Below are 57333 nucleotides of genomic sequence, written 5' to 3'. Positions count from 1 at the left end.
TACCGTAAGTAATATCGGCGGCGTAGGCCTCACGTTTTAATGCCGATGGCTGCATTGACTGGATAACGCCTACTTTCATACCGAGAAATTCATAAACCGGCCGCATCCACGCCGCGTCGCGGCTGGCCAGATAATCGTTCACGGTCACGACGTGTACACCCTTGCCGGTCAAGGCATGCAAATAACTGGGCAGTGTGGCTACCAACGTTTTACCTTCACCAGTACGCATTTCGGCAATACATCCTTCATGCAGTGCCATGCCGCCAATTAACTGCACATCAAAATGACGCATAGACAAAACCCGGCGGCTCGCCTCACGCACCGTAGCGAAAGCCTCAGGCAAGAGCTGATCAAGCGTCTCTCCCTGCTGGTGGCGCTGACGATATTCGTCAGTTTTTGCCCGTAACTGTTCGTCGGTCAATTTTTCCATGTCCGGTTCAAGGGCATTAATTCGCGTCACAACCTTGCTCATGCGCTTGAGTTCGCGATCATTTTTTGAACCGAATAAAGCTTTAGCTATAAAACCAATCATTTGATATACCGTAACTTATAAGAATGCAGATCTGAATTAAAATGAACCTGACAGCAAGGCTGGCAAGTAAACAGAAAGGTGCTTGTTAAAGCAAGCAGGGAGAAGAGAATTATCGGCTGGCGCGATGAATGTAAGTGGCAGGATCGACAGGGCGACCGTGCTTGTAGACTTCAAAATGAACGTGAGGACCGGTAGAGCGGCCAGTAGAACCAACTAAAGCGATGATTTGGCCTTTTTTAACAACATCGCCCACCTTCACAAGATTGCTTTTGTTGTGGGCATAACGAGTGGCGTAACCATTACCATGGTTGATTTCAACCATATTGCCGTATTCAGGATGGCGACCGGCGACAGTGACAACGCCAGCGGCAACAGAGATAACATCCGTTCCTTCGCGAGCCGCAAAATCAACGCCAGCGTGGAAGGCTACGTTACCAGTAAAGGGGTCTGTCCTGCGCCCAAAGCGGGACGCCATCCACCCTTTCTGTACCGGGCGTCCGGCAATAAAGATGTCTTCCTGAATCTTGCGCTTGGCCAGCAAAGCATCAAGCGTTTCCAGTTGCTGTTCGCGATTTTCAATTTGATTGGAGAGCTGATCAATGATGCGAATCAACTCAGGTGTAGATTGGGCCTGGGTGACTGCTGCGGTTTCCGGGCCACCGATGGCGGGAGGTTGGCTGAAGTCAAACTCGCCTTCTTCCAGCTTTGCAACCGTGGTCAGTCGCTCGCCCAAAGCATCCAGACGAACCAAACGCGCCTGCATTTCAGCGATTTTCATCGTCAGAGCCGATAACTGGGCCTCGGCTTCCTGACGGGTTTTTTCCAGGTGCTCTTTTTGAGCAATCAGTTCATCTTCAAGGGCTTGACGGGTTTCGGTACTGAAAAAATCGCCGTTTTCCTGGGTTTCAAGCCACTGATAGCCGATGGCGCAAAGGACGCCGGGCATACCCAACAGGCAGACAGACAGCAACGCACGCGTCCATCCCGCAATGGAGATGCTTCGCGATTGGCCATGATGCTTGTTGAGAATAATAATTTTCATGCAGCGGATGTTATCTGATTTGCCCGGACCATTTATTAGTAATAGTAGGCATTTTAAGATTCTTGTTTAGACCAATATTGCCTTGTTAACGATCTTTTATAATTTAAAGAACTAAGAAAAGAACTTTTTTATTATAAGCAATCACTTTGTCGTCCGTGATAACACGGATTTATAAGCAAAATTAGCACCACTTTCCGAAAAATCATCCGCCATTCTTGGCGGCGAGGTCGAAATATGGCACAGAAGAAAGGCAATGATCAATAGAAAATTTCAACGACATTGAGGATCAATGTCGTTGAAATTAAGAGCAGACAAGGCTTAGATGGCCAATAGAGGCTTCATGTAGGAGATGGGCGCGGCGTCCTCATCTTCAAAAGTGACAACTTCCCAGGCGTCTTTCTGGGCAATTAATTGGCGCAGGGACCTGTTATTCAGACCATGGCCCGACTTATGGGCTTTGAACTCACCGATCAGGCTATTTCCCAATAGATACAAGTCGCCGATCGCATCCAGGACTTTATGTTTTACAAATTCATCTTCATAACGCAAACCATCCTCATTCAGGATGCGGTAATCATCTACCACGATAGCGTTATCGATACTGCCGCCCTTGGCCAGGCCTTTTGAGCGCAGGTATTCAATCTCGTGCATAAACCCGAAGGTACGGGCGCGACTGACTTCTTTTACGAATGATGTGCTCGAAAAATCCACCGAGGTTTCCAGCGTACGACCTTGAAAAACCGGGTGATCAAAATCAATAGAGAAGGAGACTTTAAAGCCTTCAAATGGCAGGAAACTCGCGACTTTGTCGCCATCTTGCACTGTGACGGCTTTCTTGATGCGAATGAATTTTTTCGGAGCAGGCTGCTCCTGAATACCAGCGGACTGAATCAGAAACACAAAGGGTCCGGCACTGCCATCCATAATAGGTACTTCGGGTGCACTGACTTCGACAATAGCGTTATCTATTCCCAAACCGGCCATAGCAGAGAGCAAATGCTCAACGGTCGACACCCGAACATCGCCATTCATCAGGGTCGTCGATAAGGTTGTATCGCCGACATTTTCTGCTTTAGCTTCAATTTCCACTACGGGATCGAGATCCACGCGGCGAAACAGAATTCCGGCATCCACGGGAGCGGGCAGCAGGGTCAAATAGATTTTTTGGCCCGTGTGTAAACCAACGCCGGTCGCGCGAATGGCATTCTTAAGTGTTCGTTGTCTGATCATTGCTTTGTATTAGCCCTACCTGTTAGCTAGATTAGCAAGTGTACCCAAGGTGACTTTGGCGTGTACGCAGCGTGTATTTTTTGCTGCCATACCCGCGATATCCTTATTGATGTCCCGCAGTCTAACCAAAAGTATTCCCGTTCAAAAAAGCAAGTCATGTTACCAATATATGCCAGCAGTCGCCAGCTAAGCGGCTTATAGGAAAAATCAATCTTCAGCAGACGTCGCCTCCTTGTTCGCTGAAGCCCGTTGAAAGACAACTTTGCGCTACGCCTGTTCGCGCACACCACACCACCAACCCGGACACGTTCATTGACGAGTTGTGGTGTCGGTGCCGGCAATTTTCAAGTCGTTTCCTAATCGGCCGCCACGCGGCGCACGACGCTCATGATTACTTGATCAATCTGCCTGACGACGCAGGAACGCCGGAATATCAAGATATTCAAGATCCTTTTCCGCCATCGGCGCAACGGCCGCGGAGGTATGGCTGTTGGCACGCAAGTGAGCCGGACGATCCAGGGCACTGTAATCAATTTGACCATTGGAGCGGCGGGTATTATCCACGATGACCTTTGTCGGCGCCGGCTTGCTTTCTTTAGCGGCGGCCGCGGCGGTAGCACCCAAACCAGTCGCCACAACAGTAACGCGAAGTTCGTTGCTCATCTCCGGATCAATAACGGTACCCACCACGACGGTTGCATCAGCCGATGCAAATTCCTCAATGGTGTTACCCACTTCAGAGTATTCGCCGAGGGATAAATCGATACCTGCCGTGATGTTCACAAGGATGCCGCGCGCACCTTGCAGATTGACGTCTTCCAGCAGTGGACTGCGAATGGCTGCTTCGGCTGCTTCACGCGCACGATTTTCGCCAGTTGCACGGCCAGTACCCATCATTGCCATACCCATCTCGGACATCACAGTGCGAACGTCTGCAAAGTCGACGTTGATCATACCGGGGCGAATAATCAGGTCAGCGATACCTTGTACAGCGCCGAGCAATACATTGTTAGCCGCTTTAAACGCATCGAGCAGGCTGGTGGATTTACCCAGTACCGCCAACAATTTTTCGTTGGGGATTGTAATTAATGAATCCACGCGATCTTGCAGCTCACGGATACCCGCTTCTGCAATTGCCATACGTTTGCGGCCTTCAAAAGGAAACGGTTTGGTAACCACAGCAACCGTGAGAATTCCCAGGTCACGGGCAACTTCGGCCACTACCGGTGCACCACCGGTACCGGTACCACCACCCATACCGGCAGCGATAAAGACCATGTCCGCACCGCGCAGCACTTCGGCAATGCGCTCACGATCTTCCAGTGCCGCCTGACGGCCGACTTCCGGGTTGGCACCGGCACCCAACCCTTTGGTCATGGAGTTACCCAATTGCAACACCGTGCGCGCATCAATATCTTTTAGCGCTTGCGCGTCGGTGTTGGCGCAAATAAATTCCACACCATCGACGTTATTGGCAATCATGTGCTTGACGGCATTACCGCCACCGCCACCGACACCGATAACTTTGATAACTGCACTTTGTTGAATGCTATCGACTAATTCAAACATAGTAATACCCCTTTTTTCCCTTGAACGTGTCTGTTAAAAAATAAACTGTGAGTACGTTTAAAAATTGCTTTGAAATAATTTCTTGAGCCGATTGAATATCGAACCCTGCTGTTCCCTCGAATGATGCGCAGCTCCCCTGCCCTCCTGTTGTTGCTTCATTGCATACATCAACAAACCGACACCGGTGGAATAAATCGGGTTATTCACGATGTCGGTCAAACCGCGGATCGCGTGTGGTGCGCCAATGCGAACCGGCATATGAAAAATTTCTTCTGCCAACTCGATAACGCCTTCCATCTTTGATGTTCCACCGGTCAATACAATGCCGGCGGCAATCAAGTCTTCATAACCGCTGCGCCGCAATTCTGATTGCACCAGCGTAAACAATTCGTCGTAACGCGGCTCAACAACTTCGGCCAACGCCTGACGAGACAGATCGCGCGGTTGACGATCCCCCACACTGGGCACTTTGATCGTTTCATCCGGGCTGGTTAACTTTGCCAGCGCGCAGGCATATTTAATTTTAATTTCTTCTGCATTGGGCGTCGGTGTGCGCAGCGCCATAGCGATATCATTAGTTACCTGATCGCCGGCAATAGGAATCACGCCGGTATGACGAATTGCACCATCTTTAAAGATGGCAATGTCAGTAGTACCACCACCGATATCTACCACGCACACACCCAGTTCTTTTTCATCGTCTGTCAGTACGGCATAACTGGAAGCTAATTGTTCCAAAATAATATCTTCAACTTCCAAACCGCAGCGACGAATACACTTTTCAATATTCTGCGCGGCGTTTACAGCACAGGTAACCAGGTGTACTTTCGCTTCCAGGCGTACGCCAGACATACCCAGGGGCTCTTTCACACCATCCTGATCGTCGATTAAAAATTCCTGCGGCAGGATGTGCAGAATTTTCTGATCCGCCGGAATGGCGACCGCCTGGGCAGCATCAATCACACGATCCAGATCCTGCGGAAACACTTCGCGATCCTTGATTGCCACGATACCGTGGGAATTCAGGCTGCGAATGTGGCTACCCGCGATACCTGCGTATACCGAGTGGATCTGGCAGCCTGCCATCAGCTCGGCTTCTTCAATGGCGCGCTGGATCGACAGCACTGTGGATTCAATATTTACCACTACGCCCTTTTTTAAACCGTTGGAGCGATGCGATCCGATCCCGACAATTTCCAGGCGTCCTTCGGGCGTGATGGCTCCCACAAGCGCCACCACCTTGGATGTACCTATATCCAGGCCAACAATCATTTTGTTGTCACCAGCATTTGCCATTGGCGTAACCTCTTTTTAAATCATTCCAGCCTTTGAATGATCACATCGATTTAATGTAATTTTTTTTTGCTTCTGAATCCGCTGACCATTGCACCGCAACACCGTTCGTATAACGCACATCGATGGCGATAACGTCCTGCCAGACTTCGTTCAGATGCTGATCGTAGACCGTTATAAAACGACGCATCTTTTCCATTACCTGATCGCGGCCAATGGCCACTTCCACATTACCTTTCAACATCAAGCGCCAGGATTTTTTGTTGTCGCATTTCAGTTCAATCACTTCCAGCCCGCGCGAACGCAACAACTGCGACAGGTCCTGGTATTGCTGCATAATCTTGCCAGCATCGGCGGCATTACCTTGCAACAGGGGTAAATCTTCCAATGCATCAATATTTCCAACCCGAACCAATTCGCCACGCTGATTCAGAAAACCTTCTGTTCCCCAGCGCGCAATCGGCTGTTGTTCGGTGATGCGCACTTCCAACGCATCGGGCCAACGCCGCGCCAGTGCGGCATGTTCAATCCAGGGCTCACTTTCCAGCGCCGTCTTCATGCGCATTAAATCCAGCTGCAAGAAATCTTCATTGATCTCGGCGCTGATTAATTCCATCGCCCGCTCTTTGCTGATGTAACGAAAATCACCCTCCACCATCACGCTCGCCAAGGGCCGATCAATCAACTCGGCAACGGGCTCAGCGACAAAGTAAAGCGCTAAGGCCAGCGCACCGAGTATCAACAACAGCCCCAACAAACGTCGCAACCAGCGTCCCGCATGGCTTTCATTCGTGTCCCCCAGGCGTGTGCCGCCGTAACTGGGAACCTTGGTATTTATTTCCTCTGCCCGTTTACTGCGCCGCCTGCCGCTGACATTGCTGTCGTTCATACGGAGTTACAAGCTGGCCAGTAATACAGCCATGACCAATTGTGCAAAAGATAAACCTTCTGCCTTTGCAGCCATGGGCACCAGGCTGTGACTGGTCATGCCGGGTACGGTGTTCACTTCCAGCAAATAAAAATTCAGCGCAGCATCAGCCATAACATCTACCCGTCCCCACCCGCGGCAGCCGAGTGCATTGAAGGCATTCAAGGCTAACTCACGCAGCTCTTTTTCTTTGGTTTCATTCAGCCCACAGGGACAAAGGTAGCGTGTATCTTCTGCAAGGTATTTCGCATCAAAATCATAAAAGCGGTGGTCAGTTTCCAGTTTGATCGGTGGCAAGGCTTTACCATCCAGAATGGCCACGGTGTATTCTCCGCCGACAATCAATCGCTCCACCAATACACTGCCGTCGTATTGCGCCGCATTCGCGTAAGCTGCTTGCAGTTCTGCCGCTGATTGCACCCGCGACATACCAATACTCGACCCTTCGTGGGCGGGTTTGACCATGACTTCGCCACCCAGGTTTTCCAATATGGCAGTCCAGTCGGCATCCGCCTGCAGCACGGTAAAGTCCGGTGTGGGCAAACCAACGCCGCGCCATAATTGTTTGCTCCGTAATTTATCCATGGCCAGCGCGGATGACTGCACGTCGCTGCCGGTATAAGGAATATTTAAATATTCCAATACCGCCTGAATCCTTCCATCCTCACCGCCGGGACCATGCAAGGCAATAAACGCGCGATCCAGCTTTGCTGCCTGAATATCACTGATTGCATTTTCACCGACATCAATCACCACCGGATCAATACCCGCTTCTTTCAATGCATTGATAACAGCCGTGCCGCTTTGTAAAGAAATGTCGCGTTCTGCTGATTGACCACCGAATAAAACGCCTACACGACCTAATCGGCTTTTTAATGCGTCATCAATCGGCAAATGTATGGGTTGCATTTTTGTTAACCTCTACTGCAAGTTGCGCTTGGCCAATTCGGGGGACAATACACCCACATTGCCAGCACCTTGGGTAATCACGATATCGCCCGCTTTAACCAGGTCTTTGATGATGGCCGGAACACCTTCAACGGTTTCAACAAAGATAGGTTCGATGACGCCGCGCGCCCGAATACTGCGGCACAGGTGACGGCTATCCGCGCCGGGAATCGGTTCTTCCCCCGCGCTGTAAACTTCAAGCATGACCAGGGCATCCACCGTGGATAACACCTCAACAAAGTCTTCGTACAAATCTCTTGTGCGCGTGTAACGGTGTGGTTGATACACCATAACCAATCGCCGGTCGGGCCAACCGTCACGCACGGCTTTTATAATCGCGGCCACTTCGCGCGGATGGTGGCCATAGTCGTCCACCAACATGGCATCGCCGTTGCCGATGGGGAAATTGCCGTAAACCTGAAAGCGGCGGCCGACACCCTGGAAATTTTCCAATCCCTGCTGAATGGCTTCATCACTGATGCCTTCATCGGTAGCGACAGCGATGACCGCTGTCGCATTCAACACATTGTGAATGCCGGGAATGTTCAAGCGAATATGCAAAGGTTGTTCATGGCCGGGGCGCAGTACATCAAATTCGGACTGCATCTTATTTTGCTGGATGTTGATCGCCCGGAAATCACAATGCTCATCAAAACCATATGTCAGGATCGGACGGGCGATTTCCGGAATGATGTCGCGAATCACCGGATCTTCACCACACAACACGGCCAGACCGTAGAACGGCAAGTTATGTAAAAATTCGACGAAGGTTTTCTTCAGCTTTGAAAAGTCTCCGCCGTAGGTATCCATATGATCTGCATCGATATTGGTCACGATGGCAACCATAGGTTGCAGATGCAAAAACGACGCATCGCTTTCATCGGCTTCCGCGACCAAATATCGGCTGCCACCCAACTGCGCGTTAGTGCCGGTACTGTTTACCAAACCACCGATAATAAATGTCGGGTCCTGCTTCGCAGCGGCCAAAATTGAGGCCATCAAACTGGTGGTCGTGGTTTTACCGTGCGTGCCCGCCACGGCAATACCGTGGCGATAGCGCATCAATTCACCGAGCATCTCGGCGCGACGGACGATAGGAATACGCAATTCACGTGCGCCAATCATTTCAGGATTATTGGCGGCTACTGCACTTGAATTCACCACCACATCAGCGCCGGCAATGTTGCTCGCACTGTGGCCGATAAACACCTGCGCGCCTTTGTTGACCAGCCGTTGCGTCACGCTGGATTCTTTGATATCCGAGCCGGAAATTTCATAGCCCTGGTTCAACAGAACTTCGGCAATACCGCTCATACCCGCGCCGCCAATACCAATAAAATGAATGCGACGGATACGACGCATCTCGGGTACTTCGTAATGTTCTATGGCTTTATCCACGCGCCACCTCCACACATATATTCGCGACCGTCTCTGCTGCATTGGGCAACGCAAGCAGGCGCGCTTTCTCAGCCATGTTCATACTTTGTTCCGTTTCATTGATGTGCATCATCAAGAGCGCGGCCAATTTCGCTGGCGTCAGTTCGCGCTGGGCCACCGATATGCCTGCACCCGCACGACTCAAGATCGCCGCGTTATGGGTTTGGTGATCATCAATCGCTGACGGCAAGGGAATTAAAATAGCCGCAACACCCGCCGCCATCAGTTCAGAAACGGTCAACGCACCCGCACGACAAACGATCACATCCGCCCAACCATACGCAGCAGCCATATCATCAATAAAAGCATCTACCTTCGCGGTGACTTGCTGTTGTTCGTACAGCGCCGCCGTAATTTGCGCATGATCTTTTCCAGCTTGATGCCACACATCCGGACGAGATTCCGCCGGTAATTGCGCCAGCGCTTGCGGCACCAATTCATTGATGGCTTTCGCACCCAGACTGCCACCCAACACCAACACATGCAGCTTTGCTTTCTGTGCACGACGTTCGCCATAGCGGACTGCCGGTGCCGGTAGCGCGGCAATCGCGGTGCGCACTGGATTGCCGACCACTTGCGCCTGTGCAAAAGCGCCATTAAAAGCAGACAGCACACGCGTTGCAATCCGCGAAAGCACACGATTGGTGGTACCGGCAATGGCATTCTGCTCGTGGATAACCAGCGGTTTTCCTAATACACGCGCAGCAACACCACCCGGCCCCGATGCAAAACCACCGAAGCCCACCACCACATCAGGTTGTTCACGCCGCAAGATACCGATGGCTTGAGCAATGGCATAACCCACCAAAAACGGCGCCTTGATTAATCCGGATAATCCACGCCCGCGCACACCTTCTACACGAATCAAATGCAGCGGAATATTTGCCGCCGGCACCAAACGGTTTTCTATGCCGCGCCCTGTACCGAGCCACATCAACTGGGCTCCGGCTTGCCGCAATACATCGGCAACCGCCAGCGCGGGAAAAACATGCCCGCCAGTACCGCCGGCCATAATCATTACCTTGAGCGATTGCGCGTTCGTCATACCGCCTCCGGCATTATCGGTGGTGGGCGAACCGCAGCGCGCAGGGGACGTGCCGGCGGAATATAAATCGAACTGACGCCACGCACTTCCCACTCAATACGCATGACAAATGCCAGCAACACGCAACTGACAAGCAAACTACTGCCGCCGTAACTGATAAATGGCAGGGTTAATCCTTTGGTCGGCAATAAGCCTGAAGCAACACCGACATTGATAAATACCTGGAATGAAAACAGAATCGCCACGCCGAACGCAGCAAAGGCAGCGAAAGCTTTCCCTACGGCCAGGTTATTTTTTGCAATGGTGAAAACCCTCAGGATCAAGGCCACAAACAATCCAATAATGACCGTTGCGCCGACCAATCCGAATTCCTCGGCGATGATGGCGAAGATAAAATCGGTATGCGCTTCCGGCAGGAAGAATAATTTCTGCAAACTATTGCCCAATCCCAAACCGAACCATTCACCGCGCCCAAAACCAATCAGCGACTGGGTTAGCTGATATCCCGTATTAAACTGGTCTGCCCAAGGATCCAAAAAGGTAATCAACCGTTGCATACGGTAAGGCGAGAACACGGCCACGGCTCCCAGGCTCGCAACACCCAGACCAATCAACAACAGAAAATGCCACATACGTACGCCGGCAATAAACATCATGGCAAACACCGTCGCGCTCAACACCACCGAACTACCAAAATCCGGTTCGAGCAAAAGCAGCACGACAAACAATCCCACCACCAGCAATGGCTTCAAAAAACCCTGCCAACCAAAATGCAGTTCGTGGTAGCGCCGTGCAAAAAAGCTGGCAAAAAAAACGACGGCGCAGAATTTGGCGATCTCCGATACCTGCACAGAAATAATGCCCAGGCTTAACCAACGTTGGCTGCCGTTCACTTTTTTACCGACACCGGGAATCAACACAATCACCAGCAATAACAACGTGAATAATAAAAAGTAGCCGGCATAACGCTGCCAGACGCTCATCGGAATACTCACAACCACCATGGCAAGGGTGGCACCCATGACCATATACACACCGTGACGTTTGGCGAAATACCAGGCATCACCATAATTGGCTGCCGCGAATGCTACGGAAGCCGATGCAACCATCACCAGCCCGATGGACATCAACACCAGCCACAAACTCAACAGCGTCCAGTCAACACGCTGATTAAATGGCAGGTCGGTGCGGGTGGTGGTCATCATGGCGTCAACTCCCGCACTGCTGCGCAGAACTGTTGGCCGCGATCCATATAATTTTTAAACATATCGAAGCTTGCACAGGCAGGTGACAGCAACACAGCGTCACCCGCATGTGCTTGCTCATAGGCTTTGCTCACAGCATCCATCATGCTGGTCGCAAAGGTCACCTTGAATTTTCCTTCAATGGCGGCGGCTATCTGTGGCGCATCGCGACCAATCAATACAACCGCACGAACCTGATCATCAATGGCCGGAGACAGCTCGGTAAAATCCGCGCCTTTACCCTCCCCACCGGCAATCAACACCAGTTTCGCTGGCGGACGGGCGAGACCTTTAATGGCGGCTACCGTTGCGCCGATGTTAGTGCCCTTGGAATCGTTAAAAAACTCCACGCCCTTGATCGCGGCAACCCATTCACACCGGTGAGGCAAACCGGAAAAATGTTTCAATGCTTCAAGCATGGCCGGTAACGGCAAACCCGCTGCATGCCCCAATGCAAGTGCGGCGAGTGCGTTGTCCACATTGTGCTTGCCGCGGATTTTCAATTGGCTTGCGGGCATCAACGGCTGGAATTGCCATGCCAGGAAATCTTCGCCTTGTTCCTGAATAATCCCGAAGTTATTGAACTCTGCACCGCCACCAAAGGTGATCGGCTTTACACCGCTTGCCAGCGGTGGATGCGTCAAAACATCGTTGCGGTTAACCACAATGTTTTGCGCACCAAAATACACGCGCAATTTCGCAGCATGGTAAGCCTGCATGTTGGGATAACGGTCCAGATGATCTGCGCTGATGTTTAAAATTGTGGCCACTTTGGCATTGAGTTTGGTCACGGTTTCCAGTTGAAAACTGGAGAGTTCCATTACATACAACTCAATATCATCATTTAACAAATCCAGCGCTGGCGTACCCAGGTTGCCGCCCACAGCAACTTTCAGTCCGGCTTGAGCGGCCATCTCACCGACCAAGGTAGTCACCGTGCTTTTGGCATTGGAGCCGGTAATCGCCACAATGGGCGCGCGCGCGTAACGCACAAACAATTCAATATCACCCACCACCGGTATGCCTGCGGCCCTGGCTTCGGCAATTGCCGGTGTCGCCACCGCAACGCCAGGGCTGGTAATAATTTCATCCGCAAGCAGTAAGGTTTCCGTTTTCAATTCGCCGGTCTCAACCAGAACCTGCGGAAACTCTTTTTTAATCTGCGCCAGATTCGGTGGTTGCGCGCGCGTATCCAACAATACAAATGCCTGCCCTTGCCTGGCCAAAAAGCGAGCCACCGACAGTCCGGTCACACCGGTGCCGATGATGGCTTTGACTTTGCTTGTGGCAATCATTTGAGTCACAGTAAATTCTCTTGTAAACCTACTTTCATTAACGCAGTTTTAAGGTCGCCAGACCGATCAACACCAGGATCACGGTGATGATCCAGAAACGAACAATAACGCGCGGCTCAGGCCAGCCTTTTAATTCAAAGTGGTGGTGGATAGGTGCCATTCGAAAGATGCGGCGACCGGTCAATTTGAATGACGCCACCTGCAAAATGACCGAGACCGTTTCCAGTACAAAGATGCCGCCCATAATGAACAGCACAATCTCGTGACGAATGACCACCGCAATCACACCCAAGGCAGCGCCTAATGCCAGTGCGCCCACATCACCCATAAACACCTGTGCGGGATAGGTGTTGAACCACAGAAATCCCAAACCCGCGCCGACCAATGCGCAACAGAACACCACCAGTTCACCCGCACCAGCCACATAGGCAATTTGCAGGTATTGCGCAAATTTGACGTTACCCGCCAGATACGCGATCACACCCAGCGCCGCCGCCACCATAACCGTGGGCATGATAGCCAGACCGTCGAGGCCATCGGTCAGGTTCACCGCATTGCTTGAGCCCACAATCACAAAGTAGGTCAACACGATGTAAAACAATCCCAGATCAATGGCGACGTTCTTGAAAAACGGAATAAACAATTGTGTTTCAACCGGACTGGTGGCGGTGTAGAACAAAAAGACTGCTGCACCAAAACCGGCAATGGATTGCCATAGATATTTCCACCGCGCGGGTAATCCACGGCTGTCACGTTTGGCGACTTTGCGATAATCATCTACCCAACCCACGGCACCGAAGATAGCGGTGACGATGATGACCACCCACACATACCGATTACTTAAATCCGACCACAGCAACGCACTGATAAAAATCGCCGTCAGGATCAAAGCACCGCCCATCGTCGGGGTGCCGGACTTACTCAAATGCGACTGCGGGCCATCAGTGCGCACGGCTTGTCCGATACGCATGGCATTCAATCGTTTAATTACCCAGGGGCCGAGCAACAACGAAATACCCAAGGCGGTCAGCACCCCCAGGATCGCGCGCAGGGTAAGGTATTGAAACACTGCAAAACTGCGCACATATTCTTGTAAGTATTCTGCGAGCCAATACAGCATCAGTGTGGTTCTCCGGTGGAAGTTGATGAATCGCACAAGGCGCGCACGATTAAATCTGTCTTGGCACTGCGAGAGCCTTTGATCAGCACAGTCATTTTTTTGTTTGCCATTGACGCCAGGGCATAAATCAGCGTTTGTTGGTCTTCAAAATGTTGCGCATCCGCTGCCGCACCGTCACGGGCAAATGCCTCACTGGCCCGTCGGCTTAACACTCCCACCGTCAGCAACTTATTGATGCCGCGCGCGCGCGCGTAAGCACCGAGATCGGCATGCAATTGCTCAGCGTCACCGCCCAGCTCCGCCATATCACCTAGCACCAGCACACGAGTTCCCTCTTGCGCAGCCAGTACATCTATCGCTGCGCGCACTGACCCCGGATTTGCGTTGTAACTGTCATCAATGACTTGCATGCCCTTGAGTCCAGCCTGGCGAGTCATGCGGCCAACGACCGGGGTGAACTTTTGCAAGCCATTACGAATTTGTTGAATGTTGGCACCGGCCGCCCAGGCACAGGCGGCAGCCATCAAGGCATTGCGGATGCTGTGCTCGCCCAAGGCATTAAGTTGCACTGACATGGCGTCCTGCCGAATAACTAGCGTAAAGGTCACGCCGTCGGCTGTGATATGAATGTCGCGGGCAAAGCAATCAGCAGATTCACTCTGGAGCGACACCTTGATCGTATTTTTGTCAGTCAGTTGTGCCAACCATTGCGCGGCGTAGCGATCATCCAGATTCACAATTGCCGCTCCATTGGCAATCAAGCCCTGGTAAATTTCGCCTTTGGCAATGGCAACGTTATCAATGGAGCCGAAGCCTGCAATGTGGGCCGGCATAACATTGTTAACCATGGCAATGGACGGTGACGCTAGCGAACATAAATAAGCGATCTCACCGAGGCCACTGGCACCCATCTCGATAACGGCGTACTCGTGCTTGGGTTCCAGTTGCAATAACGTCAATGGCACCCCAATGTGATTGTTCAGGTTACCCTGGGTTGCCAATACTTCTCCGCATTCGCGCAGGATGCTGGTCAGCATGGTTTTCACCGTGGTTTTACCGCTGCTGCCAGTGATTGCAACCAACGGCCCGGTAAACGCGGCACGATTAGCTGCTGCAATTTGCCCCAATGCCAGCATGGTATTGCTGACTACCAATTGCGGCAGCGCAACGGCGGGATCGAATTTTTCTACCACCAGGCCACATACACCTTTGGCCGCTGCATCGGCTAAAAAATCGTGTGCGTCAAAACGCTCCCCGCGCAGCGCAACAAACAGGTCACCCGCTTGCAGCTGACGGGTGTCGGTGGTGACGCGGGAAAAACTGACATCACCGTTGTGCAGCATTGCACCCAGAGACGTACGCATCAGGTGAGCCATCTGCGTTAAGGTCAGGGGAGCCATCATGACTGTATCTCCGTATCAGCATCGCGCCGGGCAATGCGACGTTGTAACGCAAGACGTGCTTGTTTCACATCACTGAACGGCAAGGTTTGGGTAGCAAATATTTGATAATCCTCGTGACCTTTGCCAGCGATCAACACCACGTCACCTGCCTTGGCTTGCTGGATGGCAAGATCAATGGCCTGGCCGCGCTCGGCAATCACCAGACAACCGTGCGTGTTGTGCATGCCGCGCAGAATATCGGCGGCGATCACCGCTGGATCTTCGGTGCGCGGATTGTCGTTTGTCACGATGACGTAATCGCTCAGGCGTTCTGCAATACGGCCCATCAGTGGGCGCTTGCTTCTGTCGCGATCACCGCCGCAACCGAACACCGTCCAGACCCGCCCCGGATTATGTTCACGAATCGCCATCAAAGTATTTTCCAGTGCATCCGGGGTGTGTGCGTAATCAACAATGACATTGATGTCTTGTTGGGACTGCTCGAGCGTTACCGCCTGCATACGGCCGGGAGCTGGCTGCAATTGCGGAATCGCCAGGAGCACGTCAGCAAGGGCAGCACCGCCGACGCAGGCAGCCGTAATCACAGCCAACAAATTGCTGAGATTAAACGCACCCATCAAATGACTATGAAATTCGCCCGCTCCCCACGGTGTAACGAGGGTTACGCTGGCGCCCGTTGCGGTCAGCGCAATGTCTTTGGCATACACATCGGCATCGGTATCGCGCAGCGAAAAGCTGTAGGGCTGCACGCCGGAGGGCATTTTTTCCAACAAGCTTTTGGCCCAGCTATCGTCGGCATTGACGATGGCATAACGCAAGCCGGGCATTTGCAACAGTTGTTGTTTGGCTTTGCCGTAGCTCACAAGATCACCGTGGTAATCCAGATGATCCTGCGTCAAGTTGGTGAAGATGGCTGTTTCGAAATGTAGCCCGGCGACGCGCCCTTGCTGCAAACTGTGCGATGACACTTCGATGGCCACCGCAGCAACAGCGTGTTCGCGCAATTGCGCAAGAATATGCTGTAAACGCACGGCATCCGGCGTGGTTAAACCCGTCGCCGTCAAGGCATTTAATTGTTGGGCAAAAGGCGCCAATACCGCTGCATCCAGTACGCCGTAGCCGACAGTACCCACGACGCCGGCGCGTTCCTGCAGCAGCGCACTCAATTGCCCTAACAATAAACTGCAGGTAGTTTTACCGTTGGTGCCGGTAATGCCGACCAAGCGAAAATGCGCACTCGGCTCGCCGTAAAAACGACCGGCAATGGCACTTACCTGTTGCGCCAGATTGTCCACCGCAATCACCGGAACCTGACCAAGCCAGTCAATCCCCTGCCACTCTTTATCGGCCTCAACCAACACCGCAACGGCACCGCGCTCAATGGCGCTCGCAATAAAATGACGGCCATCAAATTGCTTACCACTGAGCGCGATAAACACATCGCCCTGGGTTAGCTGCCGCGTATCCAATGTCAACCCGGACACCACAAGCGGTGCAGCTTTTGCCAGATCCATCTCCGGCAAAAGCTGCGCAAGGGTGAGTGCGAATGATTGGGATTCCAGAGCCATCACGTCACCGGCCTCCCCTGAGGTTTCCGCTCTTCTTTTTTGGGTTGCGCCGCCATGTTTGGCGGCACCACCGGTTGTGGTGGAATCTGCATCATGCGCAATGCACCTTCCGCTACCTTGGAAAAAACCGGCGCAGCAACAAGGCCGCCAAAATACTGGGTCGCATCCGGCTCATCAATCACGACAACCGCCACAATGCGCGGATTGTCTGCTGGCGCCATACCGGCGAAGGACGACATGTAACGCTTCTCTTCGTAACCGTGAGCACCGACTTTATGTACCGTTCCCGTTTTGCCGGCAACGGTATAGGAAATCGCACGCGCACGGGTCGCGGTACCTTCGGTGGCCGCGCGCTTCAACATGGTGATGATGTCCTGCGTGTAGTGTTCAGCCACCACACGTTCAGCGGCCGGTTCGTTATCAACGCGCAATAACGATACCGGGCGTTTGACTCCGCCGCTGGCAATCACGCTGTATGCCTGGGCAAGCTGCAACACAGTGACATTCATACCGTAACCGTAAGCCAGGGTCGCGCGCTGGATGGGTCGCCACCGCGCATGGGCCGGCAACAAACCGGAACCTTCGCCGGGAAAACCGGTGCCCGTGGTCTGACCGATTCCCAGGCGGGCGTACATATCACGAATAATATGTGGCTCCAGTTCCAGGGCTAATTTGGTCATCCCCACCTGACTGGATTTGGCAATCACCATCGATAAATCCAGCGGTCCATAGTTATGCAAATCTTTCAGGGTTTTACTGCCCACCTGGATATAACCGGGGCTGGTGTTGATAACGTCATTGGGTTTGAATTTTCCTGATTCCAGGGCCGCCATAACCGCGATGGGTTTCATGGTGGAGCCCGGTTCATACACATCGGTAATCGCGCGATTACGCAACGCCGAACCTTTGGCATTGTTGCGATCATTCGGGTTGTAAGACGGCTGGTTGGCCATCGCCAATACCTCACCCGTTACCACGTCGAGAATAACCAGAGAGCCGGCCAGTGCACCGCTTTGCTCTACCGCATTTTTCAGCTCGCGATGCGCCAGGTATTGCAGACGCAAATCGATACTCAGGGTCAGGCCTTGCCCGGATCGCGCCGCTTTAATTAATTGCAATTCTTTGACCGTGCGGCCGTGCAAATCTTTTAATACTTCTTTCGCACCGTTTTCTCCCGACAACCAGGCGTCGTAAGCCAGCTCCATACCCTCCTGGCCACGATCATCGATATCGGTCATACCCACCAGATGCGCGGTCACATCACCCGCCGGGTAGTAACGACGGTATTCGGTCTGGCTGTAAACACCGGGAATGTCCAGGGCCAGAATGGTTTCCGCCGCCTGTGGCGGCAGATGGCGTTGCAGATACATGAACTCACGGCTGCTGTAACGCGCAAGCCGCGATTCCAATTCTGCTTTGTTCCAGCCCAGGGCTTGTGATAATTCCGCCCAACGCTGCGGCGCTTGCAGCAATACCTTGGGATTCGCCCACAGCGACGCCACCGGCGTACTGACCGCGAGCGGCTCGCCATTGCGATCCGTAATCACACCGCGATAGGCAGTAATAGATTCTGTGCGCAAGGTGCGCGACTGCCCCTGGTTTTGCAAAAACTCATACCCCTTATCGGTGTCGGGCAGCACTTGTAAGCTGGCCACGTGCCAGATCAACGCCAACGTCGCAGCGGTCATCACCAGGGCAACACTGTAAAAACGCCAGCGCGCCACTTTTAAGGTTTTCGTATCAGCAATAGGGGGATTCACAGAACTATTCATGATGACTCACCATCACGATGCGTTCTGCGGTAGCGGGAAACATGTCCAACTGTTGGGTTGCGATGGCTTCCACACGACTGTAGGAAGCCCAGGTACTTTGCTCCAATAAATATTGACCCCACTCCACTTGCAACTGGGCAGCTTCACGACGCAGGGTTTCGAGAGTGTTGGTTTGCTTGCGCACCTGATGGGTGGAGGCGACAACCGCCAGTGCCGACGCGATGACCGCCAACCATAAGAGCGCAGCCGCCAGCAGCGCACCGGGTGCGATGGGCTTGGCGGAATGGCGAGCGGTTTGTTTCATGTCAGCCTTGTGGTGGTTATTGAATGGTATCGGGTCTTGTTGTTTTTACTGTGTTGCCACGCCTGATCGGCTACTGCAATTTTTCTGCGACGCGCATGATGGCGCTTCGCGCACGGAGGTTCGCATTCACCTCCAGATCGCTGGCGCGGATGGCTTTTCCACAACTGCGCAAGCGTTTATTTAATTGTTCATCGCGTACCGGCACGCCGAGCGGCAATGGATCACCTTGCTCCTGGCGACGGATAAAACGCTTCACAACACGATCCTCCAGGGAGTGGAAGCTGATCACCACCAATCTGCCGCCCACTGCCAATACGTTTAACGCCTGTTCCAGTACCGCATCCAGATCGGTCAGCTCCGCATTGACCTTGATGCGAATCGCCTGGAAGGCGCGCGTCGCGGGATGTTTTCCTTTTTCCCACGCCGGGTTTGCTTCTTTTACAATCTCTGCCAAACGTGCCGTGGTGGTGATGGGTTGCTTTTGCCGTTCAGCGACAATGGCGCGCGCCATGCGTTTGGCAAAACGCTCTTCACCGTAATCCTTCAATACCTGGGCAATTTCACTTTCTTCTGCGCTGTTAACCCAGTCCGCCGCACTCTGGCCGCGGCTCTGGTCCATGCGCATATCCAATGGGCCGTCCGCCTGGAAACTGAAACCACGTTCAGCTTCATCCAGTTGTGGGGAAGACACCCCCAGATCCAGCAGCAGCCCGGTCACTTTTCCGGTCATATTGCGCGCTGCAACCAGTTCAGCCAGATCGGCAAATGAGCTATGGGCGATCTCAAAACGCGCATCCTGTTCAAAGCGCTTCCGCGCAACGGCAACAGCAGCAAGATCTTTATCAATGGCTAGCAATTGCCCCCGGGGCGACAGGGTTTGCAATATCAATTGGCTGTGGCCGCCACGCCCAAAAGTACCGTCGACATAAAAACCGTTCGGGTCAGTCACCAATGCGTCGACGGCTTCTTTGAGAAGCACCGTGATATGGGCAGATTCAGTCACAGGTGGCTCCTACAGCGAAAGCGACAGCATTTCTTCGGGCAGCTCATCGTCGGCAGGCTCATTCAAGAGCGCAGCCCAACTGTCCTCGCTCCACAACTCCAATTTCTTACCTTGTCCGACCAACATCATCTTTTTATCGAGATTGGCGTATTCGCGCAGCGTAGGCGGCACCAGGATGCGGCCGTTACCATCCACCTCAAGCAAGGTGGCGTAACCGATCATGATGCGTTTAACGCGCTGCGCCGCCTTATTGAAACTGGGCAAAGCCTCGATCTGTGGCAGTAACTCAAGCCACTCGGGCTCGGGGTAAACCAGCAAACAGCGGTCCTGGGTATGTGCAGTCACCACCAAACGGCCAGCACAGGACTCCGCCAACGCCTCGCGGATGCGCGTCGGTATCGCCATGCGACCCTTCGGGTCCATGCTGATGGAATGACTACCTGTGAACACTTTTCACCACTTGGATGGACTTGAATTCCACAAAAAACCACTATTAACCACTTTTTCCCACGAGCACACTATAAATGCGGTAAAAGCAAAGTCAAGCCAGCAATGGCGCGGATGTGACGGGATTTTGCAGGGAAAAAACCGGATAACTGTGGGGATAAACAGGGTTTTGGCGAAAACCGAAATGTGGAATCAGAGAGACCTGAGGAAAATACAATGAGATAGAGTACGAACTTAATGTATTACATTAAGAGAGTGATTATTTTGTATTGAAAAGTAGGTTCTATAGAGGAATGTGTTCTAACCAACAACTGAAGAGGAAAGTAATTCGGAGTCAGCCTGTAAGCCGGGAGTGCTATAGGTACATCAAGGACCGAAGCCTACCCTAGCGAAAGTTTTGTAGCAATAGGTGTAGCAGCAACTTGCAGAACCGAAACGCAAAAGCTATACCTTACCGTAGAAACCAACGCCGGCCTCACATCAAGGATTACTCAGATGACCAACACAGAAAAACTCCCACTCAAAACCAATAAAGTTAATTCGTTCCGACCCAAGAAATATGAAGATCATGAAATTCTTGATTCCGAAGGAAAAGTAGTAGGGCATATTCGCGTCAAACCCTCCGGCGTCCTATGGTCACCTAAGAACGGGAAGGATTGGTATAAGTTGTCATTAGCCAAGTTCGCAGAAATAGCAGAAACCCAAGGACGGAAGACTAAAAAATAATCAGCCCCTTACTATAAACCTTCAAAAAGTACACTGATATCTACTTTAAGGCCATCGGCGAGAGTTTTGATTGCATCGAGGCTGGGATTGGCTCCCCCCGTCTCTACTCTAGACATGTATGTTCTCGCAAATCCAACATGATCAGCAAAAGCCTCCTGCGTCATGCCCGTAGATAGGCGCAACTGTCGAATGCGATCACCAAATTTTCTGCGAATGGATACATTGGGCATTCCCAGAGTGTGAGTTTATGTGCTTTAATCGTGAACACACTAATCGTGACATTAGAGACCCAAGTTCACACTAAGGATTGATAAAATAATGGCCCTTCGACAATGCCGTGATTGTGGTTCACCTGTTAGTACATCGGCCAAAACCTGCCCAAAGTGTGGAGGGAAACCTCCTAAGCAATCATCGATAGGATGCACAGGGGTGATAATTATTCTGGCCGTAATGGGAGCTATTGGGGGCCTCTTAGGAGAAAAACCGCCGAAGACCACAACTCCAACAGCAACCGCCAAAACACCTCCCACCCTACTCTTACCAGAGAAGAAGTTAACTAACTTATCACCGCCTTTTTCAGAACCATTTCAATATTTGGGGATGAAAACCACAGAAGCATCATTAAAACTGGGGGCCAAGCCTAATCCAGTAAGCAATATAATTGTGGATTCAAATTTGGCTCACCTGCTTTTAGAAACGCGCGATAGTTACATATCATTTGTAAACATTGACTTAATTGAGACGGAACCCTGCCATCCCGAGAGGGAGTTCAACTCTCCTCCGGTACTCTCCGCCTTGAGCATAGATTCGAGGTCTCTCGAATTGGCTCGAAAGCAAATTCATTACCACACTTATTACGATCACCAACGTAAAATGAAGGTTGGGGTATCTTGCTTATATGAGGGTGCTCCGATCAATGTAAGTTTCAGCAAAAAATATTATCTAAACTAGGGAGAATTTCGAATGACAAGAAGAATTATCTTCCTTGCTTTTATTTACTTCATTGGTCTGGGAATCTCTGGCTGTGCCCATAATAGCCAATACGCTAAAAGCTGCTACACAAATGAACCTAGAAATCTCTGTGTCACCAGCGAGTTTGACCACAGCACATGCAAAAGAGAAGCAGCTATTATTGATAGCTGCTCGGCATTTTTGGATTCCCAAGTTAAACAAAAATGGTTTCAGCAAGAACGAAGAGAATATGAGGAAAATAAAAGCATCGAACAAAAAAGAATTGAATATGAAGGATCACTCCAGAATAAGTTTATCTTTGGATTTGATGGAACCCGAGCCTTCTATTTCGACCCGACCTCTCCAGCAAGTTTTATTCTTTCAACAGAAAAAGCTGAAAAAATAGTAGAAAAAGATTTGAATAATTTGAAAGATGTTCAGAAAATCTATATCTCCCAAATAAATCAAGGAACTATAGATCCCGGAGAAAAAGTGCAAATCAATAAGCTTATTCATCAGCTGTCAGGTTATAGAATCAAGCTAATCGAAGCCATCAACAGTGGGAAAATTTACGCTCCAGTACAAGTAAACATTCGCTCTGAACCTCAAAAACTTGCACATTACGAACAATTAACTTTTCAAATAGTTAATAAAACCAACCCGAAAGACGCATATCTTTTAGCAGCAGCAAACAAGAAGATTGAAGAAAAAAGAAAAAATGGGGTGGATTACGCTCATATCACTACAGTTGGCGACAATACGGAAAGAGAGTCAATCAACAATTATGGAGAACTTTTTCGTATCAGCAATCCCGATCACGATATCGCTTGGGCAAATGAGACCTTAAATCTCCTATTATCCAAAATTGGGGAAGACTTGAAAGGAGCCTTTGAGAAGAAAGAAAAGCAAGCATTATTAGAACTTAAAAATCGGCGTTCGGACGCGGTAGCCTCTCGACCAAGCTCTGGCCTTACAGCCAAAAGTAGCACACGTAACACCGGCTCATTTATAAAATTCCAAACTCCTGCCTGCAAGACAGATGATTTATTGGGGGAATTTGGCAGATATATTATTGATGGAGACGGATATGGGATGAATCAGCTTGTCAGCAACGGTGATTGTATAGTTTTAAGAGCCGGAGATGCAATATCTGTGATAAAGCGCGGGTTCATCAATGCCACTATACGTTACGAAGGGTACAAGCTATTTGTACCTGTTGAATCCGTATCTGATTAACCTATTGCCTCTTCTTAATAAGCATTTTCTCTTGGGCAGCAAAAAAAGCTGCCCGTATTCGAGCATCCTTAACCGATACCTCACCGTCAAGAGGTCTTTTTTGTTTATCTAATTCAAATTGCGCTTTATTTGGAATCGTCTTCTTCATCATCAACTTCCTCAAGAATCTTTTTCATATCACCCCCAGAAACGAGACTATCCGGCTCATTTTCCGCGAGTTTTTCATAAGCAGCACGCTCCTCTTCCGCTCGCTTTTTGATTTCTTCAAGCGTCCAGACTTTTTTCTCAGCTTTTTTATGGCGAGCCTTGTCGATGCCGCTAATCTTGTCTGCCATCACAGTACATCTCTGTATAAATAGTCTTTTTTAGGAACATAAGTGTATCCAAAAGATGAATAATAGGATTTCACGCCGTCATCAATTGGATGCATGATTCTGATTTGCTTGGCATTGAGTAAACGGGCATAAATACCGTATGCCACCAATACTTCACCGAATACTGACGGTCGTGGGCCAAGATCTTTTGGCCTTGCCTCAATGAAGTCTAGTCTTAGTGCCGTTCCGTTGTAGGTCGGACGTCCTATAGACAGGGTTATTAGATTTGCTGACTGCCAAAGCGCCACTTCAAAGCGTTTGGGGTATCTAAATTTGAATGACGAATAACCTTCAAGCCAATCCCAGTCTACTTTTCGGGAGGTGGAAGTCGTCCAGGATTTCGCTGCCTTCAAGGCTTGCGGGGTGATAAGAGAAAGCTTGAGGTTACTTTTTGATTTATCAGCCTGCGCATACTCTAAAGCTAGCTTTCTCAGCTCAGTGTATCTCTGCTCTGCATCCATGTGAGACGCCAACATTGCACTCTCTCCTTCAGACAATTGGAGAGAAAATAATACCCCATGAGAATCACAAGATATTACGCCGAAGGGCTTAACCCTCTCGGGATGGGAAAACCATCACACTTTCCAGAATTCTAAAATATCTGCGTCGTTAGATTATGCTAATTTCCAATGCCTTTTTACAGTTGGGAGACTCACCCCCAGCTTAGCCGCCACTTGAACCTGAGTGAACATCTGTTGCTTCAAGCTCTGCACCTTTTGTTTTGTTTCAGTCGCTTCCGGACGTCCGAGCTTTTTACCCTCAGCTTTGGCGCGCTCCAAACCGGCCTGAGTTCGCTCGATCAATAGATCACGTTCGAATTCAGCCACTGCCGAAAGCACTTGCATTGTCATCCTCCCTGCCGCGCTAGTTAAATCCGCACCGCCAAGAGCCAAGCAATGAACCTTGACCTCTCTTGATGCCAATTCATCTACGGTACTCCGTACATCAATTGCATTCCGACCTAATCGATCCAACTTAGTCACCACCAGTACATCACCCATCTCCAAACGCTCTAGAAGCTTATTCCAGACCGGTCTCTGCTTGGCCTGAACAGAGCCAGAGATTACTTCCTCAAAAGCCCTGTGGGGCTCTACAGCGAAGCCAGCAGAGGCTATTTCTATTAGCTGATTAGAAGTGTTTTGGTCAGTGGTGCTAACTCGGCAATAGGCAAATGTCCGACTCATTTATAATCCATGGTATCGTTTAAGGTGTTGGTATCATAACGAAGGTGTCACCAAAAGAAAAGGCTATTTTATTAATACCTATAAATAGCAAAATCCAAGGGCTCATTTAACGGTCGTTTTATAAGCCGCAACGTTCCTTGACAGCAGAGCAAATTGTATATAATTTGTATATACACGATATGGCGAAGATAGTATGAATAAGATTCTTAGATCTTACAGATTTGACGAACACACCCTGGACCTCATAGATGAACTTAAAGTCGCCCTGCATTTATCCAATAATTCCGATGTATTGCGAAAATCCCTGACACTGTTGAAGCTTGCTGTAGACAATCAGGCTACAGGCGGTGCAATTGTTCTAAAAAATGCTGGCTGCGAAAAAGAGGTGGTTCTTTGAGAGATAGATTCGTTGTCGCTCGTGAGGCACTTTTACGGCCATTACAGGAAGTGTGCCGCATCCTGAATTCTCTACCCAGAGCTTCCGACCGTAAGTCTTTGGTCGAACTGAAGCTTGATCTGGAAAAAGCACTTCATCGTCTTATGGTGCTAGCTCCAACCGTCAATATCAGGCGAGAGGCTGGCACTTTTACGCCGCTGCAAAGGAAGCTGAAGCCGACAGCCGACGGCAAGGATGACGTTACTGCTCCAACTGTTGCGCAATCTCAACATAGATTCCCAGCCAACATTAGGAACAGACTACATGGCGAACGAAAAAATTGTTCTGTCTGATGAAGCAGATAAATTAGTTATAGTAATAATCGAAGAAGAACGTAGAAGTGACTTAAATGGAATTAATAACTTGCTGAGAACTTTAGACAAACTAGGAGCAACTACTAAAGCAATTTGCGCGCTGTCCTTAATCACCGCAATTATGCTTATTTGGACAAAGTAGAAAGTTGCCCCTTGTTTACCAAGGGGCAACTACCTCTTTCACGAAAAGAGTTGTTCCGGAAATGATTTTTTGTAGACAGTAGTAACGCAGATCGGTTTTCCGCGAGCACCAGAACTGGCATAAACCTTGAAACTCCGGTCAATTTTCACGAAAACCGTCAAGGTGGTCTCGCGCTTGCCTAAAAGCTCATACCTTTTCGCCATCATTTCCCTGAGCAACGAAGCATCAATTGGGCAAATCTGAAGATCCTCTACGCAAATCAACGCAATATGGGTTTTCTGGCGCTGCTCACTAAAGGAGATTGCCTCCAGCGAAGATGCTTCGAAGTTGAAGACGTACTCACCCGATCTCCGCTTTTCCGAACTATACTTACAAAAAACCGCAAAATTATTGACTTGGTAAGCGCAGGGAACTTTCTTTCCTTGAACTTCTAAGGAATTGATACTCGTATGGTTCTTACATTCAACAATTTGTTGAATTACTGCTCCGTGGAGCAGGTTTTCTTTATTAATGTTCATTTTTAAACTCCGTATGTTGTTTATATCTCTCCTTACTAAAATCGATGCAATAGTTTAAGCTGCGGCCACTTATTAGTGCCGATTTGATTCATCATTTAATTTGATTGCGCTCAATCTGAAGGGGGCTACTAATCTACTGACTCATCGACCAAAGCCGCTTGTTGTCAAACTCTTTTGTATCTGTTTTGGCCAGATAACTTGCACGATACATGTAATCCTGAAACCCATCCTCAGCTCTTAAATCGATGGTCCTGCCACCCGTCACGTTGTTTTCGCTGAAGTGGAATCCAGGCCTTACAACTCCCTGTTCTACTAAACGCTGCATCACTAGGCGTACCGCCGACCATGTACCCTTGTGCCCATCAAGTATCAATATCATGTGATAGTGAGGGTAAGGCACTGGACAATCGTCACTGGCAGCCGATAGGTAGCGAAGCTTTTCATCTTTGGAGAGGGATCCTTCATACTCAGGGTCTGAAGGAGTCAGATATTTAGTCTCTTTAACCCACAAATATTTGACTTTAAATGTACTAGCCTTTTTCCTACTAGATTTACGGACCTTCCTAAATGTATCTCTAATCCGGTCCATCACCGTCGATATCGGAAAGTCTTCAAAACCCTCGGTAAACGCGAAGCTAAGCATAATTGCTTCTGGCTGGACCATCCGACCATCTCTAGCCGAAACTCCTAACCTGTGAATTCCTTCTAATATGGGAAGATAAAAACTACTAACCTTCCCCTTACGCATCCTGCCTTCATCCATGATCCGATAACTTTCATATTCATCCCTGCAATATACTTCTCTAAAACACATTCCTGTACTGAGTACCTCCCTACTGCCTATTAACTTATCCCAATAATGATCCCTCAATTTCAGACACGCCCAAAATGCAATAAAACCCCCGCCGCTTCTGCATCTGCGAGAAGACGAGAGAGATTACGAGAGCGAGGAAATTCCAGAGGGAAAATCAGCCAAAAGCCTGTAGTTACGGGCTTCGGCAGGCAAGATAGCACAAAATACGAGGTTGTCCAGACTTATTTGTAAAAATATTTCAATTTAATCATATATTTTTTTATTTTACAACAAAAATAAACTTACTGAGGACATTCAGGCGAAAAATCAACTATCAAAGGTGGCTTGTACTAAGTTGGCTTTGTTCAGCTATTGCGAGCGCTCGCCATTGTGGCCCGAGATGGGCAAACCAAACTCCAGCGGCAGGTAGCGCGAAGGGGGAGCTTACCTTTAAAGCCCAATTGCGCCTTTTTCAGCTACATCAGGGTATCCCTTCACCCCGTTCAATTAACAAGCTAGATATACATAACCCACTTTGTTCAATAGATAATCGGAGGGTTTCCTACCCTCAATCCAGATACTTCACCATTTCCACAACGGGCTTAAGCTGTCCGGGTGTAAACCTTCCTGTGTACACCTCTGTCACTCCCCCCTCCGTACTTTCATGTCCCACTAGCTGCTGTACCTGAATCGTAGTAGCTCCAGTTGCTCGCATGCTCGTGATGAAAGAGTGCCTGATACTGTGAAAAGTTAGCGACTCCCCGAAGTCATTGGTCGAGGGAACACCCAATTTATCGCGAAATGAGGGAAACCAGCCTGTAATTGTTCGAGATTTCACTTTATCCGGAAACAGACGCTGTGACGTTAGCGATTCCAAATACTGGAGCAGCCCAAGCTCGACGAGCTTAGAGTGCACAGGGATATTTCGGATAGCGTTCGCTGTTTTGCCGTCGGGTATATGGAAATAAAGCACTTGGGAGTCATCGTCACGTCTGACATTTTGCTTCACGAGATCAACTATTTCCCCTAATCTCGCCCCTGTATAGGCACCAATCAAAACAATCCATTTCCGCCATTCATGCTTATCGCCTTGAGCGCCATGAAGCAATACAACCATCTGATTTACCGAGAAATTTCCCCTTGCTCTTTTTAGATTCAAATCCAACTTTACGTTAGATGCGGGAGATTCCGTTACATACTCCATCTCTTTGGCAAAAACGAAGATTCTTTGTAACTGCTTCTTAAAATTGGCAACTGTACGGGCAGCGACCCTATGCTCCTCCGGTATATCCATTGCAGCCAGCTCTGCAATGGACTTGTCTTTATACATTCCGAGATTGCGACGAGGCAGCAGCTGGCACTTCTGTAAGCAAATTTTGATGGACCTAGAGGTGATAAGATTTAACGGTAAATCACCAATGAAATGCAGAAAGATAGGAAAGTTTGCTCTCAGTTCACTTTGATCTCTTGGGGATAGGCTTATTTTAGCGGTCATAAACTCATCGAAGAGCGATGAAAACAATATGCATGCTGTTGAAGCATCCTCTGAAACAAGCCCATCAACACTTCCGGCAATTCCGTCGAGCAAATAGGAGGGAAGCTCAGGCACGATATTTGTACCGTGCAGCTTTTTCTTCGTCTCCTCCATGACCCAATGAAAAAGGGAGACAATATCGTTGAGATATCGCTCAAACATCACAGGATCTACGCTCAGGTGATCTCCCATGACCTTGAAAAGCTTCAATTGCGGAGTAGAACTGATATGCTCCCAGATTCTTTGATAAATGGTCACCCCACCTGCAATTTCCGCTTTTTTGTTAAGCCTGCTCTGAATGATCATGTCTAAACTTTTATCAAGGTTCGTCTTTTGCCTCTGCAACTCTTGGTAATCGGAAGGACTATAACCCCTTAATCCTTTAGCGAGAACTTGAGCGTTGAGCCGCATGAAGTGCTCGTACGCCTGATTGCTATATTCGTCGTAGGATAGCTCGCCTCGTTCGTAGCGGTCTTGAATAACCTGAAATTGATCGACAACCATGTAATAGATTCCAGCCTTGGCTAGCGCATGTTTCTTTGAATTTGTACGAAGGGAGGTGTAGAGCTCTCGTTTACCGAGAACACTTCTCAATAACAAGGGGAAAACCCAGCGGAAATAATAGACGCCATTGGAACGTTTTTGTAGCAGCATTTGTAGCAAACCTGAGTGAAGGGGTAAAAACACCCCCAAACTCAGGCTTATCAATATGTCGGAGTCAGCCTGTAAGCCGGGTTCTGTCGTGGACAGTCATTCATCTGGGATATGTGTCACCACATACCTCAAGCAACCTACCCGAACCCGGCACGGGTCGCGCCATTGGGTTCCTATTTGGTCTTGCTCCGAGCGGGGTTTACCGTGCCGCAGACTGTTACCAGCTGCGCGGTGCGCTCTTACCGCACCCTTTCACCCTTACCGGCATCCCGAGGGATACGTAGGCGGTTTGCTTTCTGTTGCACTTTCCGTGGGTTCACACCCCCCAGGCGTTACCTGGCGCTCTACCCTGTGGAGCCCGGACTTTCCTCCCCGATGCACCAACCAACACTCATGAGAGCTGGACAGTTAACACCGGAGCGACTGTCGGGCCGACTCCGAGCGGCCACAGTAACTGCGCGAAAAAAAAAGTGCAAGGGTCAGGATGTAACCGCTGTTGACCGGCTCTTATTCGTTCTTTATTTGCAAGCTGGCGCAAAAATTTGCACAAATACACAAAAAGCCAGCAAAAAGTTTACTTCACTGCTACTTTTAGTGAAATAAGCTATCAACTCGACAACATCTTTCAATATCATTAGCCAGTTATTCGCGCTGGCAAAAAAATAAAAAGTTATTGGGAGAATCCAGAAACGAATTTCAATCCTTGTCCCTCGGACATCGTTCATCAGTTTGCATGTATCAAATAAAAAGTTCAGGAGAATACTAAAGTGAAGGGTTACAAACTGAGTTTACTTACCGCGCTCATCGTCAGCTACGCGATAAGCCATACCGCCACCGCACAAACACCCGCGCTGGAGGAGGTTCTGGTCACCGCACAAAAGCGTGTGCAAAGCCTTAAAGATGTTCCCATTTCGGTTAACGCCATCGGTGGAGAAAAGCTGGAGAAAGACGGCATCACCAGCATCGAACGCATGGCGGACTACATTCCCAGCTTCAACATGACCCAAACGGGTATCGGTACCAATATTTCCATTCGCGGGATTACTTCCGGCGTCAACCAGGGTTTTGAGCAGTCCGCCGCACAGTTTGTTGACGGTGTGCACTTCGGTCGCGCCCAGCTTGCGCGCGCACCTTTCCTTGATATAGAGCGTGTCGAAGTGCTGCGTGGTCCGCAAAGTATTTTGTTCGGCAAGAACAGCACCGCCGGTGCAATCAGCATCACGACCGCCAAACCTACCGATGAATTTGAAGGCAAGATTACCGCGCTTTATGAACCGGAGTACGGCGAGGAAGACCTGCGTTTTGTGGTGTCTGGCCCGCTCACCGATACATTGTCCGCGCGCGTTGCATTACTGGATCGCACAACGGATGGTTATTTTGAAAATACCACATTGGGTCGGGACGAATCCCGCGATGAAGAGCGGGTTATTCGCGGCACCATCGCCTGGAAACCCACCGACAACTGGAATATCACACTGAAACTGGAAGACGGCTCTTTCGACAGCGATGGCCGTAATATTGAAGTGGTGCGCCCGGTTGAGAGGTCAGTTACCGGCGCCGTACCCTATGCCAATGTGCTTTCTGCATTGACCGGTGGAACTTATGTTCTGGATACGCAGCAGGATTACAAACGTCAGTCCAACGGTGATTACAGTTACAACGATACTGAAAACGCAACACTCACTATCGAAACCGGCATTGGCGATCACACCTTTACCTCGGTAACGGGCTATAACGCCTATGACTATGAAGAGCTGTGTGATTGTGACTTTGTCGGCTTGCCGATTTTTAACATCAACTCCATGGAAGACTACGAACAAATCAGTCAGGAATTGCGTATTGCATCGCCCACTGATGGCACGATCAGTTATCTCGGCGGTGTCTTTTTTCAAAGCAGTGAGTTGAAGTTTGATGATGTGATTGGGGTTCCCGCAGACAGCTTGCTGGGCATTGCGGTTAACCCGGCGATTCGCGGCGCATCCAGTAATCGTAACTTTGATCAGGAAAGTGATTTGGCTGCGATCTTTGCACAGGTGACCTGGAATATTTCTGACAGCTGGCATTTAACATTGGGCGGACGCTATACCGAAGAAGATAAGGAAGCCAGTCGTCGGCAATATCACGTGGCACCAAATGGAGCAGAACTGCCAGTGGGCACTCCAGCCGATCCATACAATATATTGTTCGGTTTATTTAATATCGAGCCCTATCCCACCGTTCAGGGTGATCGCAGCGAATCCGGATTCAGTCCGCAGGTCAACTTGCAATATGACCTGAATTCCACTGACATGATTTACCTGAGTTACACAACTGGATTCAAATCCGGCGGTTTTGACGTTCGCGCCAATGCAGCACCCGGCGCAGGTAATAATTATGCATTCAACACCAGCAGCGGTTCACCCGTACCGATCACCGGCACCTTCGAATTCGAAGACGAAGAAGTAACGAATTATGAATTGGGTGGAAAATTCACCCTGGCCGGCGGCTCAGCGGAAGTTAACCTGGCGTTGTTCCGCTCCGAATTCAGCGACATGCAGACCAGCCAGTTTGACGGCGGTGTGAGCTTCAACGTAACCAATGCGGCCGAAGCCATCGTACAAGGTCTGGAAGTTGATGGGCGCTGGGCCGTTACGGATACCATTCTGGTACGCGGCGGTGCTGCTTATCTGGATTTTGAATACGATAAATTCCCCAATTCCCAATGCTACTTTGACCAGCCCGATAACATCGCCCCCCTGGGTGATAATTTCTGTGATGCCAGCGGTCAGCGTCGCGAATTTACGCCGGAATACCAAGGCAACCTGGGGATTGATCACACCTTCAGTTTTGCAAGTGGCGGGTTGGAACTGAGCAGTACGCTGGATCTGATCTTCAGCGACGAATATCTGACCACACCGTCCCTCGACCCTAAGCTGAAGCAAGACGCCTTTATGAAAGTTAACGCGCGTATTGCACTGAGCGATGCCGACAAGATGTGGGAATTGGCGTTGATCGGTAAAAACCTGACCGATGAGAATGTCGTGACCTATGCGAACGGTTTGCCTGTAGCCAGTATTCTCACCGGCGGTACCGGTACCGGTTATTACGCATTTTATGAGCGACCACGAACCATCGCATTGCAAGGTACTTTCCGGTTTTAATCGCCGGTTTTAACCTTGAGAGACAAACATGCCGGAACAGCTTAACACCTGTTCCGGCATGCTCGCCTCAACCGCCTGCCTGCAAGTCGCCGCTATGTTTTCTTTGCGTTGTCCAACGCCCATTGGTACAGAAAATTCTTTTTCAATCCGGTCAGTTTTGCTCCCAGGCTCGCGGCCTGCTTTATCGGTAAATCCTCCAGCAATACACGCATAACGCGCTCGGCCTCTGCATTCATATCCGATGCAGTCGGCGCGCTTGCACCGCGAATCAGCAATACAATTTCGCCCCGCTGTTGGTTGGAGTCACCCGCAACCCAGTCCGTTATTTCAGCCACCGGCCCACCGCGAATCGTTTCAAAGGTTTTAGTTAACTCACGCGCGATAACGACTTCCCGCTCCGCCCCAAAAATCTGCGCAATATCGCGCAAGGTTTCCAGAATACGATGCGGTGCTTCGTAAAAAATGAGTGTGCGCGTTTCATTCACCAACGACTGCAAGACCGAGCAGCGGGCAGTTTGTTTGGCAGGCAAAAATCCTTCAAAGGCAAAACGGTCTGAAGGTAAGCCCGCTGCCGACAGCGCGGCGATCATGGCGCAGGCTCCTGGTATCGGAACGACCTGAATACCGGCCTGCCGAGCCTCGCGTACCAGGCGATAACCCGGGTCCGACACCAGCGGGGTGCCGGCATCCGATATCAGCGCTACATGCTCCCCGCTGAGCAAGCGTTGCAGGATGTGTTCAGTGCGCTGATCGTCACTGTGATCGTGATAAGCAATAGCCGGGGTTTTAATGTCAAAATGAGCGAGCAAACGCGAACTGTGTCGAGTATCTTCTGCAGCGATGAGTGCAACTGTTTGTAGTGCTTCCACCGCTCGCGGTACCATATCGGCCAAATTGCCGATGGGTGTGGCGACCACATACAGTACTCCGGTTGCGGAAAGGGGAGAACTGGTCGATGTCGAAGCACTGTTGGTCATTATTCGTTCTCTATTTTTTCTAACGGCGATTGTCAGGAGAGTGTTGGGCATGCTGAATCGAGGAATAACCGGCACGTTAATCGTGCTGCTGGCATTCATTCTGGCAAGTTGTAGCAGCCAACCCACAACCCAGACTCCCGGAAAAGCCAGTGCCACGGCCCCGAAGGTTAAACCGCTGCTTGAGCAAGCCAGCCAAAGCGCTTCACCGGAACGGGAAAGGCTGATGTTACAGGCCGCCGAATTATTGATCGCCCGCGAAGATTACGATTGGGCGCGCAACCTGCTGACCGGAATGGATGCAGGCGCCCTGGAAGACGATGCCTATATCAAGTATGTCGACCTGCTGAGCAATGTGGCCCTGAAAGATGGCTCCTACTTTCTGGCGCAGGGCATTCTAACCAACGTAAGGCTTGAACGACAGTGGCAAAGCCTCGACCCTCAAGTTGAAATCAGCCTGCGCCAGAAGCGCGCGCGCGTCTTTGCCTTGCTGGGTGAAGCCCACAATAGTGTACGCGAGCGAATTACCCTGGCCGCACTCCTGACCGATCCGGAAGAAGAAGCCGACAACCATGAAGAAATCTGGCAAACCCTGATGACCATGTCCCAGGGCGAATTACAGCAACGCAGCCAGAGCGAATCGGATGATACCCTGCGTGGCTGGTATAGCCTCGCTGCCCTGAGCAAAAACAACCAGACTAACCTGGAGCGCCAACAAGCCCAGGTTGATGCCTGGCGCACCCAATGGCCCAGCCACCCCGCCAACCAAAATCTTCCCAGCGACTTGCAGCTATTACGTAACCTGATCGATAACCAACCGCGCCAGATCGCGCTCTTGTTACCCTTGCAGGGACGCTTGGCTAAAGCCGGTGAAGCCGTGCGCGATGGCTTCTTCGCGGCCTACTACCGGACCAGCAAGGAACGCCCGTTGATGCCCTTGATTCGTCAGTACGACAGCAGCGGTGATGTATTGGCGGCTTATGAGCAGGCAGTTACCGACGGTGCCGAGCTGATTATCGGTCCACTGGAAAAAGAAAAAGTCGCCGAGCTGAGTTTATTGCCTTCCCTGACGGTGCCGGTATTGACACTGAACTATCCGGATACGCAACCGGTAACGCCCGTTCAGGGGCTCTACCAATTCGGTCTGGCCGCCGAGGATGAGGCGCGTCAGGTAGCACGTCAGGCGTATCTTGAAGGCCATCGCCTTGCGATGATTATGATCCCCTCGCAAGACTGGAGTGAGCGTAGTGCCAAGGCATTTACCGAGGAATGGCAGAAATTGGGCGGTACGGTGGTTAACACCAGCCAGTTTATAGGCACCGGTGATTATTCGCGCGTGATTAAAAGCTCAATGCAGATCGAACAAAGTCAGGCGCGTGCGGTAGAACTGGAGCGTCGCCTGGGCACCAATTTGCAATTTGAAGCACGGCGTCGCCAGGACGTCGATATGATTTTCCTGATTGCTGACCCGGCTCAGGCGCGCCAGGTAAAACCGACACTGGCTTTCCACTACGCCGGTAATATCCCTGTTTATGCCACCAGTCATATCTACTCCGGCATTCCCAATCCCGGGGTTGATCGGGACCTCAACGGCATTCGTTTTAATACCATGCCCTGGTTGTTCGACAATCACAGCCAGGAGAAAAAAATGATTGATGAAAATACCCAATCCTCTGCTATTTACAGCCGCTTGCATGCATTGGGTATCGATGCATTCCGTCTTTATCCACGTTTGCCCCAACTGGCCCAAGTACCGGAGATGCGCATCTATGGTGCCACGGGTGCTTTACATTTATTGCCGGATGGACGAATCGAACGCGAGCAAATCTGGGCGCGTATCCGTAATGGTATGGCACAACCGCTGCCTACCGTCGTTACTGAAACCTATATCGAGTAGACCATGACATTTTCACGTAAGGATACGAATAAATCGGCGCGCGGCGCACAGGCTGAGTTGTTGGCAGAGCAGTTCCTACAACAGCAGGGATTGTTCTGCATTGAGCGGAACTATCGTTGTGCCGCCGGCGAAATCGACCTGATCATGCGCGACCAGAATATGCTGGTGTTTGTTGAGGTGCGCCTGCGCAGTAATCGCTTTTTTGCCCAGGCCGCCGAGAGCGTCAATTACCGCAAGCAACATAAAATTACCCGTGCGGCCCAACACTTTTTGTTAACCCGCAGGCTGACCGACAAAGTCCCCTGTCGTTTTGATGTCGTTGCCCTGGATGGTATGCAGGCGGAAAGTATTGAATGGATTCGGAGTGCCTTCAATGCAGCCTGACTTTCAGCAAGCCTTGCTCCATGCGCCATCATTGATTAACCTGCGCGCAGTCTTTTATTTCTCCGGCGGAAGAGCATTATGGATCAACGGGTCATCACCCTTTTTCACGAAAGCATAGAAGCCAAGATGCACGCGGGCGAAAGCCTCGCACCGCTGATTGCCAGCGCCAGCCACATCATTGTTCATGCCCTCCTTGATGAAAAGAAAATCCTGACCTGCGGCAACGGCATCTCTGCTGCACAAGCACAAATTTTTACTGCCAGCCTGGTCAATCGATTTGAGCAAGAGCGGCCCAGCCTTCCCTCGCTGAACCTGGGCGGTGATATCACGACCCAAACCGCCATCGCCAGCGATTACAGCTTTAACGATATCTATGCTAAACAAGTCCGGTCCCTGGGGCAGCCGGGCGACGTGTTGTTGTTGTTAACAACCGGTAGCAACAGCAGTAATTTATTGCAAGCCATCAGCGCCGCTCACGATAAGGACATGCAAGTGATCGCCCTGACAGGCCGCGACGGCGGGGATATACCCGCCTTACTGGATGTCAACGATCTGGAATTACGTGTGCCACTGGGCTCTTATCCCAGAATTCACGAAGTCCATTTGCTTACGTTATTTTGCCTGTGTGACCTGATTGATCAGCAGCTTTTCGGGAGTCATTGATTATGCTGAAGTTTTCTCCAACGCTGGTGTTGCTCGCATTCACGATACTGTTTAGCGGCTGCGCACGTTTCATTGAAGCCACCACCAGCGAACCTATTTATGTTGATCCCGGCAAACGCACTGTGGGCGCCAAGATTGATGACCGGAATATCGAAACCATCGCCATGGTGAATTTAATCAAGGCACATCCCGGCCTGGCTGATGCCCGCCTCATCGTCAACAGTCACAATGGTGTTGTGCTGTTAACCGGCCAGGTGGCCACTAACGACCTTCGCCAGTTAGCCAGCGACACCGTGAACAAAATCAGCACCGTTCGTCAATTGCATAATGAACTGCAAGTCGGCCCTTATGTGCCTATGTCAACGCGCACCTACGACACCTGGTTAACCACCAAGATCAAAACCCAGCTCGTTGCCAATAAAGAGATCGACAACAGCAGAGTTCGTGTCATCACCGAAGCCAAAACCGTGTTTTTGATGGGTCTGGTTTCCCGCCGCGAGGCCGAACTGGTGACAGATATCGCGCGGACCACGGGTGGAGTAAGAAAAGTGGTGCGAGTCTTTGAATACATCAATTGAGGTGCAAATACATCCGGCAGCAGATCAATCAAGCAGCAATTCTGGAATGACGTGCTAGTATTGGATGCACAACGACAACTTTTGGGGACAAGGCTATGATCTCGACCATTGTGACACTGGTAATTATTGCCATCGTGGTGTTCTATGTTATCGGCATCTATAACAAACTGGTTACGCTGAAAAATCGTTATCAAAATGCCTTTTCACAAATTGAAGTCCAACTTAAACGTCGTTACGACCTGATTCCGAATCTGGTTGAAACGGCCAAAGCCTACCTGAAACACGAACGCGAAACCCTGGAGGCCGTAATCAGTGCGCGCAACCAGGCGATGGCCGGTTTGAAAGCAGCAGCCGCAGAACCCGGCAGCGCCAGCGCCATGCAACAGCTGGCCGGCGCCGAGAATTTATTGACGAATGCGATGGGGCGTTTAAATGTGGTGATGGAAGCCTACCCGGACCTGAAAGCGTCACAGAATATGATGCAAGTATCCGAGGAACTCACCAGCACCGAAAATAAAGTTGCTTTTTCACGGCAGGCTTTCAACGATGCCGTAACGGCTTACAACACTTACAGACAAACCTTCCCCCCGGTGTTTTTTGCCAATATGTTTGGTCACAATGAAGATGCCGCCTTGCTGGAATTCGCTGACTCGGCAGAAATTCAGGCTGCCCCCAAGGTTGCGTTTTAATTCCTGCAATCATTGCGCCCGCTGCGGCGGGCGAGCGTCACCGCCAATAAACAGATATATATAAAGAAGGAAGATTATCAGGACTATCTCCTCGGCCCCTTATCCGCGGGAACACCATCGATGAATTTTTTTGAGCAACAGGATCTGGCGCACCGCAATACCAAACGCCTTATTCTTTTATTATGTGCTGCCGTCGTTTCACTGATTCTCATCACCACCCTACTCTTTGCCTTCATCATCTTTTATTTACAAGATGGCTATACCGGCCACTTGTATGAAACTCAACACACCGGCCTGTGGCAAGGTCTGTTCAATACCTTGAGTTGGGAATTACTCGGCTGGATCACCTTTATTATTTGCGGGGTCGTCTTTGCCGGCAGCGCCTACAAATTAATTCAATTACGCAGCGGTGGACGAGTAGTAGCCGAAGCCATGGGCGGTCGTCTGATCAATATCAATGCCAGCGATGCCGATGAAAGAAAGATTCTGAACGTCGTCGAGGAAATGGCTATTGCATCGGGCACACCCGTGCCTCCGGTTTACCTCCTTGAAGATGATGCGATTAACGCCTTTGCAGCGGGACACACGCCGCAGGATGCTGTCATCGGTATTACCCGCGGCTGTATTCGCCTGCTAACTCGCGATGAATTACAAGGCGTTGTCGCCCATGAATTCAGCCACATTTTTCACGGTGATATGAATCTGAATATTCGTCTGGTAGCCCTGCTCAACGGTATCTTGCTGATCGGTTTGATCGGGCATTATATGGTCCGCAGCACCAGCCAACGCCGCCTGTTTCGCTCCAGCCGGGATAAATCCCCCGCCGCCGTGTTAAGCATTGGGCTGGCGCTGATGGTGATCGGTTATGGCGGCACTTTTTTTGGCAACATGATCAAAGCCGCCGTCAGTCGCCAGCGGGAATTTCTGGCAGATGCTTCGGCGGTTCAGTTCACGCGCAATCCCGGTGGCATCTCCGGCGCGTTAAAAAAGATCGGTGGCTATGTCAGTGGCTCAAAATTGGAATCCGTCAACGCGGCTGAATTCAGCCATATGTATTTCAGCCAAGGCGTGAGCACCGCATTTAATGCCTTGATGGCTACACACCCGCCGCTTGAGCAACGCATTAAACGTATCGAGCCCCGCTGGGACGGACAGTATCCCCACGTGGAAATTACCCTCACCAACACTCGTCCGTCTGACCTGGCAGACGATCCGCAACCCAGCAGCGCCCAATTTGTCGACACAAATACAAAGCAAACAGTCGATATTGATGCGACATTTACTCATATCGGACAACCCGGTACGGCGCATATCGACTATGCGCAAAAGACACTCGCCACACTCGATGAAGCAGTTCGCAGGGCTGCTCATGAGCCGTTTTCCGCTCGCGCTCTTCTCTATGGATTATTGCTTAGTAAAAAACCTGACCAGCAACAACGGCAGTGGCAAGTGTTAGCCAAGGTTATTGCACCAACAGAACTGGCTGCATTACAGAAAATTGCCTACAAAAGTACGGTTTTATCTGAGCGTCTGCGCATTCCACTGGTGGAGCTTTGTTTGCCGACGCTCAAGCAACTGTCTCCTGAACAACAAGCGACGTTCAAACATTGCATGGAGCTGTTAATACAGGCCGATAAAAAAATCCATCTGATGGAGTGGGCTTTACAACGCATTGTGATACACCATTTGCAGGAGCCCGGTATTATTGTTCGCCAGCACGACTTGCGAGAGATGCGCAATGAATGCCAATTATTATTGAGTGTCCTTGCCTATGCAGGTGCCACATCCGATACCGCAGCCGGTCAGGCATTTCAGCTCGCCGTCAGCAATCTGCGCTTGGCAGCGCTGAATATCCTACCCAAAAATGGCGTAAAGATTGCGCACCTGGACGAGGCACTTAACCGCTTGAATCAAGTGAAAGCGCTGCAAAAACCGCTGCTGTTAAAAGCCATGAGCCAATGCATATTGCACGATGGGATCGTCTCGGTTACCGAGGCTGAATTGTTTCGCGCAATGGCGGATGGACTGGACTGTCCCGTCCCCCCCTTACTCCCCACTTGATATTGATCACCTGTAATTATTCATGTGAGCGGTTATAATGCGGCCGTTTTGTCTTTCGACACCCCTTCAATCACCAACCATTGAGGTAAAGATCTTGCAACTGGATCAAGCGACTCCGGAACAATTGCGCCAGTGGGAAAGCCAGCTGGCTGCCGACTATCAAGCTATTCTCGATAAAAAACTCAATCTGGATCTGACCCGGGGCAAGCCCTCTGCAGAGCAGTTGGCGCTCTCGGATGCACTGGATGGGATTCTCAATGGCAATTACGCCGCCGCCGATGGTACCGATACCCGCAATTACGGCGGACTCGACGGTCTGCCGGAAGCGAAGCAGTTAGGTGCAAACATCATGGATGTCGATCCCGCCAATGTGTTGGTGGGCGGCAACAGCAGCCTGACGCTGATGTTTCAGGTGATGCTGACGGCTTACCAGTTCGGCTTGAAAGATGCTGCCAGCGCCTGGAAAGACGAGGGCGAAGTGAAGTTTCTTTGCCCGGTGCCTGGTTACGACCGTCACTACACCGTGTGCGAACAGCTGGGTATCAAAATGGTGAACGTGCCCATGACCGCCAACGGCCCGGATATGGATACGGTAGAAGCGCTAATCAAAACGGACAAAAGCATTAAAGGCATGTGGTGTGTGCCCAAATACTCCAACCCGACCGGGGTGGTTTATAGCGATGATACGGTTGAACGCATTGCTAAATTGGGTCAAATTGCCAGCGCCAACTTTCGCGTATTTTGGGACAACGCCTACTCAGTCCATGACCTGACGCCCAATGCGCCACAATTAGCCAGCATCCTTGCCGCCACACGTCGGAATGGCACAGAGGATTCCGTGATTCAGTTCGCTTCAACGTCCAAGATTACTCACGCCGGTGCCGGTGTTGCGTTTGTTGCGGCCAGTTCAACCAATCTCGCCGGTTTTAAAAAATTCCTGAATACCTGCACTATCGGGCCAGACAAAGTCAACCAGATCCGCCACACCCGGTTTTTACCCACTAAAGCAGCGCTAATGCAACACATGCAAAAACATGCTGCTTTATTAAACCCACGCTTCGATGCGGTCTTGAGTGCGCTGTCCAATGCATTTGACGGAACTGATCTCGGCGCATGGGAAAAACCTGTTGGCGGTTATTTTGTGTCGTTTGACACCCGTAAAAATTGCGCAAAGGAAACCGTACGCCTGGCTGCTGAAGCCGGTGTCAAGTTAACCCCCGCCGGTGCCACCTACCCCTACGGCAAAGATCCGGAAGATCGCAATATCCGTATCGCACCTTCGGTACCGACAGTGCCGGAAGTTGTTGCTGCCATGCAAGTCTTTGTGACCTGTGTAAAACTCGCATCCGTCAGACAAAAAATCGCCAGCCTGGCCTAGCAACTGATCATGTAGTTCAGAGCCGTCGGCCATAGGCCGGCGGCTTTTTTATTGTCACTCCCCATCAAAAAACTCTTCGCTGCTTTGCAAAAGATCCAAATCGTATAAAGAACTCCATTTACCTTTAAAAAGTTTCCATCGCATCCCTGAAACGACACATATACTTCGGTTGATGGTGAGCAAATATCCCTCACCCACTCGTATCTCGTTCCACTCTGGAGATTGTCTTATGGGTGTTGCTGCTAGCGTTGAGACGTACCTGAAAACCAAAGGCGTAAATTTCACACTTCTGGAACACGAATACAGCGAAGGATCTTTTAATACTGCGCGCATTGCGCATATTGATGAAACCAGCCTGGCTAAGGCTGTGCTGGTACGCGATGAAGATTTCCACTACACCCTGTGCGTGCTGCCGTCACGCAACAAGATACTACGCCACACGCTTAATCAAATTTTTGATCGCCACATGGAGCTGGTTGACGAAGACGAATTGCACGAAATCTTTCGCGACTGCGCCGCCGGGGCGGTACCGGCATTGGGTGAAGCCTATGGCTTGGATGTAATCTGGGATGATGAGTTAATGCAGGCACCGATGGTGTTTATTGAAGCGGGAGATCATCGACATTTGATTTGCCTGGAGCAAAGCCAATTCTCCACGCTGATGCAAGATAAGTTACACGATCACTTCAGCACGGAAAGAGTCCGCCTGAAAAAGGGGGGAAAAAGCAAACGCGCCAAGGTTTCGCTTACGTTGGAGGACTTGCGCATTGGTGGAATGTAAATATACCCGCTAAAAAAAAGCCCCGATGTTTCGTAACACCGGGGCTTATTTTAACCAGCATCCATCACTGTTTTATCGGGGCCAGTACTACATTTGGGGCCTTCGCTTCGCGCGCCGCATCGGCAACCAGGACATAAGTGCCTGCGTGTGCTTTAGGGTCGGCAGAAATAATCACGGTTGCCTTGGGTAATTCAGCACGCATACGCTCAATGTTTGAACGCACAGCGCGCTCATCTACGCGGCGATCTTCCATCCAAATCTGGTTGTCAGCGGTGATGCGCACGAGAATATTCTGAGGGGCATCTGGTGGTGGTGGATTGTTGTTATCTTCCGGGATATTAACATCGATACCGATTTCTTTAACAAACGAAGCGGTTACGATAAAGAAGATCAACATGATAAAGACCACGTCCAACATAGGGGTCAGATCGATATCGTTAGACTCGTCAGCACTACGGCCTTTTTTTCTTCGGCTCACCGCGATTACTCCTCTAGTGTTATGTATTGCTAGTGTTATATAGATGCCGCGCAGGCACAGCAAGGCGACAATCTTATCAGTTTTCCAGGGCGAATGACTAATGCTTTATTGGCATGAAACCCGGCAAAAGGGCCAGCATCAACCGGGCCGACAGCCCACGACATACCACCGGCAGATCCGGCCATAGAGCCTTTGTTTCTCCCCAAGTTCCCGTCTAGTCAAATAAATCCAGTTGGTAGTATGCCTGGTCCTCCCGCAAGTCAATGAACCTCACCCCCACCCCCAGCAGCCTGACAGGGCGGTGGTTACCGCGCTCAAAGGCCTGGGAGCATAAAGTCTGATAATCAGCCATGCTTAACGATTGCCCTGTGCGCTCAATGGTCGTACTGGTGAAATCCGTAAACTTAAGCTTTACAAATATTTTCACTACCTGGTAGTCGTCGTCCAGACGCCGCAACCGGCTTGCCAAAGTTTGCAGCAGTTCAGGAAATTGATGCAGACAGCAAGACAAATCGGGCAAATCCTGAGGATAGGTGTGCTCAACACTGAGTGACTTGCGCCTTCGGCTGGGGACGACCTGGCGGTCATCCCGCCCTCGACTGAGATCATAAAGCCGTTGGCCAAACTGACCATACCGCTGAGATAACTCAAACACCGAAAAACGTTGCAGGTCACCGCAGGTTTTCACATTCATTTGTGCCAGCCGTGCTGCAGTAGCCTTGCCGACCCCGTGGATCTTACGCACCGGCAGTTGTTGCACAAAGTGATCTATTTGCGCCGGCGTGATAACAAACAAGCCGTTCGGCTTTTTCCAATCGCTGGCCACTTTAGCCAGGAATTTATTCGGCGCGACTCCGGCGGAAACGGTAATCCCCAATTCTTGTTCGATTCGTCTACGGATGAGCTGTGCAATTCTCGTTGCACTGCCATCGCAGTAGGGCGAATCTGTGACATCAAGAAATGCCTCATCCAACGACAATGGTTCGACCAGGTCTGTGTACTCATAAAAAATATGGCGCATACGTAGGGATACCTCGCGATACACATCCATTCGGTGCGGCAGAATTATCAAATCCGGACACAACCGGCGAGCGGTTGCGGATGGCATTGCCGAATGCACTCCATACCGGCGCGCTTCGTAGTTACAGGTGGAAATTACTCCGCGCTTATCCGCCCCACCACCTACAGCAATAGGCAAATTGCGTAACGAAGGATCATCACGCATTTCTATCGCAGCAAAAAAGCAATCTGCATCGCAGTGGATAATTTTTCGCAACGAAGGCCTCAACAAGCTATTAACCGGTGAAAAACACCATTATCCAATAAAACACTGTTTATACAAACAGTATATTAAAAGCCCACGACGCCACACCATGTCTTTTTAGCGGCGCCCAGCAAACTTATCAGCAGTACCGAAAGCTCAGGAGCGATGGATATCTACAGCTAATGGAGAGTTGCGCCTATTGGGAACGTTGCATCATTGGGAGAGATATACTGCCGCACAGGCCAGCGGTGAAACTTTTCTGAAGAGAAGTACACCAAGGATGCAGAACAAAATGCGTTTTTCTGGATATCAGATTCGGGCGCACATGCCTGAAAAGTCTTCACAGAACCTGGTTGCCGCTAACAGCACAAGTGCATGCGATTTGGATCAGGGAGAAAAAGAACACTTTTTTTACCGCTCAAGCGTGAATGCTTTCACTTTATCCCATCAGAAATACCTCACTCGCTTGCTCATTAAAATTAAAGACCTGTTCATCATTCACACCAGGCAAAGTGTCTTTGTGTAAAAAATTCAGCTCGCAGCAATTCCAAAAAAGGGGAAGTTTTGACCGGCAGCTCCGTAAATTTTTAACCGAAGATAAAACCCCGGCAGAGTTACGCTTTTTGAAAAAATACAAAAAAATGTTCCGTTCGAAGGTTGCGGCAGGTCATTTTTGATAAAAAATAGAAAAAAAACGCATTTTTTCCGTCAAAACTCTTCAAAAAACTTGAATTTTTTCCATAAAGTTTTAACTTATGCGTGTTGGAAGTTTTAATCCGTTTTATAAACTCTTTCCGAAAACAATAAAGGAAACACACCATGGCTGCACGTAAATCCAAAGCGGTTGATGCTGTTGCAAATTTAGAACAGCAATTAGCTCAATTGAAAGCCCAGTTGGCAAAAGCGCGTGTCGCTCAAGCTGCTGATCTCCAAAAACAAGTTTCGGCACTGTCTAAAGACGCTGCCAAAGCATCTGCCCAGGTAAAATCTGCTCAAAGCAAACTGGCTGCTGCTTCCAAGAAGAAGACTCCGGCTGCTGCAAAACAAGTCACTGCCGCTAAAGCAGAACTTGCAAGCGCCAAAAAAGCTGCTGCTGCTGCCAAACAAGCGGTTGCCAATGCGAAAAAAGAAGCTGCCACCATTAAATCTGCTAACAAAATGGCCGCAGCCCATGACAAGGCTGTTGCCAAAGCTGAAGCTGTGGTTGCCAAGCGTTTGAAAGCTGCCGCGAAAAAAGCTGCCGCGAAAAACAAACTGGCTGCCAAAAAAGCAGCCGCTAAAGCTAAAGTAGCTGAAAAGAAAGCCGCCGCTAAAGCCAAACTGGCCGCGAAAAAAGCCGCTGCCAAAGCCAAAGTAGCTGCCAAAAAAGCTGCAACCAAGAAGAAAGCCGCTGAGAAAAAAGCTGCTGCACGCGCTAAAGCTGCAGCCAAAAAAGCTGCTGCACGCTCAAAAGCCGCCGCTAAAAAAGCTCCTCGCGCAGCCAAGAAAGCTGCTCCGGCGGCTGCCAAGCCCGCCGCGAAGAAAGCAGTAGCCAAAAAAGCACCTGCTAAAAAGGCCGCGAAAAAAGCTGTAGCCAAGAAAAAGCCTGCCGCGAAGAAAGCAGCTGTTGCCGGCGCAACTCCTGCAAAACGTGGCCGCAAGCCCAAGGCTGCCACTCCTGCTGTGACCGCTTAATCAGTCACTTCGGGTTTGGAAAAGAAAAAGGCGCTCATTTGAGCGCCTTTTTCTTTTCCGGTGAAGCAATACCGGTTTACGCAGGGGTTAATTGCTGTTCGTCTACAATTTGCCCAAATACATAGGCGCATAACAGCAAACGCTTTTCTTCGTCCTCCTCGGTAAACTCCACGCCGTAAACTGCAGGTAAGTTTTTGTCAGCTTCCTGGGTACTTCGCTCAAGCCTCGACCGAATAATCGCATCCACCATTAACTCGCGAACCATATTTAGGATGGTCACCCGGGCACTGATCCTTATCTTGTCACCGATTTCCCCTACCGGCTCCAATAATTCCATACGAGCCCCGGAAATACTGATGTCTGCAATCGTTCCTTTCATCACTTCTTCGTTAATGACGCTGAGGTTTTTCACCTGAATAGGCAGGTCTACATTAACTCTTGTCGCCCCCCGTATTCCTTTAAAGCTCACTTGCTCCGGGTAACTCACATGCAATATCGGGTAGGGTTCTGCTGTTTGTGTTTCGACAACACTTGCAAAGAGACCTATCCCGTTATCAACCATCATCCGAACAACCATTTTTTGGCCGGCCCTGAAACGTAATAGTTTGCCGGATGCCCGTGGTACCGATAACAGAATACTCCGCCCCGGCATGCAACCAATAAGACGGCACGAGAAACGCTCCGGTTGGCCCGCACTGTTGTTAACTTGCAGCTGCAAGGGATAACCGTATGTTAATTTCAAATCTTCAAATTTCATGGGTAGCATTAACCTGCAGTAGCAACCGGCGCTGCACACTGTAATCAAAATGGGTATCGATAAATAGTCTAGCAGCCTCTCTGGCACAGTGCGTAGCCAGGAATAAAGTAGCCGATTGGTTATAGAAGGACTAAAGAGGGATTATTAACTACTCATCCAACGATTGATGGTCACTAGCTCGAACGGCGGTGGCATCCATTGGTGCTCCAAATTCGGTATTCCATTCCAGCAATAAAAGAGCCAATGCCTTGGCTTGTTCATGGAGCGATGCCAGCTCTTCCCGGGTATCCTTTATACCCGCATACAGCCGGACTTGGCGGTGCCGATTTGCCAACTCGTGCTGTAAGTGTTGCGCCCTGTAAACTTCCAGCTTCCATCGTAAGTTATGCACCGTATTACGGTAATAAATTAATTTGGTCTGAAGGGTAATAGGACGGTTAGAGGAAAGGTCATCGAAAATACTACAATCCATTGCGAAGACCATGGACTGTCGGCTTGCTTCATCAGCGATCACGGTCGCGGTACGCGGTTGTCCTACCAAGCGTGCAAGATCACCGAACACCTCGCCGGGCGTCACGTAATTCACTAACTCACCTCTGCCCAAGTCATCAACATACACAGCCAGACGACCTTTCAGCAAGAAATAAAGCCAATCATCTGTATCGCCCCGTTTTAGTACAATTTCGCCGGGAATGTAGGAAATAATGCGTGAGGATTGGAGTAACAACTCATATTGCCAAGAGTCTTGCTGCTTAACTGCTTTAAAGAAAGAGATTCCCGATAACAGCTGTTCAAGCGTATCTCTGGGAAACTTGTGCAGCGGTTTTATTTCCATTTCCTATCCTGCGTAAACAACCAAGTCACAACACAATTAATGATGCTCAACCGAGCCGAGGTCGGGACGCTCAACCTGGACTTTGTTACATATTAGTACATTACGGCACGAGATGATTAACCAAAAGCGAATTATCTGGACCGGTAAACAGGACAGGGATACCGCTGGCTTGCAGTAGCGCTATTTTTCTGTAGAGTAGTATTTGCTGCCGCAGAGCAGGCGGCCAAAGTTCAATCTGACCCACATTCTGTACTATACTTTTATACCTGACATACTGCCGGAAAGCTTATAAGTGAATCTATGCTTTCCCTTTATTTTCGTCGGTTTATTTCATAAAAAATAATCAGAGATGTAACCCTATGCGTCTAAAACCAAGAATACCTGACTATCTATCTGCGCTTTTCATTTTCTTTTGCTCGTATGCCCAGGCGGAGCCTTTGCTCAATGGCCTGGCCTTGCACCAGGAGCTGGGCAACGAACAATTTATCGGTGCAATCTATTCGGAAACCTTAACGGACGATGCAGATACACTGATTAACAGCAATTCGGCCATGAGAATGGAACTCAAAATTGTAAATCCAGACGGCATGATGATTCGCCGCTTCAGCCGTATGTGGATTGAAGGCATGGCGATCAATAACACCAACAGTCTTCTGACTGCCCAGGCAGATAATATGGTGCAGTTTGACGGTTTGTTCAAAGGGCGCCTGGAAGCCAACGATCACATCGTGTTTGCTCAAACACCAGGCCAGGGACTGAGCGTTTCAGTTAATAAGGTGCAGTTGGGACGCATTGCTGATGACCAGTTTTTCCCTATGCTGCTGCGTACCTGGGTCGGTCGGGTTCCCTTGTCATCGACCTACCGGGAAGAATTACTAAAAGTCGGCAATGTGAATGCGGATTTGCGCAGCCGTTATGATCGTATCCAGCCATCCGCTGCGCGCGTAGCCGCCGTGACCGCCTGGACCCAACCAGCTGAACCCGAGCAGGAGAAACCTGCAGTTGCCGCCGTTAAACCCGCACCCAAGCCGCAACCAACCCCCACTCCAGCACCGGCAACGCCGGTCATCGAAACGCCAAAAGTCGAGCTTCCGAAGCTAGCAGAGGAAACACCCAAGCCGGAACCGGAGAAGCCGGCGGTAGCCGCAAGACCGGAGCCAAAGGAACAACCGCGCCCCGTGGCGGCGACGCCATCACGGCAGGAAGAGGAGGAAGAGGACAACGAACCTGCACTGACGGCCCAATCACTGTTGGCTCGCCAGTTCTACGTGTCAGATTTATTGAAAAAAATTCGTACCAATGTGAAATATCCACGTCGCGCGCTGGATCGTGGTCATGAGGGTGGGGTGCGGATTTCCGTGGCTATTGACCGACAAGGCAACATCAAGAGCATGTCCTGGCTGGAAGAGACTCGTCATGACACATTAAATAAAGAAGCCTGGGAAGCCGTTCAGCGGTCGGCGCCCTTTCCGGCGATGCCAGATGCAATTCCTGGTTCAGGCTTTGAGTTCTCGGCGCCTATCACTTTCGCGCTACCAAAATAAACGCCGTATCGTGTGATAAAAAACCACCGCAAGGTGGTTTTTTTGGCCCTAAGAAAGTTTGCTGAGCCGCTGTTCGATCACTTTCTGAATGCTTTTCCGTTCCAGTTCCGAATGCTCAACCAAACGGTCCAGGTGTATCGCATGCAGGTGCAAGCATGGCGTCGATGCATCAAGCTCGCGCAAATCCCCTTTCATCAACACCGGCAAAAAGGGCTTGTTGGGTGGCAGTTGCTGCCGGACGACACGCAAGCCCATCTGCAGGGGTACATTTTTATATTTACTGGGACCGCCCCGAAACGGAATTGAAAGAAACAGTGCAGGCTTGCCTTGATGAATGCCTGGAAGGATATTCAAACCCGTGGCACTTACCGACTCTGCCGGGATGCCATTAAATGTATCATGGGGCGCGTAGGGGTTAGGCAGAATGACCAGCTTGCGGTCTTCTTCTTTGGGGAAAAAAATATTGTAGTTGGTATAAAGCTGCTCAACCGATCCAGAAAACACACACAGCCGGTTTTCAAAACCCATAACAAAATCGATGGCCCGCTGGCGCTGGTTAAAGGCTTCCAGATCCCATACGAGGTCTTTATTATCATTCGCGATACTCACATGCGTCCCCTGTAGACATAAATTACGCTGCAATGTGATGCGCCATAAAGGTCACATTGATCAACACACGAAAATCTACCTCAAACACATTGACTATCAACGCCGGTCTTTTTCCTTCGATGACTCTTCCTTTTCTTTTTCCTGCAAGCTTTGCAAGAGTTCGCGCAACTCATCCAGCCCTTGCTGGGAAAACAGGAATCCACTACGGCCGGTGCCGATGTATTCGCGCTCTTCTATCTCCATACAGCGGTTGCGAATTTCATCCAGTTCAGGGTTGTGGCGCAACGGTATCGCCTCAAATACCCGCCAGTCATTCTCGCTGGCCTGACCACTCAATACCAACTCAAGCAGTGTAATCACGTTATGTCGCTGGATACGGTAACGCGGTGTACGCACCCACATCAAAACCACCAGCACTGTAACAAAGATCAATATTGTCAGTACCAGTGTAGCCAACATGGACTTAATGTTCCCGTGTTGCACGGAAGTGGACATCCGGGTGGCGTTCTTCCGTCAATGACAGGTTAACCCGTGTAGGAGCGAGGTATGTTAAATGCCCCCCACCATCCAGCGCCAGGTTATCAGCGCATTTACGTTTAAATTCTTCCAGTTTTTTTGCATCGGTACAATCAACCCAACGCGCCGTCGTTACGTTGACCTGCTCATAGATGGCTTCCACTTTATACTCATCCTTCAGGCGATAGGCCACCACCTCAAATTGCAGCACACCGACTGCACCGACCACAATATCGTTGTTGTTCAGCGGAAAAAATACCTGTGTTGAACCTTCTTCAGAAAGCTGTTGCAACCCTTTTTGTAACTGCTTGGCTTTGAGTGGATCTTTCAAACGGATTCGGCGAAACAATTCCGGCGCAAAATGCGGGATGCCGGTGAACTTGAGCTCTTCCCCTTCCGTGAACGTGTCTCCGATCTGGATGGTGCCGTGATTGTGTAAACCGATAATGTCACCGGCCATGGCCTCTTCTACTGCGCTGCGGTCGCCCGCCATAAATGTCACCGCATCGGCAATTCGGATATCTTTTGCCAGGCGCACGTGACGCATCTTCATACCCTGGTGATAAACACCCGAGCAGACGCGCATAAAAGCGATGCGGTCGCGGTGTTTAGGGTCCATGTTGGCCTGGATCTTAAAAACGAAGCCGCTGAATTTGTCTTCGGCCGCTTCCACCACCCGTTCTTTCGCCGCGCGACTACGCGGCGTTGGTGCCCACTCGACAAAGCCATCCAGCATTTCGCGCACGCCGAAGTTGCCTAATGCGGTGCCGAAGAATACCGGGGTCATTCGCCCGGCAAGATACTCATTGATATCAAACTGATGCGTAGCACCCCGTACGAAGTCAATCTCTTCGCGAATATCGCCAGCGTAACTACCCAATAATTGACTGGCTTCTGCACTATCCAATCCTTTGATCTGGATATCCTCCGGAATAGTGTGGCCCTTCCCTTGCTGGTAGACATGGATGGTGTCGGTATAAAAATTGTAAACGCCAACAAAATCTTTTCCGGAACCGAGGGGCCAGTTAATCGGAGCGGAGGTGATCTTCAGTACGCTTTCGATCTCATCCAGTAACTCCACCGGACTACGGCTCTCACGATCCATCTTGTTGATAAATGAAAGAATCGGCGTATCGCGCAATCGACACACTTCCATCAGCTTAATCGTACGATCCTCTACCCCTTTTGCGCCGTCGATCATCATCAGCACAGAATCCACCGCGGTCAGGGTACGGTAGGTATCTTCGGAAAAGTCCTCGTGCCCGGGCGTATCCAGCAAATTAACGATCCGCCCTTTGTAAGGAAATTGCATGACCGATGAGGTGACCGAAATTCCCCGCTCCTGCTCCATGGTCATCCAGTCCGACTTGGCGTGAGGGCCACGCTTGCCCTTAACTGAACCGGCCAATTGAATCGCATTACCCCACAACAATAATTTTTCTGTGATGGTGGTTTTACCCGCATCCGGGTGGGAAATAATGGCAAAGGTGCGGCGCTTGGCCAGTTCGCGGGTTAATTCAGTCATAAATGTACTATCGTAGAAGATTGAAAAACGGGCGCGATTATAGCGTAGTTCGCCCTTCACTTTGGGTCTGCTGGATATATTGTTGTAACCAGCTCCATGCCCAGAATCCCATAATCAGGTTAGCCACGGCGGTGGCAATAAAAATTCCCGTCATCTGCCATAACCATTGCCCAAGAAACGCCAGAGGCAAAAAGATATACAACACTCGCCCCGCCGAAATAAGCATGGCGGGCCAAGGGTGGCCGAGACCATTGAAGGCGGCATTGACTGACATGATCACACCATAGGCTCCGTAGCTGAACGGCACGATAGCCAGATACAGCACAGCGACTTCAATAACCTCAGCGTGATCACCAAAAACACCCACAATCAGGTCACCAAAGAGCCATAAGGCAAAGGCTAGCAAAATGCCGAATCCTAAACAAAATACCGTGAGGACCCGTTGGGCTTCGATTAATCGATCATATTTTCCTGCGCCGAGATTCTGGCCGAAGAAGGGTCCAATCACCCCTGACAATGCATAAAAAACAATCAGTGCCAGAGGCTCGATGCGCATGGCAATCCCCAGTCCGGCAACCGCATCAGTGCCATATCGGGCCACCATCATGACCACCACAGCACTGGCTAGAGGAACAATCACATTCGCGACCATTGCAGGAATGCCAACGTGCACAATCACACCCCAGGACGCTCGCAGTTGCGCCCATCCGATCAGTGGGTTGATCACCATCCTGACGCGATAACGCAGAATATAAAGTGCAACCAGTACCATCAGGATACGTGTGATAAGGGTAGCAATAGCGGCCCCTTGTAAACCCAGCGCAGGCGAACCGAGGAAGCCGAAGATAAAGATAGGGTCCAGAATGGCGTTGAGCACGGCGGCGCCGCTCATCAGATAGCCCTGGATATGGCTCATTCCCATAGCACGTAAGGCGGCCAGACTCACCATAGGTACCATCAAACAAGGCGCACTGAAAAACCAGATAGACATATAGCTGCGAATCAGTGGGATCAGTTCCGGCGTAGCGCCCAATGTAAGGAAGATAGGCTCCAGAAAAATCCAGCCGATCAAACACATAACGACCGAGATCAGCAGCGTCAGACTCATAGCATCAGTGGCGAGGCGCTGGGCGGTGGGGGCGTCACCCTCTCCGATAGCGCGCGCCACAGCCGATGAGGTGCCGGCCCCCAAGCCGATACCAAGGCTGGTCAATATCATGATGACCGGGAAAGTAAAACTCAGTGCCGCCAAGGGCTCTCTACCTACCTGAGCGATAAAAAAAGTATCTACGGCATTAAGTGACATGGTGGCCATCAACCCCCAGACCATGGGGATAGCCATATTTTTAAGTTGTTGCGAAACCCGGCCCTCAATCAGGGTAGCTTGTAGCGATTGCGCCATAATTGAGGTAGTGCCTCTAAATCAAAGGAGCGACAAATCAAAAGGAACGACAAATCAAAGAAAGCGTCGATCAGACAGGCGAAAAAACAGCGGCAAAGTATACACCAGCACGCCTCGGCTTTCAGGCAGGAGCCGAGATTTCACCCAATTTGTCGCGCTGACTGCGGCAAGATGTCGCACCACAGGGAAATCGTTTAACCGGTGCTTTTCGCTATAATCTGCCACAATGCAGACCAATATCATCCTGTGGAATTCCATGACCGACAAACTTCCGCTGACGCTTGCCGCACCGGCTCAACATCTTCGCCATTTGGTCATGATTCGTTGGCTGCTGATCATTTGTTTGTGTGCGACAGCGGTTTTAACGTTCATCTTCAGTGATCTGACCTTGCCTTACCAGGCGTTCGCAACAATTTTGTTAACCTTTATCGCGATCAACTGGTTGACCGCTCTGCGTTTACGCCGTGAAGTACCCGTCACGGATATTGAGTTCTTTGTGCAGCTGCTGCTTGATGTGCTGTGCCTCAGCGCATTGTTTTATTTCAGCGGTGGTGCCAATAATCCTTTTATTTCCTATTTTCTCGTCCCGATTTGTATCTCAGCAGCCACATTATCCTGGTCGTATACCTGGGTCATCACATCACTGTGTATTGCCAGTTATACGCTCCTACTATTTTTTCACATAGCACTACCAGCATTGTCCCCGACACATCATCATGGCGATCATCAGGACATCAATCTCCATATCCTCGGGATGTGGTTGAATTTTTTCATCAGCGCTGCACTGATTACTTATTTTGTCGTGAAGATGGCTCAGGATCTGCGCAGGCAAGATGAACTGCTAAATCAAAAGCGCGAAGACGATTTGCGTGATGAGCAGTTGATGGCCGTGGCCACGCTAGCGGCGGGAACCGCTCATGAGTTAGGTACCCCCTTATCGACCATGAAAGTGCTATTAGCAGAACTGCGCGATGAATACCGTCATGAACCACAGTTATACGAAGATTTGAACGTGCTATCAGACCAGGTTCAGCAATGCGCACTCACCCTGAAGCACCTGGTGGGTAAAGCAGAATATGGTAAGGATGGACAAATTGCTCCGCAATCGTTGCGACAGTTTTGCGAAGATATTATTGAACGATGGCGAGTCATGCGGCCGGATGTCATTGCCAAATTAGAGATTAACGAAAATTCCACCAATATTGTTTGCTGCCTGCACCCGACAATTGCGCAATCAATTATCAACTTGCTAAATAATGCTGCTGATGCCAATCCTGAAAACATCTTTATTTACATCGAGTGGGATCAAGTGACCATGCGCTGGAAAATCGAAGATAACGGTCCAGGCATACCGATGGATATAGCCAGCCAACTTGGTAAGCCCTTTGTCACAACAAAAGGAAAAGGTTTGGGTTTAGGATTGTTTTTAACCCACGCCACGATCAATCGGTACGGCGGCAAAGTGTATCTTTACAATCGCTCACCGTATGGCACGCTAACCGAATTGCATCTGCCGTTGCAGCATCTGGAATAAAGATTATGGCCATACATCAATCAAAAGAAACCTTTCTATTAGTCGACGATGACCAGACACTATGCCAAATGCTCAGCAGAGCGCTTACCCGGCGCGGTCACGATGCATTTTCAGCAGACGATAGCAAAAGTGCACTGCTGTTATTGAGCAAACATACCTTCACCAAAGCCGTCGTAGATTTAAAGCTCGCACAAGAATCCGGGCTCATGTTAATTCGAGAACTTAAAACACGGCAACCATCTCTGGACATTGTCATGTTGACTGGATATTCAAGCATATCCACTGCAGTAGAAGCTATTAAACTTGGGGCGCTGAATTATTTATGTAAACCTGCAGATACTGAAGATATTCTCGCCGCATTCGATCTTCACTCCACCAAGTCATTAGAGATTCCCAATAACCCACCCTCGGTTGATCGGCTTGAATGGGAACATATACAGAAAGTCTTGCAGGAAAATGATGGCAATATCTCTGCAACGGCGCGCAGCCTGGGCATGCACAGACGAACATTACAGCGTAAGTTGCAGAAACGACCGGTTAAACAATAGATTTATAGCTGGCAAGCCATCAGCAACGCATCTTCGTGCCCGTTTACCGTCGGGTAGTAGTTTTTCCGCTGACCAACCTCAAAAAAACCTTCACGAGCATATAGTTCTATCGCTTTGCGGTTGGAAACGCGGACCTCCAGAAACATCATGTCCGCGTGATCTTTTACATAATCAACGGCGTACTGCAATAAACAGCTTCCGATACCTTTCCGTTGATAGCTCGGCGCTACAGCAATATTCAACAATTCAGCATCACCACCGCCGTGGGCAACAACCACATACCCAACAAGTGTTCCTTTACTTTCAGCCAACCAGCAGCGCTGGCGGCCACGCAAACAATCTTCAAAACTCGATTGCCGCCACGGGTGAGAATGAACACTACGCTCTAGCAGCAGGACATCAGCAAGATCGTTAGCTGTTAGCAAACGCATATCCAACAGCAGACCCGATGATGTTTTCAAACTAACGGATGAAGACATAGATTATGCAGCACGGTCCCATGATTGCAGCGCACGCCATAAGTTGGGTTTTTGTTCTGGTTTTTGCAACAATTCAACAAGACTTGGCGCAATGAGAGCACGGGAAGAAAAGCGTGGCAGATCTTTTGAATGAAATAGCAGAGCGTCGTATGAATCCTCTGCATCAAGAAAATACTGCGCCGCATTCTGTCCCATTAACAGAAGTTGCTTGACAGGCCTGCGCTCCAACTCAACCTCCAACCAAACCTGTAGAACGCTGCGAGCATCATCAACTGTGCGTGACACAAAAGTATTATCAATTAATGGCCACCGCAACACACCTTCCACTCCCGGGTGTGCATGCGCTCCATATAAAGCGCGGAAGATATTTTGTAATAACAGTTCAGTCGGCAAGGCTAATTGCGTGTTGCGCGAATCAATGACCAACACATCATTCTGCGGTCGCCAGATACTTAATGAAAAGGCTGGTATTGTCTTGGTATTTAAAGGTGGCGTTGCAGGCTTAATACTTTCTGGCTCAAGCTTTACCGAGGCGTTTTTCTTCGATTGATCCAGCGTCAGGTCGCGCAGCACATCTGCAACCATAACTGGTTTATCCAGACCAGAAGATCTTTCACGAGAGGATGTATCTGTCTGTGAAGAGGAATGGACTTCCTCTTCCACAACTACAGACGGTAGTGCTGAAGCTGCCGGCAATTCGCATGCAACAGGAAGTGGAGCAAGAGCCAAACGCCAGCGGGGCATATAGTTCTCTATGCCCATCGAGGTCAAATATGACTGACGTTGATACTCATTCATGAAAACTTATACTCCATCACGCTGGGGATGTGATTTTTCTGAGCGTGAATGCAGCAGATTCAGCGCGTGCAAGTAAGCCTTGGCAGATGCGGTTACGATATCAGTATCTGCGCCTACACCATTTACAATAACGCCATTCTTTTCCAGGCGAACCGTCACGTCTCCTTGCGAGTCAGTACCTTCAGTAATCGAATTCACAGAATACAGCTGAAGGTGTGCGCCACTCCTAATGACATTTTCAATTGCTTTAAAGGTGGCATCTACAGGACCACTTCCACTCGCTTCTGAGGTTTGATTTACACCATTTACCACAATTGCAAGCTTCGCATAGGGGTTGATGCCGGTTTTACATATCACTTCCATCTCACCCAATTGGTATGCCTCGTGAAGGGTATGGGGTTGAGCATCGCTCACCAACGCCTGGAGGTCTTCATCAAAAACTTCGTGCTTTTTATCGGCTAAATCTTTGAAGCGTATAAAGGCAGCATTCAGTGCTTCACTGTCTGCAAAAGAAATACCTAATGCTTCAAATCTTGCTTTGACAGCCGCTCGTCCAGAGTGCTTACCCAAAACCAGTTTATTTGTATTCCAACCTACATCTTCAGCACGCATGATTTCGTAGGTTTCGCGATGCTTGAGAATACCATCCTGGTGAATACCTGATTCGTGGGCAAATGCATTTGCACCCACGATCGCTTTATTAGGTTGCACGGGAAAGCCGGTAATACTGGATACCAACCTGGAGGTCGGGACGATGTGGGTTGTATCGATTGTAGTTTGGACAGGCATCATATCTTTTCGGGTTTTCACCGCCATGACTATTTCTTCCAGCGCAGCATTACCCGCACGCTCTCCCAGTCCGTTGATCGTGCATTCCACTTGTCGCGCGCCATGCATCACAGCGGAAAGAGAGTTAGCCACCGCCAAACCCAGGTCGTTATGGCAATGCGTAGAAAAAATGGCTTTGTCCGCATTCGGAATCGCGCTAATTAATCGGCTAAAAAGCATCCCATATTCACCCGGCTCGCCGTAGCCGACGGTGTCCGGCAAATTAATTGTCCGGGCACCCGCCGCGATCACGGATTCGATGATGCGACACATGAATTCAAACTCTGAACGACTGGCATCTTCCAGGGAGAATTCCACATCATCAGTAAACTGGCGCGCCAACTTAACGGCAGCTACGGCCTGCTCCAGGACTTTTGGTGGCTCCATCTGAAGCTTGTACTTCATGTGGATCGGTGAGGTAGCAATAAACGTGTGAATGCGGCCGGAATTCGCGGGCCTGATAGCTTCTGCTGCCCGTTCGATGTCACCTTTAACAGCCCTGGCTAAACTGCAGACTGTTGAATCTTTAACAGCTTCAGCTACAGCACGTACTGATTCAAAGTCGCCCGGGCTTGCTATCGCAAAACCAGCCTCAATGACATCAACTTTTAATTTCTCCAGCATTCGGGCAATACGGACTTTTTCATCGCGCGTCATGGACGCTCCGGGACTTTGCTCTCCATCGCGTAATGTTGTATCAAAAATAACTAGCCTGTCTTTACTCATCATAATTTCCACATTGCTATGGCAGTTTAATTGAGTGAATTATAAGACAGCACTGAAAGTTAAGATATGACAAAGCGGTCGAGAAATGCCGTATACCCAGACTCAGTGGTCATACGATGCCGGCTTATCGGCAGTAAAAGAAATGCCTGGAAAAAGAAAAAGCCCCGCCTGTGTATACAGACGGGGCTCGGGATTAAGAGCTTGACGATGACCTACTCTCACATGGGGA

General features: G+C 50.0%; 58 protein-coding genes and 1 other RNA gene (1 of these 59 only partly in view). 20 read left to right on the top strand and 39 right to left on the bottom strand.

Translation table 11 applies throughout. The features are described from left to right. The 18 genes from secA to mraZ all read right to left on the bottom strand — a co-directional run. Positions 1 to 532: the 5' end (the start) of a preprotein translocase subunit SecA gene (gene secA / locus ACSV5M_RS19330; RefSeq protein WP_439178253.1), read on the bottom strand. Its footprint begins 2177 nt before the window's first position; only the first 532 of its 2709 coding nucleotides appear in the window; it begins with the start codon at positions 530 to 532; the stop codon falls past the left edge of the window. A 109-nt stretch (positions 533 to 641) separates the two neighbouring features. After that, complete coding sequence (locus ACSV5M_RS19325) at positions 642 to 1574, bottom strand: peptidoglycan DD-metalloendopeptidase family protein (RefSeq protein ID WP_439178252.1); 933 nt, start codon at positions 1572 to 1574, stop codon at positions 642 to 644. A gap of 318 nt (positions 1575 to 1892) precedes the next feature. Continuing rightward, entirely contained in the window at positions 1893 to 2804 is a 912-nt protein-coding gene (gene lpxC, locus ACSV5M_RS19320; RefSeq protein WP_439178250.1) for a UDP-3-O-acyl-N-acetylglucosamine deacetylase, read from the bottom strand. A gap of 399 nt (positions 2805 to 3203) precedes the next feature. Next, positions 3204 to 4373 (bottom strand): cell division protein FtsZ, encoded by a 1170-nt coding sequence (gene ftsZ / locus ACSV5M_RS19315; RefSeq protein WP_439178248.1) that lies wholly within the window; start codon positions 4371 to 4373, stop codon positions 3204 to 3206. A gap of 57 nt (positions 4374 to 4430) precedes the next feature. Further along, positions 4431 to 5669, bottom strand: coding sequence for a cell division protein FtsA (gene ftsA, locus ACSV5M_RS19310; protein WP_439178247.1), 1239 nt, complete (start codon positions 5667 to 5669; stop codon positions 4431 to 4433). A 40-nt stretch (positions 5670 to 5709) separates the two neighbouring features. Further along, positions 5710 to 6555 (bottom strand): cell division protein FtsQ/DivIB, encoded by an 846-nt coding sequence (locus ACSV5M_RS19305; protein WP_439178245.1) that lies wholly within the window; start codon positions 6553 to 6555, stop codon positions 5710 to 5712. A gap of 6 nt (positions 6556 to 6561) precedes the next feature. Continuing rightward, on the bottom strand, positions 6562 to 7503 hold the full coding sequence (locus ACSV5M_RS19300) for a D-alanine--D-alanine ligase (protein ID WP_439178244.1): 942 nt from the start codon (positions 7501 to 7503) through the stop codon (positions 6562 to 6564). A 12-nt stretch (positions 7504 to 7515) separates the two neighbouring features. Further along, the gene (gene murC, locus ACSV5M_RS19295) at positions 7516 to 8904 is read right to left on the bottom strand and encodes a UDP-N-acetylmuramate--L-alanine ligase (protein ID WP_439178286.1); all 1389 of its coding nucleotides are present in this window, start codon (positions 8902 to 8904) and stop codon (positions 7516 to 7518) included. Between the two features lie 28 nt (positions 8905 to 8932). Beyond that, positions 8933 to 10024 carry an undecaprenyldiphospho-muramoylpentapeptide beta-N-acetylglucosaminyltransferase gene (gene murG, locus ACSV5M_RS19290; protein WP_439178243.1) on the bottom strand — a complete coding sequence of 364 codons (1092 nt, stop codon included), beginning with the start codon at positions 10022 to 10024 and terminating at the stop codon, positions 8933 to 8935. Next, the gene (ftsW, locus tag ACSV5M_RS19285) at positions 10021 to 11229 is read right to left on the bottom strand and encodes a putative lipid II flippase FtsW (RefSeq protein WP_439178242.1); all 1209 of its coding nucleotides are present in this window, start codon (positions 11227 to 11229) and stop codon (positions 10021 to 10023) included. The genes murG and ftsW overlap by 4 nt, the downstream gene beginning before the upstream one ends. After that, entirely contained in the window at positions 11226 to 12563 is a 1338-nt protein-coding gene (gene murD, locus ACSV5M_RS19280) for a UDP-N-acetylmuramoyl-L-alanine--D-glutamate ligase (RefSeq protein WP_439178285.1), read from the bottom strand. Before murD ends, ftsW begins: the two co-directional genes overlap by 4 nt. 37 nt (positions 12564 to 12600) lie before the next feature. Beyond that, positions 12601 to 13683, bottom strand: coding sequence for a phospho-N-acetylmuramoyl-pentapeptide-transferase (gene mraY / locus ACSV5M_RS19275; protein WP_439178241.1), 1083 nt, complete (start codon positions 13681 to 13683; stop codon positions 12601 to 12603). Further along, positions 13683 to 15086, bottom strand: a complete 1404-nt coding sequence (locus ACSV5M_RS19270) for a UDP-N-acetylmuramoyl-tripeptide--D-alanyl-D-alanine ligase (protein ID WP_439178238.1) — start codon at positions 15084 to 15086, stop codon at positions 13683 to 13685. The genes mraY and ACSV5M_RS19270 overlap by 1 nt, the downstream gene beginning before the upstream one ends. Continuing rightward, positions 15083 to 16654, bottom strand: coding sequence for a UDP-N-acetylmuramoyl-L-alanyl-D-glutamate--2,6-diaminopimelate ligase (locus ACSV5M_RS19265; protein WP_439178237.1), 1572 nt, complete (start codon positions 16652 to 16654; stop codon positions 15083 to 15085). The genes ACSV5M_RS19270 and ACSV5M_RS19265 overlap by 4 nt, the downstream gene beginning before the upstream one ends. Then, a complete protein-coding gene (locus ACSV5M_RS19260) occupies positions 16654 to 18426 on the bottom strand; it encodes a peptidoglycan D,D-transpeptidase FtsI family protein (RefSeq protein ID WP_439178235.1) in 1773 nt (590 codons plus the stop codon). Before ACSV5M_RS19260 ends, ACSV5M_RS19265 begins: the two co-directional genes overlap by 1 nt. Beyond that, on the bottom strand, positions 18419 to 18730 hold the full coding sequence (ftsL, locus tag ACSV5M_RS19255; protein ID WP_439178234.1) for a cell division protein FtsL: 312 nt from the start codon (positions 18728 to 18730) through the stop codon (positions 18419 to 18421). The genes ACSV5M_RS19260 and ftsL overlap by 8 nt, the downstream gene beginning before the upstream one ends. A 70-nt stretch (positions 18731 to 18800) precedes the next feature. Continuing rightward, positions 18801 to 19733: a 16S rRNA (cytosine(1402)-N(4))-methyltransferase RsmH gene (rsmH, locus tag ACSV5M_RS19250; protein WP_439178232.1), complete on the bottom strand. Its 933-nt coding sequence runs from the start codon at positions 19731 to 19733 to the stop codon at positions 18801 to 18803. A 9-nt stretch (positions 19734 to 19742) separates the two neighbouring features. After that, positions 19743 to 20183 carry a division/cell wall cluster transcriptional repressor MraZ gene (mraZ, locus tag ACSV5M_RS19245; protein ID WP_087466432.1) on the bottom strand — a complete coding sequence of 147 codons (441 nt, stop codon included), beginning with the start codon at positions 20181 to 20183 and terminating at the stop codon, positions 19743 to 19745. Positions 20184 to 20675: 492 nt separating this feature from the next. Here mraZ and ACSV5M_RS19240 point away from each other — a divergent pair, with 492 nt between their 5' ends. Next, positions 20676 to 20906 (top strand): hypothetical protein, encoded by a 231-nt coding sequence (locus ACSV5M_RS19240; protein WP_439178230.1) that lies wholly within the window; start codon positions 20676 to 20678, stop codon positions 20904 to 20906. A gap of 11 nt (positions 20907 to 20917) precedes the next feature. Here the strand turns inward: ACSV5M_RS19240 and ACSV5M_RS19235 are convergent, their stop codons facing one another. Further along, positions 20918 to 21136 (bottom strand): helix-turn-helix domain-containing protein, encoded by a 219-nt coding sequence (locus tag ACSV5M_RS19235; protein ID WP_439178228.1) that lies wholly within the window; start codon positions 21134 to 21136, stop codon positions 20918 to 20920. A gap of 199 nt (positions 21137 to 21335) precedes the next feature. On the opposite strand from ACSV5M_RS19235, the gene ACSV5M_RS19230 reads away from it, so the two are divergent. Both ACSV5M_RS19230 and ACSV5M_RS19225 read left to right on the top strand, forming a co-directional pair. Continuing rightward, positions 21336 to 21857 (top strand): hypothetical protein, encoded by a 522-nt coding sequence (locus ACSV5M_RS19230; RefSeq protein ID WP_439178227.1) that lies wholly within the window; start codon positions 21336 to 21338, stop codon positions 21855 to 21857. Positions 21858 to 21869: 12 nt separating this feature from the next. Continuing rightward, on the top strand, positions 21870 to 23093 hold the full coding sequence (locus tag ACSV5M_RS19225) for a hypothetical protein (RefSeq protein ID WP_439178226.1): 1224 nt from the start codon (positions 21870 to 21872) through the stop codon (positions 23091 to 23093). A gap of 1 nt (position 23094) precedes the next feature. Here the strand turns inward: ACSV5M_RS19225 and ACSV5M_RS19220 are convergent, their stop codons facing one another. From ACSV5M_RS19220 to ACSV5M_RS19205, 4 genes are all read right to left on the bottom strand, one after another. Then, a complete protein-coding gene (locus ACSV5M_RS19220) occupies positions 23095 to 23241 on the bottom strand; it encodes a hypothetical protein (RefSeq protein ID WP_439178224.1) in 147 nt (48 codons plus the stop codon). Next, positions 23219 to 23428 carry a hypothetical protein gene (locus ACSV5M_RS19215; protein ID WP_439178222.1) on the bottom strand — a complete coding sequence of 70 codons (210 nt, stop codon included), beginning with the start codon at positions 23426 to 23428 and terminating at the stop codon, positions 23219 to 23221. The genes ACSV5M_RS19220 and ACSV5M_RS19215 overlap by 23 nt, the downstream gene beginning before the upstream one ends. Further along, positions 23428 to 23943: a hypothetical protein gene (locus ACSV5M_RS19210; protein WP_439178220.1), complete on the bottom strand. Its 516-nt coding sequence runs from the start codon at positions 23941 to 23943 to the stop codon at positions 23428 to 23430. Before ACSV5M_RS19210 ends, ACSV5M_RS19215 begins: the two co-directional genes overlap by 1 nt. A 138-nt stretch (positions 23944 to 24081) precedes the next feature. After that, a complete protein-coding gene (locus tag ACSV5M_RS19205) occupies positions 24082 to 24651 on the bottom strand; it encodes a recombinase family protein (protein ID WP_439178219.1) in 570 nt (189 codons plus the stop codon). Positions 24652 to 24844: 193 nt separating this feature from the next. Between ACSV5M_RS19205 and ACSV5M_RS19200 the strand changes: the two genes are divergently transcribed. Further along, positions 24845 to 25048, top strand: coding sequence for a hypothetical protein (locus ACSV5M_RS19200; protein WP_439178218.1), 204 nt, complete (start codon positions 24845 to 24847; stop codon positions 25046 to 25048). A 303-nt stretch (positions 25049 to 25351) separates the two neighbouring features. Then, positions 25352 to 25543 (top strand): hypothetical protein, encoded by a 192-nt coding sequence (locus ACSV5M_RS19195; protein ID WP_439178217.1) that lies wholly within the window; start codon positions 25352 to 25354, stop codon positions 25541 to 25543. A gap of 38 nt (positions 25544 to 25581) precedes the next feature. On the opposite strand, the gene ACSV5M_RS19190 is transcribed toward ACSV5M_RS19195, so the two are convergent. From ACSV5M_RS19190 to rnpB, 4 genes are all read right to left on the bottom strand, one after another. Further along, positions 25582 to 26061, bottom strand: a complete 480-nt coding sequence (locus ACSV5M_RS19190) for a hypothetical protein (protein WP_439178215.1) — start codon at positions 26059 to 26061, stop codon at positions 25582 to 25584. A gap of 133 nt (positions 26062 to 26194) precedes the next feature. Next, positions 26195 to 26824, bottom strand: a complete 630-nt coding sequence (locus ACSV5M_RS19185; RefSeq protein ID WP_439178213.1) for a hypothetical protein — start codon at positions 26822 to 26824, stop codon at positions 26195 to 26197. 598 nt (positions 26825 to 27422) lie between these two features. After that, on the bottom strand, positions 27423 to 29042 hold the full coding sequence (locus ACSV5M_RS19180; RefSeq protein ID WP_439178212.1) for a tyrosine-type recombinase/integrase: 1620 nt from the start codon (positions 29040 to 29042) through the stop codon (positions 27423 to 27425). A 56-nt stretch (positions 29043 to 29098) separates the two neighbouring features. Further along, positions 29099 to 29481, bottom strand: an RNA gene (rnpB, locus tag ACSV5M_RS19175) — RNase P RNA component class A. 328 nt (positions 29482 to 29809) lie between these two features. On the opposite strand from rnpB, the gene ACSV5M_RS19170 reads away from it, so the two are divergent. Further along, positions 29810 to 32182 carry a TonB-dependent receptor gene (locus ACSV5M_RS19170; RefSeq protein ID WP_439178210.1) on the top strand — a complete coding sequence of 791 codons (2373 nt, stop codon included), beginning with the start codon at positions 29810 to 29812 and terminating at the stop codon, positions 32180 to 32182. 92 nt (positions 32183 to 32274) lie between these two features. Here ACSV5M_RS19170 and rsmI read toward each other — a convergent pair whose 3' ends face one another. Beyond that, positions 32275 to 33159 carry a 16S rRNA (cytidine(1402)-2'-O)-methyltransferase gene (gene rsmI / locus ACSV5M_RS19165; RefSeq protein WP_439178209.1) on the bottom strand — a complete coding sequence of 295 codons (885 nt, stop codon included), beginning with the start codon at positions 33157 to 33159 and terminating at the stop codon, positions 32275 to 32277. Between the two features lie 49 nt (positions 33160 to 33208). On the opposite strand from rsmI, the gene ACSV5M_RS19160 reads away from it, so the two are divergent. The 8 genes from ACSV5M_RS19160 to ACSV5M_RS19125 all read left to right on the top strand — a co-directional run bounded on the left by ACSV5M_RS19160 (position 33209) and on the right by ACSV5M_RS19125 (position 41587). After that, positions 33209 to 35053: a penicillin-binding protein activator gene (locus ACSV5M_RS19160; RefSeq protein ID WP_439178207.1), complete on the top strand. Its 1845-nt coding sequence runs from the start codon at positions 33209 to 33211 to the stop codon at positions 35051 to 35053. 3 nt (positions 35054 to 35056) lie between these two features. After that, a complete protein-coding gene (locus tag ACSV5M_RS19155; protein WP_439178205.1) occupies positions 35057 to 35437 on the top strand; it encodes a YraN family protein in 381 nt (126 codons plus the stop codon). Between the two features lie 78 nt (positions 35438 to 35515). After that, positions 35516 to 36100: an SIS domain-containing protein gene (locus ACSV5M_RS19150; RefSeq protein ID WP_439178203.1), complete on the top strand. Its 585-nt coding sequence runs from the start codon at positions 35516 to 35518 to the stop codon at positions 36098 to 36100. Positions 36101 to 36102: 2 nt separating this feature from the next. Next, positions 36103 to 36678 (top strand): BON domain-containing protein, encoded by a 576-nt coding sequence (locus ACSV5M_RS19145; RefSeq protein ID WP_439178202.1) that lies wholly within the window; start codon positions 36103 to 36105, stop codon positions 36676 to 36678. Positions 36679 to 36773: 95 nt separating this feature from the next. Next, the gene (locus ACSV5M_RS19140) at positions 36774 to 37367 is read left to right on the top strand and encodes a LemA family protein (RefSeq protein WP_439178200.1); all 594 of its coding nucleotides are present in this window, start codon (positions 36774 to 36776) and stop codon (positions 37365 to 37367) included. A gap of 120 nt (positions 37368 to 37487) precedes the next feature. Beyond that, positions 37488 to 39428 (top strand): M48 family metallopeptidase, encoded by a 1941-nt coding sequence (locus ACSV5M_RS19135; protein WP_439178199.1) that lies wholly within the window; start codon positions 37488 to 37490, stop codon positions 39426 to 39428. A gap of 94 nt (positions 39429 to 39522) precedes the next feature. Continuing rightward, the gene (locus tag ACSV5M_RS19130) at positions 39523 to 40806 is read left to right on the top strand and encodes an aminotransferase class I/II-fold pyridoxal phosphate-dependent enzyme (protein WP_439178197.1); all 1284 of its coding nucleotides are present in this window, start codon (positions 39523 to 39525) and stop codon (positions 40804 to 40806) included. Between the two features lie 229 nt (positions 40807 to 41035). Continuing rightward, on the top strand, positions 41036 to 41587 hold the full coding sequence (locus tag ACSV5M_RS19125; RefSeq protein ID WP_439178195.1) for an aminoacyl-tRNA deacylase: 552 nt from the start codon (positions 41036 to 41038) through the stop codon (positions 41585 to 41587). Between the two features lie 64 nt (positions 41588 to 41651). Here the strand turns inward: ACSV5M_RS19125 and ACSV5M_RS19120 are convergent, their stop codons facing one another. Together ACSV5M_RS19120 and dinB are read right to left on the bottom strand one after the other, a co-directional pair. After that, positions 41652 to 42065 carry an ExbD/TolR family protein gene (locus ACSV5M_RS19120; RefSeq protein ID WP_439178193.1) on the bottom strand — a complete coding sequence of 138 codons (414 nt, stop codon included), beginning with the start codon at positions 42063 to 42065 and terminating at the stop codon, positions 41652 to 41654. Between the two features lie 214 nt (positions 42066 to 42279). Further along, positions 42280 to 43341, bottom strand: a complete 1062-nt coding sequence (gene dinB, locus ACSV5M_RS19115) for a DNA polymerase IV (RefSeq protein ID WP_439178192.1) — start codon at positions 43339 to 43341, stop codon at positions 42280 to 42282. A gap of 280 nt (positions 43342 to 43621) precedes the next feature. Here dinB and ACSV5M_RS19110 point away from each other — a divergent pair, with 280 nt between their 5' ends. Together ACSV5M_RS19110 and ACSV5M_RS19105 are read left to right on the top strand one after the other, a co-directional pair. Then, on the top strand, positions 43622 to 43855 hold the full coding sequence (locus tag ACSV5M_RS19110; RefSeq protein ID WP_439178191.1) for a hypothetical protein: 234 nt from the start codon (positions 43622 to 43624) through the stop codon (positions 43853 to 43855). 293 nt (positions 43856 to 44148) lie between these two features. Next, positions 44149 to 45003 carry a hypothetical protein gene (locus tag ACSV5M_RS19105; RefSeq protein ID WP_439178190.1) on the top strand — a complete coding sequence of 285 codons (855 nt, stop codon included), beginning with the start codon at positions 44149 to 44151 and terminating at the stop codon, positions 45001 to 45003. A 76-nt stretch (positions 45004 to 45079) separates the two neighbouring features. Here ACSV5M_RS19105 and ACSV5M_RS19100 read toward each other — a convergent pair whose 3' ends face one another. Both ACSV5M_RS19100 and ACSV5M_RS19095 read right to left on the bottom strand, forming a co-directional pair. Then, the gene (locus ACSV5M_RS19100; protein WP_439178188.1) at positions 45080 to 45760 is read right to left on the bottom strand and encodes a flagellar brake protein; all 681 of its coding nucleotides are present in this window, start codon (positions 45758 to 45760) and stop codon (positions 45080 to 45082) included. Between the two features lie 148 nt (positions 45761 to 45908). After that, positions 45909 to 46595, bottom strand: coding sequence for a cyclic nucleotide-binding domain-containing protein (locus tag ACSV5M_RS19095; RefSeq protein ID WP_439178186.1), 687 nt, complete (start codon positions 46593 to 46595; stop codon positions 45909 to 45911). A 437-nt stretch (positions 46596 to 47032) separates the two neighbouring features. Here ACSV5M_RS19095 and ACSV5M_RS19090 point away from each other — a divergent pair, with 437 nt between their 5' ends. After that, the gene (locus ACSV5M_RS19090) at positions 47033 to 48139 is read left to right on the top strand and encodes a TonB family protein (protein ID WP_439178184.1); all 1107 of its coding nucleotides are present in this window, start codon (positions 47033 to 47035) and stop codon (positions 48137 to 48139) included. Positions 48140 to 48187: 48 nt separating this feature from the next. On the opposite strand, the gene ACSV5M_RS19085 is transcribed toward ACSV5M_RS19090, so the two are convergent. Together ACSV5M_RS19085 and ACSV5M_RS19080 are read right to left on the bottom strand one after the other, a co-directional pair. Continuing rightward, positions 48188 to 48748: a hypothetical protein gene (locus ACSV5M_RS19085; RefSeq protein ID WP_439178183.1), complete on the bottom strand. Its 561-nt coding sequence runs from the start codon at positions 48746 to 48748 to the stop codon at positions 48188 to 48190. Positions 48749 to 48844: 96 nt separating this feature from the next. After that, positions 48845 to 49150: a hypothetical protein gene (locus ACSV5M_RS19080; protein WP_439178284.1), complete on the bottom strand. Its 306-nt coding sequence runs from the start codon at positions 49148 to 49150 to the stop codon at positions 48845 to 48847. Here ACSV5M_RS19080 and ACSV5M_RS19075 point away from each other — a divergent pair. After that, complete coding sequence (locus ACSV5M_RS19075) at positions 49149 to 49268, top strand: hypothetical protein (protein WP_439178283.1); 120 nt, start codon at positions 49149 to 49151, stop codon at positions 49266 to 49268. The two genes, ACSV5M_RS19080 and ACSV5M_RS19075, sit on opposite strands and share 2 nt — an antisense overlap. On the opposite strand, the gene prfC is transcribed toward ACSV5M_RS19075, so the two are convergent. After that, positions 49212 to 50789, bottom strand: a complete 1578-nt coding sequence (gene prfC / locus ACSV5M_RS19070) for a peptide chain release factor 3 (RefSeq protein WP_439178182.1) — start codon at positions 50787 to 50789, stop codon at positions 49212 to 49214. The two genes, ACSV5M_RS19075 and prfC, sit on opposite strands and share 57 nt — an antisense overlap. A gap of 37 nt (positions 50790 to 50826) precedes the next feature. Next, a complete protein-coding gene (locus ACSV5M_RS19065; protein WP_439178181.1) occupies positions 50827 to 52191 on the bottom strand; it encodes an MATE family efflux transporter in 1365 nt (454 codons plus the stop codon). Positions 52192 to 52447: 256 nt separating this feature from the next. Between ACSV5M_RS19065 and ACSV5M_RS19060 the strand changes: the two genes are divergently transcribed. Together ACSV5M_RS19060 and ACSV5M_RS19055 are read left to right on the top strand one after the other, a co-directional pair. Next, positions 52448 to 53725: an ATP-binding protein gene (locus tag ACSV5M_RS19060; RefSeq protein ID WP_439178180.1), complete on the top strand. Its 1278-nt coding sequence runs from the start codon at positions 52448 to 52450 to the stop codon at positions 53723 to 53725. Positions 53726 to 53730: 5 nt separating this feature from the next. Next, positions 53731 to 54273, top strand: a complete 543-nt coding sequence (locus tag ACSV5M_RS19055; RefSeq protein ID WP_439178179.1) for a response regulator transcription factor — start codon at positions 53731 to 53733, stop codon at positions 54271 to 54273. A gap of 2 nt (positions 54274 to 54275) precedes the next feature. Here the strand turns inward: ACSV5M_RS19055 and rimI are convergent, their stop codons facing one another. From rimI to ACSV5M_RS19040, 3 genes are read right to left on the bottom strand one after another with little or no spacing between them, the layout of a single operon-like run. Continuing rightward, positions 54276 to 54752, bottom strand: a complete 477-nt coding sequence (gene rimI, locus ACSV5M_RS19050; RefSeq protein ID WP_439178178.1) for a ribosomal protein S18-alanine N-acetyltransferase — start codon at positions 54750 to 54752, stop codon at positions 54276 to 54278. A gap of 3 nt (positions 54753 to 54755) precedes the next feature. Continuing rightward, a complete protein-coding gene (locus tag ACSV5M_RS19045) occupies positions 54756 to 55550 on the bottom strand; it encodes a hypothetical protein (RefSeq protein WP_439178176.1) in 795 nt (264 codons plus the stop codon). A 6-nt stretch (positions 55551 to 55556) separates the two neighbouring features. Continuing rightward, positions 55557 to 57104: a 2-isopropylmalate synthase gene (locus ACSV5M_RS19040; protein WP_439178282.1), complete on the bottom strand. Its 1548-nt coding sequence runs from the start codon at positions 57102 to 57104 to the stop codon at positions 55557 to 55559. Positions 57105 to 57333: the final 229 nt, after the last annotated feature.

The sequence above is a fragment of the Cellvibrio sp. ARAG 10.3 genome, from assembly GCF_051846955.1.
Taxonomy (GTDB): domain Bacteria; phylum Pseudomonadota; class Gammaproteobacteria; order Pseudomonadales; family Cellvibrionaceae; genus Cellvibrio.
This window is presented reverse-complemented; position numbering and strand designations above follow the sequence as displayed.

Excerpts from the sequence above, each read along its gene's own strand:
- ACSV5M_RS19305 (WP_439178245.1), bottom strand. The coding sequence starts at position 6,555 with ATGAACGACAGCAATGTCAGCGGCAGGCGGCGCAGTAAACGGGCAGAG.
- ftsA (WP_439178247.1), bottom strand. The coding sequence starts at position 5,669 with ATGGCAAATGCTGGTGACAACAAAATGATTGTTGGCCTGGATATAGGT.
- prfC (WP_439178182.1), bottom strand. The coding sequence starts at position 50,789 with ATGACTGAATTAACCCGCGAACTGGCCAAGCGCCGCACCTTTGCCATT.
- ACSV5M_RS19110 (WP_439178191.1), top strand. The coding sequence starts at position 43,622 with ATGCGTTTTTCTGGATATCAGATTCGGGCGCACATGCCTGAAAAGTCT.
- ACSV5M_RS19260 (WP_439178235.1), bottom strand. The coding sequence starts at position 18,426 with ATGAATAGTTCTGTGAATCCCCCTATTGCTGATACGAAAACCTTAAAA.
- ACSV5M_RS19270 (WP_439178238.1), bottom strand. The coding sequence starts at position 15,086 with ATGATGGCTCCCCTGACCTTAACGCAGATGGCTCACCTGATGCGTACG.
- ACSV5M_RS19205 (WP_439178219.1), bottom strand. The coding sequence starts at position 24,651 with ATGAGTCGGACATTTGCCTATTGCCGAGTTAGCACCACTGACCAAAAC.
- ACSV5M_RS19180 (WP_439178212.1), bottom strand. The coding sequence starts at position 29,042 with ATGCTGCTACAAAAACGTTCCAATGGCGTCTATTATTTCCGCTGGGTT.
- ftsZ (WP_439178248.1), bottom strand. The coding sequence starts at position 4,373 with ATGTTTGAATTAGTCGATAGCATTCAACAAAGTGCAGTTATCAAAGTT.
- ACSV5M_RS19200 (WP_439178218.1), top strand. The coding sequence starts at position 24,845 with ATGAATAAGATTCTTAGATCTTACAGATTTGACGAACACACCCTGGAC.
- ACSV5M_RS19210 (WP_439178220.1), bottom strand. The coding sequence starts at position 23,943 with ATGTTGGCGTCTCACATGGATGCAGAGCAGAGATACACTGAGCTGAGA.
- ACSV5M_RS19140 (WP_439178200.1), top strand. The coding sequence starts at position 36,774 with ATGATCTCGACCATTGTGACACTGGTAATTATTGCCATCGTGGTGTTC.
- ACSV5M_RS19160 (WP_439178207.1), top strand. The coding sequence starts at position 33,209 with ATGCTGAATCGAGGAATAACCGGCACGTTAATCGTGCTGCTGGCATTC.
- ACSV5M_RS19265 (WP_439178237.1), bottom strand. The coding sequence starts at position 16,654 with ATGGCTCTGGAATCCCAATCATTCGCACTCACCCTTGCGCAGCTTTTG.
- ACSV5M_RS19125 (WP_439178195.1), top strand. The coding sequence starts at position 41,036 with ATGGGTGTTGCTGCTAGCGTTGAGACGTACCTGAAAACCAAAGGCGTA.
- ACSV5M_RS19065 (WP_439178181.1), bottom strand. The coding sequence starts at position 52,191 with ATGGCGCAATCGCTACAAGCTACCCTGATTGAGGGCCGGGTTTCGCAA.
- ACSV5M_RS19105 (WP_439178190.1), top strand. The coding sequence starts at position 44,149 with ATGGCTGCACGTAAATCCAAAGCGGTTGATGCTGTTGCAAATTTAGAA.
- ACSV5M_RS19060 (WP_439178180.1), top strand. The coding sequence starts at position 52,448 with ATGACCGACAAACTTCCGCTGACGCTTGCCGCACCGGCTCAACATCTT.
- ACSV5M_RS19195 (WP_439178217.1), top strand. The coding sequence starts at position 25,352 with ATGGCGAACGAAAAAATTGTTCTGTCTGATGAAGCAGATAAATTAGTT.
- ACSV5M_RS19325 (WP_439178252.1), bottom strand. The coding sequence starts at position 1,574 with ATGAAAATTATTATTCTCAACAAGCATCATGGCCAATCGCGAAGCATC.
- ftsW (WP_439178242.1), bottom strand. The coding sequence starts at position 11,229 with ATGATGACCACCACCCGCACCGACCTGCCATTTAATCAGCGTGTTGAC.
- murD (WP_439178285.1), bottom strand. The coding sequence starts at position 12,563 with ATGATTGCCACAAGCAAAGTCAAAGCCATCATCGGCACCGGTGTGACC.
- ACSV5M_RS19095 (WP_439178186.1), bottom strand. The coding sequence starts at position 46,595 with ATGGAAATAAAACCGCTGCACAAGTTTCCCAGAGATACGCTTGAACAG.
- ACSV5M_RS19220 (WP_439178224.1), bottom strand. The coding sequence starts at position 23,241 with ATGAAGAAGACGATTCCAAATAAAGCGCAATTTGAATTAGATAAACAA.
- ACSV5M_RS19045 (WP_439178176.1), bottom strand. The coding sequence starts at position 55,550 with ATGAATGAGTATCAACGTCAGTCATATTTGACCTCGATGGGCATAGAG.
- lpxC (WP_439178250.1), bottom strand. The coding sequence starts at position 2,804 with ATGATCAGACAACGAACACTTAAGAATGCCATTCGCGCGACCGGCGTT.
- mraY (WP_439178241.1), bottom strand. The coding sequence starts at position 13,683 with ATGCTGTATTGGCTCGCAGAATACTTACAAGAATATGTGCGCAGTTTT.
- ACSV5M_RS19080 (WP_439178284.1), bottom strand. The coding sequence starts at position 49,150 with ATGTGGGTGCGTACACCGCGTTACCGTATCCAGCGACATAACGTGATT.
- ACSV5M_RS19040 (WP_439178282.1), bottom strand. The coding sequence starts at position 57,104 with ATGAGTAAAGACAGGCTAGTTATTTTTGATACAACATTACGCGATGGA.
- rimI (WP_439178178.1), bottom strand. The coding sequence starts at position 54,752 with ATGTCTTCATCCGTTAGTTTGAAAACATCATCGGGTCTGCTGTTGGAT.
- ACSV5M_RS19240 (WP_439178230.1), top strand. The coding sequence starts at position 20,676 with ATGACCAACACAGAAAAACTCCCACTCAAAACCAATAAAGTTAATTCG.
- ftsL (WP_439178234.1), bottom strand. The coding sequence starts at position 18,730 with ATGAAACAAACCGCTCGCCATTCCGCCAAGCCCATCGCACCCGGTGCG.
- murC (WP_439178286.1), bottom strand. The coding sequence starts at position 8,904 with ATGCGTCGTATCCGTCGCATTCATTTTATTGGTATTGGCGGCGCGGGT.
- ACSV5M_RS19135 (WP_439178199.1), top strand. The coding sequence starts at position 37,488 with ATGAATTTTTTTGAGCAACAGGATCTGGCGCACCGCAATACCAAACGC.
- rsmI (WP_439178209.1), bottom strand. The coding sequence starts at position 33,159 with ATGACCAACAGTGCTTCGACATCGACCAGTTCTCCCCTTTCCGCAACC.
- ACSV5M_RS19055 (WP_439178179.1), top strand. The coding sequence starts at position 53,731 with ATGGCCATACATCAATCAAAAGAAACCTTTCTATTAGTCGACGATGAC.
- ACSV5M_RS19215 (WP_439178222.1), bottom strand. The coding sequence starts at position 23,428 with ATGGCAGACAAGATTAGCGGCATCGACAAGGCTCGCCATAAAAAAGCT.
- ACSV5M_RS19155 (WP_439178205.1), top strand. The coding sequence starts at position 35,057 with ATGACATTTTCACGTAAGGATACGAATAAATCGGCGCGCGGCGCACAG.
- murG (WP_439178243.1), bottom strand. The coding sequence starts at position 10,024 with ATGACGAACGCGCAATCGCTCAAGGTAATGATTATGGCCGGCGGTACT.
- ACSV5M_RS19235 (WP_439178228.1), bottom strand. The coding sequence starts at position 21,136 with ATGCCCAATGTATCCATTCGCAGAAAATTTGGTGATCGCATTCGACAG.
- ACSV5M_RS19300 (WP_439178244.1), bottom strand. The coding sequence starts at position 7,503 with ATGCAACCCATACATTTGCCGATTGATGACGCATTAAAAAGCCGATTA.
- ACSV5M_RS19150 (WP_439178203.1), top strand. The coding sequence starts at position 35,516 with ATGGATCAACGGGTCATCACCCTTTTTCACGAAAGCATAGAAGCCAAG.
- ACSV5M_RS19100 (WP_439178188.1), bottom strand. The coding sequence starts at position 45,760 with ATGAAATTTGAAGATTTGAAATTAACATACGGTTATCCCTTGCAGCTG.
- ACSV5M_RS19185 (WP_439178213.1), bottom strand. The coding sequence starts at position 26,824 with ATGGATGAAGGCAGGATGCGTAAGGGGAAGGTTAGTAGTTTTTATCTT.
- ACSV5M_RS19145 (WP_439178202.1), top strand. The coding sequence starts at position 36,103 with ATGCTGAAGTTTTCTCCAACGCTGGTGTTGCTCGCATTCACGATACTG.
- ACSV5M_RS19225 (WP_439178226.1), top strand. The coding sequence starts at position 21,870 with ATGACAAGAAGAATTATCTTCCTTGCTTTTATTTACTTCATTGGTCTG.
- ACSV5M_RS19190 (WP_439178215.1), bottom strand. The coding sequence starts at position 26,061 with ATGAACATTAATAAAGAAAACCTGCTCCACGGAGCAGTAATTCAACAA.